The 57,671-nt window shown below is 70.8% G+C and carries 45 protein-coding genes, 3 tRNA genes and 3 pseudogenes (1 of these 51 only partly in view); 21 read left to right on the top strand and 30 right to left on the bottom strand.

The genetic code is table 11. The features are described from left to right. Nucleotides 1–1,061, top strand: the 3' portion of a protein-coding gene (locus ACIRB4_RS25395) for a putative bifunctional diguanylate cyclase/phosphodiesterase (protein ID WP_403294531.1). Its footprint begins 649 nt before the window's first position; 1,061 of the gene's 1,710 nt are visible here — the last part of the coding sequence; its start codon lies beyond the left edge, outside the window; it ends in the stop codon at nt 1,059–1,061. 143 nt (nt 1,062–1,204) lie between these two features. Here the strand turns inward: ACIRB4_RS25395 and ACIRB4_RS25390 are convergent, their stop codons facing one another. After that, nucleotides 1,205–2,890, bottom strand: a complete 1,686-nt coding sequence (locus ACIRB4_RS25390; protein WP_403294464.1) for a glycosyl hydrolase family 18 protein — start codon at nt 2,888–2,890, stop codon at nt 1,205–1,207. A gap of 255 nt (nt 2,891–3,145) precedes the next feature. Continuing rightward, the gene (locus ACIRB4_RS25385; protein WP_403294463.1) at nt 3,146–4,225 is read right to left on the bottom strand and encodes an LLM class flavin-dependent oxidoreductase; all 1,080 of its coding nucleotides are present in this window, start codon (nt 4,223–4,225) and stop codon (nt 3,146–3,148) included. 102 nt (nt 4,226–4,327) lie between these two features. Here ACIRB4_RS25385 and ACIRB4_RS25380 point away from each other — a divergent pair. From ACIRB4_RS25380 to ACIRB4_RS25370, 3 genes and pseudogenes are all read left to right on the top strand, one after another. Next, nucleotides 4,328–4,435 (top strand): annotated as a pseudogene (locus tag ACIRB4_RS25380) (L-cystine ABC transporter ATP-binding protein YecC); the annotation flags it as partial. A gap of 167 nt (nt 4,436–4,602) precedes the next feature. Next, nucleotides 4,603–5,361, top strand: a complete 759-nt coding sequence (locus tag ACIRB4_RS25375) for an IclR family transcriptional regulator (RefSeq protein WP_403294462.1) — start codon at nt 4,603–4,605, stop codon at nt 5,359–5,361. 109 nt (nt 5,362–5,470) lie between these two features. After that, nucleotides 5,471–5,544 (top strand) — tRNA-Lys (locus ACIRB4_RS25370). Nucleotides 5,545–5,596: 52 nt separating this feature from the next. Here the strand turns inward: ACIRB4_RS25370 and ACIRB4_RS25365 are convergent. From ACIRB4_RS25365 to ACIRB4_RS25345, 5 genes are all read right to left on the bottom strand, one after another. Beyond that, on the bottom strand, nt 5,597–6,250 hold the full coding sequence (locus ACIRB4_RS25365) for a LuxR C-terminal-related transcriptional regulator (RefSeq protein WP_403294461.1): 654 nt from the start codon (nt 6,248–6,250) through the stop codon (nt 5,597–5,599). Further along, nucleotides 6,190–7,488, bottom strand: coding sequence for a sensor histidine kinase (locus ACIRB4_RS25360; protein ID WP_403294460.1), 1,299 nt, complete (start codon nt 7,486–7,488; stop codon nt 6,190–6,192). The genes ACIRB4_RS25365 and ACIRB4_RS25360 overlap by 61 nt, the downstream gene beginning before the upstream one ends. Nucleotides 7,489–7,619: 131 nt before the next feature. Continuing rightward, on the bottom strand, nt 7,620–8,210 hold the full coding sequence (locus tag ACIRB4_RS25355; protein WP_403294459.1) for a lytic polysaccharide monooxygenase: 591 nt from the start codon (nt 8,208–8,210) through the stop codon (nt 7,620–7,622). A gap of 168 nt (nt 8,211–8,378) precedes the next feature. Continuing rightward, nucleotides 8,379–10,124 carry an SPFH domain-containing protein gene (locus ACIRB4_RS25350; protein ID WP_403294458.1) on the bottom strand — a complete coding sequence of 582 codons (1,746 nt, stop codon included), beginning with the start codon at nt 10,122–10,124 and terminating at the stop codon, nt 8,379–8,381. Between the two features lie 897 nt (nt 10,125–11,021). After that, nucleotides 11,022–12,407: a peptidoglycan-binding protein gene (locus tag ACIRB4_RS25345; RefSeq protein ID WP_403294457.1), complete on the bottom strand. Its 1,386-nt coding sequence runs from the start codon at nt 12,405–12,407 to the stop codon at nt 11,022–11,024. Between the two features lie 184 nt (nt 12,408–12,591). On the opposite strand from ACIRB4_RS25345, the gene ACIRB4_RS25340 reads away from it, so the two are divergent. Beyond that, nucleotides 12,592–12,665: transfer RNA gene (locus tag ACIRB4_RS25340), tRNA-Lys, on the top strand. Between the two features lie 70 nt (nt 12,666–12,735). Here ACIRB4_RS25340 and ACIRB4_RS25335 read toward each other — a convergent pair. The 7 genes and pseudogenes from ACIRB4_RS25335 to ACIRB4_RS25305 form a co-directional block, all read right to left on the bottom strand. Further along, the gene (locus ACIRB4_RS25335) at nt 12,736–13,440 is read right to left on the bottom strand and encodes a class F sortase (protein WP_403294456.1); all 705 of its coding nucleotides are present in this window, start codon (nt 13,438–13,440) and stop codon (nt 12,736–12,738) included. A 12-nt stretch (nt 13,441–13,452) separates the two neighbouring features. Beyond that, the gene (locus ACIRB4_RS25330) at nt 13,453–14,148 is read right to left on the bottom strand and encodes a PT domain-containing protein (RefSeq protein ID WP_403294455.1); all 696 of its coding nucleotides are present in this window, start codon (nt 14,146–14,148) and stop codon (nt 13,453–13,455) included. A 75-nt stretch (nt 14,149–14,223) separates the two neighbouring features. Then, a complete protein-coding gene (locus ACIRB4_RS25325; protein WP_403294454.1) occupies nt 14,224–15,003 on the bottom strand; it encodes an HAD-IIA family hydrolase in 780 nt (259 codons plus the stop codon). An 83-nt stretch (nt 15,004–15,086) separates the two neighbouring features. Next, nucleotides 15,087–15,263: pseudogene (locus ACIRB4_RS25320) on the bottom strand (nucleotide pyrophosphatase); the annotation flags it as partial. A 2-nt stretch (nt 15,264–15,265) separates the two neighbouring features. Then, nucleotides 15,266–15,816 (bottom strand): annotated as a pseudogene (locus tag ACIRB4_RS25315) (GntR family transcriptional regulator); the annotation flags it as partial. Between the two features lie 93 nt (nt 15,817–15,909). Continuing rightward, nucleotides 15,910–16,875: a hypothetical protein gene (locus ACIRB4_RS25310; protein ID WP_403294453.1), complete on the bottom strand. Its 966-nt coding sequence runs from the start codon at nt 16,873–16,875 to the stop codon at nt 15,910–15,912. A gap of 125 nt (nt 16,876–17,000) precedes the next feature. Further along, nucleotides 17,001–18,428, bottom strand: coding sequence for an ROK family protein (locus ACIRB4_RS25305; RefSeq protein WP_403294452.1), 1,428 nt, complete (start codon nt 18,426–18,428; stop codon nt 17,001–17,003). Nucleotides 18,429–18,484: 56 nt separating this feature from the next. Between ACIRB4_RS25305 and ACIRB4_RS25300 the strand changes: the two genes are divergently transcribed. Both ACIRB4_RS25300 and ACIRB4_RS25295 read left to right on the top strand, forming a co-directional pair. Further along, a complete protein-coding gene (locus tag ACIRB4_RS25300; RefSeq protein WP_403294451.1) occupies nt 18,485–19,597 on the top strand; it encodes a Gfo/Idh/MocA family oxidoreductase in 1,113 nt (370 codons plus the stop codon). 41 nt (nt 19,598–19,638) lie between these two features. Further along, the gene (locus ACIRB4_RS25295; protein ID WP_403294530.1) at nt 19,639–20,136 is read left to right on the top strand and encodes a heme-degrading domain-containing protein; all 498 of its coding nucleotides are present in this window, start codon (nt 19,639–19,641) and stop codon (nt 20,134–20,136) included. A gap of 28 nt (nt 20,137–20,164) precedes the next feature. On the opposite strand, the gene ACIRB4_RS25290 is transcribed toward ACIRB4_RS25295, so the two are convergent. Both ACIRB4_RS25290 and ACIRB4_RS25285 read right to left on the bottom strand, forming a co-directional pair. After that, nucleotides 20,165–21,022, bottom strand: coding sequence for a fumarylacetoacetate hydrolase family protein (locus ACIRB4_RS25290; protein ID WP_403294450.1), 858 nt, complete (start codon nt 21,020–21,022; stop codon nt 20,165–20,167). A gap of 184 nt (nt 21,023–21,206) precedes the next feature. Then, entirely contained in the window at nt 21,207–22,028 is an 822-nt protein-coding gene (locus ACIRB4_RS25285; protein ID WP_403294449.1) for a class E sortase, read from the bottom strand. Nucleotides 22,029–22,090: 62 nt separating this feature from the next. Here ACIRB4_RS25285 and ACIRB4_RS25280 point away from each other — a divergent pair, with 62 nt between their 5' ends. The 4 genes from ACIRB4_RS25280 to ACIRB4_RS25265 all read left to right on the top strand — a co-directional run bounded on the left by ACIRB4_RS25280 (nt 22,091) and on the right by ACIRB4_RS25265 (nt 25,962). Next, nucleotides 22,091–23,104 (top strand): SEC-C metal-binding domain-containing protein, encoded by a 1,014-nt coding sequence (locus ACIRB4_RS25280; RefSeq protein WP_403294448.1) that lies wholly within the window; start codon nt 22,091–22,093, stop codon nt 23,102–23,104. 147 nt (nt 23,105–23,251) lie between these two features. Then, nucleotides 23,252–23,653, top strand: coding sequence for a very short patch repair endonuclease (locus ACIRB4_RS25275; protein ID WP_403294529.1), 402 nt, complete (start codon nt 23,252–23,254; stop codon nt 23,651–23,653). Next, nucleotides 23,650–24,621, top strand: a complete 972-nt coding sequence (locus ACIRB4_RS25270) for a DNA cytosine methyltransferase (protein WP_403294447.1) — start codon at nt 23,650–23,652, stop codon at nt 24,619–24,621. The genes ACIRB4_RS25275 and ACIRB4_RS25270 overlap by 4 nt, the downstream gene beginning before the upstream one ends. A gap of 93 nt (nt 24,622–24,714) precedes the next feature. Further along, nucleotides 24,715–25,962 carry a DNA cytosine methyltransferase gene (locus tag ACIRB4_RS25265; RefSeq protein ID WP_403294446.1) on the top strand — a complete coding sequence of 416 codons (1,248 nt, stop codon included), beginning with the start codon at nt 24,715–24,717 and terminating at the stop codon, nt 25,960–25,962. Between the two features lie 8 nt (nt 25,963–25,970). Here ACIRB4_RS25265 and ACIRB4_RS25260 read toward each other — a convergent pair whose 3' ends face one another. From ACIRB4_RS25260 to ACIRB4_RS25250, 3 genes are read right to left on the bottom strand one after another with little or no spacing between them, the layout of a single operon-like run. Next, nucleotides 25,971–26,852 carry a DUF6339 family protein gene (locus tag ACIRB4_RS25260; protein ID WP_403294445.1) on the bottom strand — a complete coding sequence of 294 codons (882 nt, stop codon included), beginning with the start codon at nt 26,850–26,852 and terminating at the stop codon, nt 25,971–25,973. Continuing rightward, a complete protein-coding gene (locus ACIRB4_RS25255; RefSeq protein ID WP_403294444.1) occupies nt 26,849–27,841 on the bottom strand; it encodes a hypothetical protein in 993 nt (330 codons plus the stop codon). Before ACIRB4_RS25255 ends, ACIRB4_RS25260 begins: the two co-directional genes overlap by 4 nt. After that, entirely contained in the window at nt 27,838–29,964 is a 2,127-nt protein-coding gene (locus ACIRB4_RS25250) for a helix-turn-helix transcriptional regulator (RefSeq protein WP_403294443.1), read from the bottom strand. Before ACIRB4_RS25250 ends, ACIRB4_RS25255 begins: the two co-directional genes overlap by 4 nt. Before the next feature lie 615 nt (nt 29,965–30,579). On the opposite strand from ACIRB4_RS25250, the gene ACIRB4_RS25245 reads away from it, so the two are divergent. From ACIRB4_RS25245 to drmB, 4 genes are read left to right on the top strand one after another with little or no spacing between them, the layout of a single operon-like run. After that, nucleotides 30,580–35,337: a DEAD/DEAH box helicase gene (locus ACIRB4_RS25245; protein WP_403294442.1), complete on the top strand. Its 4,758-nt coding sequence runs from the start codon at nt 30,580–30,582 to the stop codon at nt 35,335–35,337. Then, nucleotides 35,334–37,247 carry a UvrD-helicase domain-containing protein gene (locus tag ACIRB4_RS25240; RefSeq protein ID WP_403294441.1) on the top strand — a complete coding sequence of 638 codons (1,914 nt, stop codon included), beginning with the start codon at nt 35,334–35,336 and terminating at the stop codon, nt 37,245–37,247. The genes ACIRB4_RS25245 and ACIRB4_RS25240 overlap by 4 nt, the downstream gene beginning before the upstream one ends. Further along, nucleotides 37,244–40,504: a helicase-related protein gene (locus ACIRB4_RS25235; RefSeq protein WP_403294440.1), complete on the top strand. Its 3,261-nt coding sequence runs from the start codon at nt 37,244–37,246 to the stop codon at nt 40,502–40,504. Before ACIRB4_RS25240 ends, ACIRB4_RS25235 begins: the two co-directional genes overlap by 4 nt. Next, the gene (gene drmB / locus ACIRB4_RS25230; RefSeq protein WP_403294438.1) at nt 40,501–42,381 is read left to right on the top strand and encodes a DrmB family protein; all 1,881 of its coding nucleotides are present in this window, start codon (nt 40,501–40,503) and stop codon (nt 42,379–42,381) included. Before ACIRB4_RS25235 ends, drmB begins: the two co-directional genes overlap by 4 nt. A gap of 133 nt (nt 42,382–42,514) precedes the next feature. Here the strand turns inward: drmB and ACIRB4_RS25225 are convergent, their stop codons facing one another. From ACIRB4_RS25225 to ACIRB4_RS25210, 4 genes are all read right to left on the bottom strand, one after another. Continuing rightward, nucleotides 42,515–43,813, bottom strand: coding sequence for a DUF445 domain-containing protein (locus ACIRB4_RS25225; protein WP_403294528.1), 1,299 nt, complete (start codon nt 43,811–43,813; stop codon nt 42,515–42,517). Nucleotides 43,814–43,909: 96 nt separating this feature from the next. Continuing rightward, on the bottom strand, nt 43,910–44,887 hold the full coding sequence (locus tag ACIRB4_RS25220) for an ATP-binding cassette domain-containing protein (protein ID WP_403294527.1): 978 nt from the start codon (nt 44,885–44,887) through the stop codon (nt 43,910–43,912). A 38-nt stretch (nt 44,888–44,925) separates the two neighbouring features. Beyond that, complete coding sequence (locus ACIRB4_RS25215; RefSeq protein WP_403294437.1) at nt 44,926–45,795, bottom strand: ABC transporter permease; 870 nt, start codon at nt 45,793–45,795, stop codon at nt 44,926–44,928. Continuing rightward, the gene (locus ACIRB4_RS25210) at nt 45,788–46,588 is read right to left on the bottom strand and encodes an ABC transporter permease (RefSeq protein ID WP_403294436.1); all 801 of its coding nucleotides are present in this window, start codon (nt 46,586–46,588) and stop codon (nt 45,788–45,790) included. The genes ACIRB4_RS25215 and ACIRB4_RS25210 overlap by 8 nt, the downstream gene beginning before the upstream one ends. Before the next feature lie 165 nt (nt 46,589–46,753). Between ACIRB4_RS25210 and ACIRB4_RS25205 the strand changes: the two genes are divergently transcribed. Then, the gene (locus tag ACIRB4_RS25205) at nt 46,754–48,856 is read left to right on the top strand and encodes a transglycosylase domain-containing protein (protein WP_403294435.1); all 2,103 of its coding nucleotides are present in this window, start codon (nt 46,754–46,756) and stop codon (nt 48,854–48,856) included. Here ACIRB4_RS25205 and ACIRB4_RS25200 read toward each other — a convergent pair. From ACIRB4_RS25200 to ACIRB4_RS25190, 3 genes are all read right to left on the bottom strand, one after another. Further along, the gene (locus ACIRB4_RS25200) at nt 48,853–49,173 is read right to left on the bottom strand and encodes a DMT family transporter (protein ID WP_403294434.1); all 321 of its coding nucleotides are present in this window, start codon (nt 49,171–49,173) and stop codon (nt 48,853–48,855) included. The two genes, ACIRB4_RS25205 and ACIRB4_RS25200, sit on opposite strands and share 4 nt — an antisense overlap. 178 nt (nt 49,174–49,351) lie before the next feature. Then, on the bottom strand, nt 49,352–49,690 hold the full coding sequence (locus tag ACIRB4_RS25195; RefSeq protein ID WP_403294433.1) for a GroES family chaperonin: 339 nt from the start codon (nt 49,688–49,690) through the stop codon (nt 49,352–49,354). Between the two features lie 47 nt (nt 49,691–49,737). Beyond that, entirely contained in the window at nt 49,738–50,058 is a 321-nt protein-coding gene (locus ACIRB4_RS25190) for a DUF3618 domain-containing protein (protein WP_403294432.1), read from the bottom strand. A gap of 123 nt (nt 50,059–50,181) precedes the next feature. Here ACIRB4_RS25190 and bcp point away from each other — a divergent pair, with 123 nt between their 5' ends. The 3 genes from bcp to ACIRB4_RS25175 all read left to right on the top strand — a co-directional run bounded on the left by bcp (nt 50,182) and on the right by ACIRB4_RS25175 (nt 52,400). After that, nucleotides 50,182–50,655: a thioredoxin-dependent thiol peroxidase gene (gene bcp / locus ACIRB4_RS25185; protein ID WP_403294431.1), complete on the top strand. Its 474-nt coding sequence runs from the start codon at nt 50,182–50,184 to the stop codon at nt 50,653–50,655. 113 nt (nt 50,656–50,768) lie between these two features. Beyond that, nucleotides 50,769–52,265, top strand: a complete 1,497-nt coding sequence (proP, locus tag ACIRB4_RS25180; protein ID WP_403294430.1) for a glycine betaine/L-proline transporter ProP — start codon at nt 50,769–50,771, stop codon at nt 52,263–52,265. A gap of 51 nt (nt 52,266–52,316) precedes the next feature. Continuing rightward, nucleotides 52,317–52,400: transfer RNA gene (locus ACIRB4_RS25175), tRNA-Leu, on the top strand. 73 nt (nt 52,401–52,473) lie between these two features. Here the strand turns inward: ACIRB4_RS25175 and rdgB are convergent. From rdgB to ACIRB4_RS25155, 4 genes are all read right to left on the bottom strand, one after another. After that, nucleotides 52,474–53,076 carry an RdgB/HAM1 family non-canonical purine NTP pyrophosphatase gene (rdgB, locus tag ACIRB4_RS25170; RefSeq protein ID WP_403294429.1) on the bottom strand — a complete coding sequence of 201 codons (603 nt, stop codon included), beginning with the start codon at nt 53,074–53,076 and terminating at the stop codon, nt 52,474–52,476. A gap of 7 nt (nt 53,077–53,083) precedes the next feature. Next, complete coding sequence (locus ACIRB4_RS25165) at nt 53,084–53,461, bottom strand: hypothetical protein (RefSeq protein WP_403294428.1); 378 nt, start codon at nt 53,459–53,461, stop codon at nt 53,084–53,086. A 99-nt stretch (nt 53,462–53,560) separates the two neighbouring features. Further along, nucleotides 53,561–54,292, bottom strand: a complete 732-nt coding sequence (gene rph / locus ACIRB4_RS25160; protein WP_356889723.1) for a ribonuclease PH — start codon at nt 54,290–54,292, stop codon at nt 53,561–53,563. A 96-nt stretch (nt 54,293–54,388) separates the two neighbouring features. Beyond that, the gene (locus ACIRB4_RS25155; RefSeq protein ID WP_093660495.1) at nt 54,389–54,622 is read right to left on the bottom strand and encodes a glucose PTS transporter subunit EIIB; all 234 of its coding nucleotides are present in this window, start codon (nt 54,620–54,622) and stop codon (nt 54,389–54,391) included. Between the two features lie 237 nt (nt 54,623–54,859). Here ACIRB4_RS25155 and ACIRB4_RS25150 point away from each other — a divergent pair, with 237 nt between their 5' ends. After that, nucleotides 54,860–56,128: a PTS transporter subunit EIIC gene (locus tag ACIRB4_RS25150; RefSeq protein WP_403294427.1), complete on the top strand. Its 1,269-nt coding sequence runs from the start codon at nt 54,860–54,862 to the stop codon at nt 56,126–56,128. 251 nt (nt 56,129–56,379) lie between these two features. Next, on the top strand, nt 56,380–57,645 hold the full coding sequence (locus ACIRB4_RS25145; RefSeq protein ID WP_403294426.1) for a PTS transporter subunit EIIC: 1,266 nt from the start codon (nt 56,380–56,382) through the stop codon (nt 57,643–57,645). The last annotated feature ends 26 nt before the right edge of the window (nt 57,646–57,671 follow it).

Below are 57,671 nucleotides of genomic sequence, written 5' to 3'. Positions count from 1 at the left end.
TCGCCATCCTGGTCGAGGACTCGACCGGGACGGAACAGGTCGCGGACCTGGCGCAGTCCGTCCTGTGCGCGCTTCAGCAGCCCTTCGACCTGGCCGGGCAGCGGCTCTCCGTATCCGCCTCGATCGGTGTGGTGGAGCGGGGCGCCCGCGGAACGACCGCGACGGGGCTGATGCAGGCCGCCGACACGACGCTGTACTGGGCGAAGGCGGACGGCAAGGCCCGCTGGACGCTCTTCGACCCCGAGCGCAACGCGCACCGGATGACCCGGCAGGCGCTCTCCTCGACCCTGCGCCCGGCGGTGGAGCGCGGCGAGTTCGCGCTGGAGTACCAGCCTCTGGTGGGGATGGCCGACGGCGTGGTGCGCGGGGTGGAGGCGCTGGTGCGCTGGAACCACCCGCAGTTCGGCTCGCTCGCGCCGAATCGGTTCATCGGGATCGCCGAGGAGGACGGTTCGATCGTCGAGCTGGGACGCTGGGTGCTGCGGACGGCGTGCACCCAGGCCCGGCAGTGGCAGAAGGACCATCCGCGCGAGCGTCCGCTGTTCGTGAGCGTCAACGTGGCCGTACGGCAGGTGTGGGACTCGGACCTGGTGGCGGATGTGGCCGGGATCCTGGCGGAGACGGGCCTCGCGCCGCATCTGCTGCAGCTGGAGCTGACCGAGTCGGCGGTGATGGGCTCGGCGGGCCGCCCCCTCCAGGCGCTCCAAGCCCTGAGCGACATGGGTGTGCGGATCGCCATCGACGACTTCGGTACGGGCTATTCGAACCTGGCGTATCTGAGCCGGCTTCCGGTCTCGGTCCTGAAGCTGGACGGTTCGTTCGTCCGCGGCTTCCAGGACGAGGCGCACGCCAACCCTGCGGACGAGCTGATCGTAGAGGCGCTGGTCCAGCTGGCGCACCGACTGGGCCTGACCGTCACGGCCGAGTGTGTGGAGACCTCGGGCCAGGCGACGCGGCTGCGCCGGATCGGCTGTGACACGGGACAGGGCTGGCTCTACTCCCGGGCGGTGGCCCCGGACCGGATCGCGGAACTCATCGGGGTCGCGCCGCTGCGGGTGTGACGTGCGGGAAGCCCCGGGAGACCGCAGGAAACCCCGGGAAACCGCGGGAAACGCTGGACTGCCCCCGGCCGGTGGGACAACCGGGCGGGGGCAGTGGTCATGTCAGCGAGGAACGAGGCGGCTCTCGTCAGCAGGGCCTCTCGTCAGCAGGCGCCCTGGTCCCTCCAGACGCCCCACTCGCCGGTCGTGCCCGGCTCCTCGTTCTGGGTCCACCACTGGGCCTTCCACGTGCGGCCCTTGTGGGAGACGAGCGCGCCGCCGTTGTAGACGGTGCCGGCCGCGTACGCCGGGGCGGAGCAGCCCGTGGGCGTGGTGGGGGTCGGGGTGGGCGTCGGTCCCGTGGTGGGCGGGGTGGTCGGCGTCGGCGTCGGCGTCGGGGAGGTCGGGGAGGAACCGACCGCGGCGACGATGTCGTTGAAGAGCGTCGCGTTCGCGTCGAGGCCGAGGAGCGAGTACATCATCGCGCCCGCCAGGCCCCGCTGGTGGCCGTAGTCGGCGCGGGCCTGGATGGTCCGCTTGTCGAGGCCGGTGAAGAACTCGCCGTCCTTGTAGAAGTAGGCCGACTTGGCCTGGTCGTCCCAGAAGGTCGTCGCCGCGTTGTCGACGATGCCGCCGAGCTCCTTGTAGTGCGCGATGCCCGCCTGCTGGCTGACCGGGCGGGCCGCCGAGGCGCCGGTGGCCGGCTGGGCGAGGCCGTTGGCCGAACCGGCCGGGACGCCCTTCCAGCCGCGGTAGTAGAACTCGTAGCCGAGCGTCAGCTTGTTCGCCGGGAAGCCGCCCGCGATGCCGTAGGCCGGCTTGCCGTCGATCCAGGCGTCGATGGCGTTGTCGATCGAGTACTTCTCCGTGCCCGGCGCGATGGGGTCGGTCGGGTCGTTCGCGCCGGAGTACAGCGGCGACTGGTGGTACGTCGGCCCGTCGCCGTCCCAGGCGCCGTGCATGTCGTACGTCATGATGTTCGCGTAGTCGAGGTACGCGCCGATCTTGTCCGTCTCGATGTGCCTGATCTTGTCCTGGCCGGCGGGGAGGGCCGCGGTCAGCAGGTACTTCTTGCCGCCGTTCGCCGCTCCGTACGCGTCGAGCTGCTTGCGGAACTCGGCGAGCAGCAGGGTGAAGTTGGCCTTGTCCTCGGGGCCGTAGTGGTTGCCGAGGTGGCCGTCGGGCGAGCCGGGGTACTCCCAGTCGATGTCGATGCCGTCGAAGATGCCGGCGGCGGTGCCCGGACCGCCGTAGCCGCCCTCGACCGGCAGGTCGCCCTGGATGTACTGCTTGACGCAGGAGGCCACGAACTTCTTGCGGCTCGCGTCCGTCTTCGCCGCGTCGTGGAAGTACTTGGAGTAGGTCCAGCCGCCGAGCGAGATGTTGATCTTCAGATGGGGGTGCTTCGCCTTCAGCTCCTTGAACTGGTTGAAGACGCCCACGATCGGCTGGTCCCACTTGTCGGCCACACCGTCGACGCTGTCCGCGGCCGAGAAGGAGCGCTGGTAGTCGGCGTACGAGTCGCCCGCGCCGTCACCGGCGTTGGGGTTGGCGTCGTCACCGGCCGCCTTGTTGGCCTCGAAGCAGGTGAGCTCGGTCGGGTGGATGTTGCCGAACGAGTAGTTGATGATGTCGAGTTTGCCCGCGATGCCCCGGGTGTCGAGGTGCTTGGGATAGAAGGCGTTCCCGTACACGCTCCACTGGTCGTAGTACGCGATCTTCACACCCCCGGTGGAGGGGGCGGCGGTGTCGGCCGCCTGGGCGGAGCCGAGCCCGACGGTCGCGGCGAGCGCGCCGGCGGCGAGGGCCGTGCTGAGCAGCGCGGCGATCACTGGCTTACGGGGGTGCACGTGCGGCCTCCGGGGAGTGCTGGGGGGTATGCCGTACAGGAGTTGAGGAAGTGATAGCCCCCGGGTGAACAGCGCGTCAATGGTCTGAACCAGATTGAGGACTAGACCAATTTGTCGAAGAAAGCCCTTGTCAGCGGCGCGCGGCACAGCGCGAAACCGCCCGCCACCACAGGTGACGAGCGGTTTAAGGTTCACTTAGGGATCCGCGGCCAGGTCGTTCGAGACTGAACCAACCTCGCGGAAAAACTCAGCTTCTCACTGCTCCGGAACGACTCCGTCCGGCAGCCCGTACGCGTCCGCGATCAACTCGTAACTGCGCAGCCGGGCTTCCCCGCCGTGCGCGTTGGCGGTGATCATCAGCTCGTCGGCGCCGGTCCGCTCACGCAGCTCGTCGAGGCCCTTGCGGACCTCTTCCGGCGTCCCGTGGACGACGTTCGCCAGCCAGCCGCTCACGAAGTCCCGCTCCGCCGGGCTGAAGGTGTACGCCTCCGCCTCCGCCGGTGTCGGGATGAGCCCCGGCCGGCCGGTGCGCAGCCGCAGCATGGACAGCGCGCCCGTGAGGACCTGGCGCCGGGCCTCGCGGGGATCGTCAGCGGCGAGCGCGGAGACGCCGATGAGCGCGTACGGCGCGTCGAGGACCTCCGAGGGCCGGAAGGAGTCCCGGTAGAGGTCGAGCGCCGGAATCGTGTTCCGCGCGGAGAAGTGGTGGGCGAACGCGAAGGGCAGACCGAGCGTGCCGGCCAGGCGGGCGCTGAAGCCGGAGGAGCCGAGCAGCCAGACCGGCGGGCGCCCCTTGGGGCCCTGCACGGGCCCGGGCACCGCGTGGATCCGCGCGTACGGGTGCCCGTCGGGAAAGTCGTCGTCCAGGAACCGGGTCAGCTCGGTCAGCTGCCGCGGGAAGTCGTCGGCGCCCTCGCCCGGGTCCTGGGTGCGGCGCAGGGCGGCGGCCGTGGCGCCGTCCGTACCGGGCGCGCGCCCGAGCCCGAGATCGATCCGGCCCGGAGCGAACGCCTCCAGGGTCCCGAACTGCTCGGCGATCACCAGCGGGGCGTGGTTGGGCAGCATGACACCGCCCGAGCCGAGCCGGATGCGGCGGGTGTGGGCGGCGAGATGGGCCAGGATGACGGCCGGCGAGGAGGAGGCGACGCCGGGCATGGAGTGGTGTTCGGCCACCCAGTGGCGGTGGTAGCCGCGCCGCTCGGCGAGCCTGGTGATCTCGACACTCGTGGCCAGCGCCTGCGTCGCGGTCCGTCCGCTGCCGACGGTCACCAGGTCCAGTACGGACAGCGGTACGGGCGAATCCCCGTGTGCCGTGCCCCGAATCGTGTCGCTCACCGTTGACGACCCTTCCGCGCGCAAAAGACATAGGTACGACGGAAGAGAACAGGAGGCTGTCTCCGCTTATTCCGAAGGTCTGCTGTTCACGTTGATCCGTGCGTGCTGATGTTCGATGAAGGACAGGTGATCGAGGCCGGTTCTCCGGAAAAAATCTTCTCGGCTCCGAAGCGCGGACGCACCCGTGAGTTCCTCGGCGCGGTGCTCTGACCTGAGGATCTGTGGGGCAAGTGTGCCTATGGCATATGCCAGAGTGGTGCGCCCCAGCGTACGGCGCTGGCGCGCCGCATGATTCTCGCCAACAGCCGCCCCCCAAACGGCCCTTGACGGCTATCGTGGTACAGAAGCTTGCGGTCACAACCTGGTAGGGGGAAACCGTGGCGCTGAAGCCCGAGCCCACCGCGCCGTTCCATTCGGTGCAATACGCCCTGCGCGTCCTTGAGACGGTCTCACGGCACGGTGGCGGGGTGACGGACGTCCAGATCGCTCGGGAGACCGGTCTGCCCGTCGCCCACCTGTCGTCCCTGCTGCTGATGCTCCGCCGCGAGGGGTACGTCGAGCAGGTCGCCGACGGCGCCTATGTCGTCGGGGACTCCCTGGTCCTCCTGGGCTCCGGCATGACCCGTCGCGAGGCCCTGGAGGGCAAGCTCCAGGAGACGCTGACCGAGCTGCGCGACTCCGTCGGCGCGGCCGTCTACATCAGCCGGTACATCGACGGCGAGGTGAAGATCACCCAGTTCGCCGACGGCCCGCGCACGCCCAAGGTCAACGAGTGGGTGGACTTCCGCTCCGCCGCGCACGCGAGCGCCGTCGGCAAGTGCCTGCTCACCCAGCTCGACCAGAACGGCCGCCGGGACCACCTCTCGCGCCACAAGATCGCCCGGCTCACCTCCCGGACGATCACCAACGAGAAGGTGCTCTTCTCCAAGCTGGACAGCCAGCCGCCGACCGTCCCGGTGCTCGACCTGCAGGAGTACGCCGTGGGCACGGTCTGCGCGGCGGTCCCGCTGACGGCGGGCGCGGCCGTGGGCTGCCTGGCGCTGTCCCTGCCGATCGAGCACGCGCACCGGCTCCGCTCGGCGGCGGACACGCTGAATCGCAGAGCCGCGCCCGTGGTGCTGTCACTGGCCATCTGAGCCGTCGGCGGGGACTGGTCCTGAGCTGGTCCTGGGGCCGGCCGTCGGCTGGTCCTGGGGCCGGTCAGGAGCACCCCGCGGGACCAGGTAGTATTTTCTCTGTCAGCAGGCGCCGCTAGCTCAGTTGGTTAGAGCAGCTGACTCTTAATCAGCGGGTCCGGGGTTCGAGTCCCTGGCGGCGCACAGACGGAAGAAGCCCCTCGCGCGAGCGAGGGGCTTCTTCGTGCTCCCGTTCTCACGCCCTCAGATAGGTCAGGACGGCCAGGACCCGGCGGTGGGTGTCCTCGGCGGGCGGCAGGTTCAGCTTCCCCAGGATGTTGCCGATGTGCTTGCCCACGGCCGCCTCGGTCACGACGAGCCGGCGGGCGATCTCCCCGTTCGAGTGCCCCTCGGCGACGAGACCGAGCACCTCGCGTTCGCGCGGGGTCAGCGCCTCCAGCGGGTCGCGGTGACGGCGCAGCAGCTGCCGTACGACCTCGGGGTCGACGACCGTACCGCCGGCCGCGACGCGGGTGAGGGCGTCCAGGAACTCCTCGACCTGGCCGACCCGGTCCTTGAGGAGATAGCCGACGCCGGTGCCGTCGCCCGCGTCCAGCAGATCGGCGGCGTAGGTGCGCTGCACGTACTGGCTCAGGACCAGGACGGGCAGCGCGGGGCGCTCGGCGCGCAGGGCGACGGCGGCGCGCAGCCCCTCGTCCTGAAAACCGGGCGGCATACGGACGTCGGTGACGACGATGTCCGGGTCGTGCGCGGCGACGGCCGGTCCCAGGGCGTCGGCGTCACCGACGGCGGCCACGACCTCGTGGCCGAAGCGGGCGAGGAGCCCGATCAGCCCTTCGCGGAGGAGGACGCTGTCCTCGGCGAGGACGACGCGGAGCGAGGCGGACACGGGATCTCCACTCGTAGGACGGTCGGACCGCCCGGGGGGCTGATGATCGTCAGTGTGCCATCGAGGACCGCGATCCGGTCCGCGAGTCCGGTGAGACCGGTGCCGCGGGCCGGGTCGGCGCCGCCGCGCCCGTCGTCGTGGATGTCGACGCGGAGGGTCCCGTCCTCGTACCGGGCGGTGATCCGGCCCTTGGCCGCGCCGCTGTGCTTGCCGATGTTGGCGAGGGCCTCGCGGACGACGAAGTACCCGGCGGACTCGACCGCCGCGGGCAGCCGGGGCAGCGCGGTGCCGCTGTCGACCTCGACGGGGACGGCGGAGCGGTCGGCCGCGTCGGCGAGGGCGGCGGCGAGACCGTAGTCGGCGAGTACCTGGGGATGGATGCCGTGAATCAGCTCGCGCAGCTCGGTGAGGACCTTGCCGGCCTCGGAGTGCGCCTTGCCGAGCTGGTCGGCGAGCGGTCCGGGCGGGGCGTCCAGGCGGGCGAGCCCCAGGGTCATGGTGAGGGCGACGAGGCGTTGCTGGGCGCCGTCGTGGAGATCCCGCTCGATCCGGCGCCGCTCGGCCTCGAAGGCGTCGACGAGGCGTGCCCGGGAGGCGGTGACCTCGCCGATACGGTCCCGCAGCTCGGTCTCCCGGGGCGCGAGCAGGGCCCGGGTGAGAGCGGCGCGGGCGCCCGCGAGCGCGGCGAGGGGATAGAGGAGGGCGACCAGGAGCACCGCGCCGACGAGGGCGGCGGCGAAGGCCTGCGGCTGGGAGGTGACCAGGAACGTCTTGACGACCTTGGTCTCCTCACCGTCGAGGGCGAGCAGGAGGGGCGTGCCGATCAGGGTGGCGGGGAGCCCGAGGGCCACCGCCGACACGATCAGGTCGAGCGGCCACAGGACGGTGGCGTGCAGGACCGCGTACGCCAGCTCCCGCCAGGTGGCCTGCTCCCGGACCCGCAGCCGGAGCCACGCCGCCAGGCCGGGGGCGTCGGGGACGCGGTGCGGGTCGGCGGCGGGGTCGCGGTCGACGATCCGGAGCCGTCGCCGCTCGACGCCCCCGAGGGCGACGCCCGCCAGGAGGAGCAGGGGCAGCCCGACGAGGACGGTGGAGAAGACGACGAGCAGGAGGAGCACGAGGAGCGCGGGCAGCCCGGTGACGACCCCGGAGACCAGATATCCGGCGGACCGCCAGGGCCAGCTGCCACGGGGATACCCGCTCCGGGTGAGGGCCTGCCAGGGGTTTCGTGGCTCCATGCGCCACACGGTAGGGGGCGGCGGTGGGGCGGGGCCATGGTGGTGGGGGGTGTACGGAGGTGGGGCTGGGACTACCCCGGGGAGCGGGCGGCCCCCGTGAGGGCCGCCGCGCTCAGTCGACTGACGCTGACTCAGAACTGGACGTCGGAGCAGGCGTAGAAGGCGTTCGCGGTGTCCGCGATCGTCCAGACCGCCAGGATCAGGTGCTTGCCGGTCTTGCCGGCCGGGATGGTCCCGGAGTGCGAGAGCGTGGCCGGCGGCTGCTGACTGTTGTACGGGACCGTCAGGAAGGGCTGTGAGTCGAGCGCGGCCCGGGTGAGGGGCTTGGTCCGGTCCCAACCGTTCTTGGTGATGTAGTACCGGAAGTCGGTGGTGCGGTGCCGGGCGGTGAACTGCCAGCGGAAGCTGTAGCTCTGGCCCGCGGTGACCCGGGTGGCGGGCCAGTTGCCGCCGCGCGGGTCGTCGAGCTGGGCGAAGTGCGAGAGTCCGGCGGAGCAGAGCTTTCCGTCGGCGGGTCCCCCGGACGGGAAGCCCTTGGGCCCCTCGACGGACTGCGGCTCCCATTGGATGGAGCCGCAGTTGGTGACCGTGCCGTTGGCGCAGAGCTTCTGCCTGCTGATCGGGGAGTCGGTGTAGCCGTGGCTGCCGGCGCTGCCGGTGGCGAAGAGGGAGGCGCCGGCGACGCCGAGCGCCACCGCCGCCACGCCTATCTTTTTGCGCATGCTGTCGCTCCTGGTGAACGTGGGGGAGTTCGATGAGCCGTGCTGCACGCGGGCGACGGTGGTGCGGCGGTGCGGTCGTGCGATACGTACCGTCGTTCCGCGGTGGTGCCTATTCCGGTCTAGACCAAGTACCAAGGTATGGACGGAAGTTGAACATGTCCATACCAGTCACGCTCCTTCTCCGGCGTGGGAGCGACCGGTGTAGAACGCCACCGTCAGGTCCTTGACCAGCGACTTGCGTTCGTAGTCGTCCAGCTCGACGAGACCACGCGTGGTCAGCCGGTGGACCACGTCGTCCACCGCGTCCACGACGGCCGTCAGGACACTGTCCCGGTGTGCGGCATCGAGCGCGGCGACCCGGCGGCGCTGCATCGCGGCGGCGATCTCGGGGGCGTACTCGATCCGGGTCGGCTGCGCCGAGAACACGTCGATCCCCACCGGCGCGCACTCCGCGGAGAGCATCCGGGTCAGGGCCTCGCCGACCGCCTCCGCGTCGCGCAGGGTCGGGGCGTCCTCGTGGAAGGCGTCGGCCGGCAGCTGGGACAGGACGCGGGCCATCGCCGCCTCGACCTGCTCGCGCAGGTACTCCTCGTGGCCCTCGACGCCGAGCGCGGCACGGACGGTGTCCCGGATGCGCCAGACGACGAGGACGACGACGTTCAGGGCGGTCCCCTTGGCGTCGACCGCGGAGAGCGGCTCGCTGCGCCAGTGGCGGAGGCGGACGTCGACCCGGCGGCGCAGCAGGAGCGGGCTGGTCCAGACGAGACCGGTACGGCGGACGGTGCCGCGGTAGTCGCCGAAGAGGGTCAGGACCCAGGCGTAGCCGACGCGGCCGCGGCCGAGACCGCCGAGGGAGAACAGAACGGCCAGGACGCCGAGGGCGAGAAGGGCCCACTGGCCGAGGTGGATGCCGTAGTACGGCCGCGTGGGCAGCCGGAGCATCCGGGCGACCTCATCGGGCACGGCCCCGGTCCACCACAGGACGGCCGCGCAGCCGGCGAGCGCCAGGAGCCCGCCGACGACCCCGATCCAGCCGGGCAGGACGGGGCCGGGGCGCTCGACGAGCTTGGGGTCGGCGGTGGGCGCGGGGCGGGAGGGCTCGAACCGGGCGGGGCTGGGAATGATCGCCTTGGGAGAGGAGGGCGTGGAAGCCTTGTCGGCTAGGGGGCGCATCATGGCGACGGTGGCGGGGCCGCCGTCGTCGTCGACGCGGAGCACGTTGAGCGCGGAGGGTTCGGGCTCGTCGCGGAAGAGGAGGTGGACGGGGATCGACCCGGTCGTCTCGTTCCCGATGACCGTCTTGCGGCGCGCCCCGACGCGGGGCGGGACGTGCGCCGTCCGCGCCGGGTCCGCTTCGGCGGCCACGGGCACGGCGATCACACCGACCTCCGCTCCGGCGATCCGCCGCACATCGTCCGCGCCGGCCGGCGCGGTGGGCCTTGCGGGCTTCGGAGGCGCTGTGGTCCCCGCGTCGGGACCGGACCGGTTCGAGTCCGTCACGGTGGTGGCTCCGACCAGGACTTTCCCGCCGACACCCGCCGAACCGGCGGGAGCCGATCCGGACGGGCCGGCCGGGGGCACGACCGCCCGGGCCTCCGGCCCCGGTGCCGCGGCCGGTGGGGACACCGGCCCTTGCGGGCCGACAGCCGGGCCCGCCGAAGCCGACGCCGGTGCGGACGCCGCCCCCTCAGGACCGACCCGTGGTCCCGCCATGGGACCCGAACCGGCCGACGCCCGGGCCGGTGAACCAGCCGGGATGGTCTCCTGCCGGCCCTCCGGGCCGGCAGCCGGGCCCGACGCGGACGCCGCCCCAGCGCCTGGGCCGGTCGGGGCAGTCGCGTGGGTCGGGGTCGCCGGGCTGGCCGTGGCGGCCGCGCCGCCCGGGGCAGTGTGGCCGGTCGACGCAGTCGGCACAGCGGGGCTGACCGTGCCAGTGGGACAGGCCTGGCCAGCCCGGGCGACCGGCGAAGCCGGGCCGACCGTTGCGGTCGGGGCAGTCGAGCCGACCGTGCCCGACGGGGCAGTCGGGCGGCCTGTGCCAGTGGGGCCAGCCAGGCCCGCCGGGCCAGGCAGGCCGGGGCTCACTTCGGCGCTCGCGGCGTCGGCGGCGGGCGGGCGGACGGCGTCGGGGACCTGGCCGGGAGCGGACGAGGCCGTGGCACGGGCGTGCGAGGCCGCGCCCGGGGCCTGGCCAGAGGCGGACGGGACCGCGGAGGGGGCCTGACCAGAGGTGGGCGAAGCCGTGGCGAGAGCCTGGCCAGAGGGGGACAGAGCCGCGCCGGGGGCCTCCCCCGAGGCAGACGGTGCCGATGTAGGCACCTCGCCCGAGGCAGACGGAGCCGTGCCCGGGACCTGGCCAAAGGCGGACGGAACCGTGGGCGGAGCCTGCCCAGAGGCGGACAGGACCGCACCACGGGCCTCCCCACAGGCGGATGGCGCCGCGCCAGGGGTCTCCCCACAGGCGGACGGGACCGCGTCAAGGGCCTCTCCCGAGGCGCACGGGACCGCGCCAGGCACCTCGCCAGAGGTGGGCGCAGCCGCGCCCGGGGCCTCCCCCGAGGCAGACGGCGCAGCGCCACCGACCTCCCGCGAGGCGAACGGCGCCGCGCCACCCGCCTCGGCGGCCGGTTCCTGGCCGACGGGAGGACCGTGTTCCGGGCGGGGCTTCGGCCTTGAGGCGCGGAGTTCGTCCGTCAGGCGTCTCGCCGTACGGGCCGCGTCGCGGGAGGCCGCCGCGCCGGTGTCCCCGGGCGGCGGGCCCAGCGGATTCGGGGTCGATGGGGTCATTCGGTCCACCTCATGCTCTCGGGGTCATCGGAACAGGCGCCGCCAGGTCTCCGGGCCCGGGAAGCCGTCGGCCGCGCCGCCGCGCCATCCCTGTGCCCGCTGGAACGCCTCGACATTGCGACGGTCCGCCTCCGACCAGCGCGGACCGGGACCCGACAGGTAGTGCTTGCCGTAGCCCCGCTTCACCAGCTGCTTGCCCAGCTTCTCCACATATGCGTTGGACTGGCCCGGACGGAAGTAGCCACGCCCGGGAAACGCCGGAGCATGCGCGCTCGAACCGCCCGAACCACTCGAACCGCCGATGTCCTTGCCCTGACCGGACACCAGCAGCCGCCAGGTGTGCGGGCCGGGCAGCCCGTCGGCCTCCTTGCCCTTCCAGCCCTGCGCCCGCTGGAACGCCTGGGTCGCCCGGAGGTCCGCGTCGCTCCAACGCGGCCCGGGCCCCTTGCTGTAGTACCGCTTGCCGCCCCGGTCCACGAGCAGCCGCCCGAGCTGGGTGACGTACGCGTTGTTGGCGCCCGGCCCGAACTTCGCCGCCCCCGGGTACGGCGTCGCCACCGCTCCCGACCCGCCGCCGGTGCCGCCTCCGCCGCTGACCACTCCTCTGTAGCGGTAGGCCACATAGCGGTCGGAGTTGTTCCAGTACGCCATGGGCGTGGCCTGCTTGCGGGTGCGCGGCTTGGTCTGCTCGTACGCGACGTAGGACGAGTGCGTGTAGTCCGTCCAGCCGCCGAAGATCGTGACGTGCGAGCCCTTGGTCGGATTGGCCGGGTTGTGGAAGAGCAGGATGTCGCCCGGCTGGAGCTCGGTGCGGTCGATCCGCTCGCCGAAGCGGTCGAGGCTGCCGGTCCACTCGTTGGCGCGCAGGCTCCACGCCATCGAGATGTAACCGGAGCAGTCCTGGCGGTAGCCGTCCGACCAGTACCGCTCCATGGAGTACGGGACCTGGACGTTCACCCACCGCTTGGCGCGGTTGATGATCTCGGAACGGGTGGTCTTCCGCAGGGAGGCGGTGGAGATGTGACTGCCCGTCGGAGTGGAGACGGGGGACGGCTGGGAGCCGGGACCGGGGGCTCCGTGCAGCGGACCGGCGCCGCCCTGCGGAGTGTCCGCCGCCGGATCGGGCGTGGCCGCGGTCCTCGAGGCCTTCGCCTTCGCCGCGCTTGTCCCGGCCGCTCCCGTCGTGAGGTCCGCCGGCTCGGGTGGTCGGGCCAGCGCGCTCGCTCCCCCGCCCCCCATGACCACACCCGCCGCCGTCACCAGGACCAGTGCGCGGCGCGCTCCATGCGCCGCCGGGTGACCGCCCGCCCGAACGGGCAGGCCAAGGGCAAGATCGCGCCGCTGCTGGGCGCAGCCCGCGCAGCCGCAGTCGGCCGCGGGCTCGTACTCCTCGAATACCGGCACGCTCATGCGATTCCCCTCCACACTCGTCAAGATCTTTTGGCGCTGTTGCACGGGCGTCAGTGTCTCAACTGTCTGGACATATCGCATTTTGACGGATCGAAGATAAAAAAGGACCATCCGACAGGCCGGGAACGGCGAGGAATGGTCAGGAGCACTCCTGGCCATCGGGTAAAGTTATGCGGGTCAGCAGGCGCCGCTAGCTCAGTTGGTTAGAGCAGCTGACTCTTAATCAGCGGGTCCGGGGTTCGAGTCCCTGGCGGCGCACGCACAGTCGAGGCCCCCTCACCGATGGTGAGGGGGCCTCGTCGTCTGTCCGGTGTCGTTGCCCTGGGTTTCAGGGCTTCGCCACGCCGGTGAGGTACGCGGAGACGACCACGTTCGCCGTGTAGGTGCCGGTCCCGCGGTCGAAGGTGCCGCCGCACGTGATCAGCCGGAGCTCGGCCCGGCCGGCTTGGCGCTGCCCGTAGACCTCGTGGGGGTCGAAGCGGTCACGAGGGACGACCTGGACGTCGTCGATGGTGAACTCGGCGACCGAGCCGTCCGAACGGGTTACGTGGACCTCGGCCCCCGGGCGGGCCGCGCTCAGCCCGTAGAAGACGGCCGGCCTCGTCTCCGTGTCGACGTGGCCGACGATGAGGGCCGCACCCTCCCCGCCCGGCCGGGCGCCGCGCTCGTACCAGCCGACGGACCGCGCCATCTCGTAGGGCGGCGCGTCCACCGCCCCCGTACGGTCCAGGCCCCGGGGCACGACCGGTGCCACGATGCCCAGCGAAGGGATCTCCACCCGGCGCGGCTCGGCCGAGCTCAGCGGGGTGTGCGCCGGCGGCAGGGGGACGCCGAGCGGGCGCCCGACGGCGGCGATGTCACCGTGCGTCGGCGCGGAGCTGCTTCCCGGTCCGTCGGTGATCTCGCGGCCCCAGAGCCAGAGGCCCAGGAGCAGCAGCGCCCAGGCGACGCCGGTCAGCGCCCGCCCGTTGCCGGGCCGTCCACTGCCGGGCCGTCCATTGCCCGCCGCGCGGCCTCCCGGTCCGGAGGACATGGGGTCGGCACCTCAGTCCGCGTCCGGAGCCGGGCCGGTGCGGTGACGGCGAGCGCTGCGGAAGGCGACGGCCACCGCGGCGGCCGCGGCCAGACCGAGGCCGACCAGGGTGTACGGGGTGCCGAGGCCGTCGTCGGTGACGGTCTGCGCGACACCCGGCGCCACCGGGGCGGCGAAGACCGCGGCACCGCCGCCGCCCGCGCGGACCGGGGCGACGGGGCTGGCGTGACGCGTGGGCTTGTGCGTCGGCTTGTGCGTGGGCTCCGCGTGCGTCGGGCGGTGCGTGGGCTGATGGGTCGGCTTGTGCGTCGGCTTGTCCGTCGGCTTGTGCGTCGGCCGATGCGTGGGCTCGTGGCGCTGGACACGGATCGTCCCGACATCCCGGTGCTCGTGTCCGTCACAGGTCACGGCCACCTTGTACGTACCGTCGCCGAGCTTCGACTTCACGGTCGTGTCGCCGACCAGGCGGGAATCATCACCGCCGCGGCCCGTCAGCTCGGCGTCCGCGACGAAGGCCTTCGACGTCGCGGCCCCGGTCGTGCTCCTGCACCCCTGGACCCGGATGTCGACATCGGTGCCCGGCCGGACGGTGGACGGGATGACGGTGACCTTCACTCCGTCGTGGGCGTGCGCGGTACCGGTCGTGGGTGCCAGTACGAGCGCGGCGGCCGCCCCTGCGGCACGGAGAGCAATGGGACCTGAACGCATCGTGACCTCCTGGTACTGGCCAGGGTCACCCGATTCCGTCCGTCTCGCATCCGCAGGGGGGCGGCCAGGGGACCTCTACACGCGGTCCACGATGTCGGCGATCGACTTCACGATCTTGGACGGGCGGAAGGGGTAGCGGTCCACCTCCGCCTGGGTCGTCAATCCGGTGAGCACCAGGAACGTCTGCATCCCCGCCTCCAGGCCGGCCAGGATGTCGGTGTCCATCCGGTCGCCGATCATGGCGCTGGACTCGGAGTGGGCGCCGATGGCGTTGAGCCCGGTGCGCATCATCAGCGGGTTCGGCTTGCCCGCGAAGTACGGGTCCTTGCCGGTGGCCTTGGTGATGAGGGCGGCGACCGAGCCGGTGGCCGGAAGGGGGCCTTCGAGGGAGGGGCCGGTCTCGTCGGGGTTGGTGCAGATGAACCGGGCACCGGCGTTGATCAGACGGACGGCCTTGGTCATGGCCTCGAAGGAGTACGTCCGGGTCTCGCCGAGGACGACGTAGTCCGGGTCGTGGTCGGTCAGGACGTAGCCGATGTCGTGCAGCGCGGTGGTCAGCCCGGCCTCGCCGATGACGTAGGCGGTGCCGCCCGGGCGCTGGTCGTCGAGGAACCGGGCGGTGGCGAGCGCCGAGGTCCAGATGTTCTCCACGGGCACGTCCAGGCCCATGCGGGCCAGCCGGGCGTGCAGGTCGCGGGCGGTGTAGATCGAGTTGTTGGTGAGGACCAGGAAGGGCTTCCCGGTCTCCCGCAGCTTCTTGATGAAGGCGTCGGCGCCGGGGATCGGGACGCCCTCGTGGATGAGGACGCCGTCCATGTCGGTGAGCCAGGATTCGATCGGCTTGCGCTCTGCCATGTGCGGGGGCTCCTGCCGTACAGAAATCGTGCGGTGTGCTGGGTGGCGCCGCGACAGCGCTGTGGCGACGCCCCCCACCCTAATCAGGAAGCCTGGATCCTCACCCCGTCGATCACCCAGTACCAGTCGTTGGACCCCGTGTAGCGGAAGCGGAAGCTCACGCTGGATGCCCCGGCGGGGACGCTCACGCTCAGCGACTGGGGCTGGGAGATCACGTCGGAGGTGTAGCTCTTGACGAGGGTCGGTGTTCCGCCGTTGAAGCGCCGAGCCGCTCGCGGAGGTAGGCGTAGAAGGAGGAGTCGGGGTCGAAGTCGGTGTCGAGGCGGGGCGCGCGGGCCTCGGAGACGTACGTGCTCTCCAGGCCGACCCGTTCGTCGTCGGCGAGGAGCACCCGCTCCATGTGCCAGACGGGTTCGCCGCGTTCGGCCGCCGGCGAGCGTGTCGGGGCAGGGAAACCGGTCGAGGGAGACGAGCGTACGGCCCGGGCGACGGCCCTGCCGGCGCACGCGCTCGGTGTAGCTGGCGAGCGACAGCGGCTGCTCCCGCTTGCGCCCGGCGACGACGGTCCCCCGGCCCTGCCGCCGGAGCCGCCCTTCGAGCAGCAGCTCCCGCAGGGCCTGCCGGACGGTCTCGCGGGAGACCTCGTAGCGCAGGGCGAGCTCCCGCTCGGTGGGCAGCGAGCCCCCTCCCCCCAACTCGTCCGGCAGTGCGGCGACTTTCGCCTTGACGGCGTAGTACTTGGGGATGCGCCCGTGCTCCCGGAATGCCGGATCGGACGGGGGAGCCGGGTGCCTGGTCGTCCGGGTAGTTCACCGGCCGATGGTCGCAGATGGGCGTGACCGGCGGGGCGGGGGGTTTGGCGGCGGAGGAAGGGGGGCGGCGGGCCCCCGCAGCCTCCGGTGGCGGTCAGGCGCTCGGCTGCCGGCCCGGCGCGGGCGGTGCGTTCCCGTCGCGTCGGCGGCGGGCCCCGGCGGCGGTCAGGGCGGTGCCGGTGAGGAGCAGCCCGCCGGCGGCGGAGGTGAGGGCGACGGTGGCGGCCGACTCGTCTCCCGTCTGGGCGAGTTCGGGCAACGGGCGGGTCGGCGGCAGGCCGGTGTCCCCCTTGGGAGGGGGACTCGCTTCCAGCGGCGGCGAGGATTCCCGTACGTCCTCGGCCTCGCCTTCGGCCGTGATGGTGAGGCGGTAGTCGGCCGACTCCCCGACCCAGTCGCCGTCGTCTCCCTTGCGCTGGACGATCGCCGCGTTGGCGACGACCTCGTTGGGCGCGGTGTCGGCGCGGAAGGCCAGCCGGACGGGCACGGTGACCTTGCGCCCCGCCGGGACGGCGAGGCCCGGGAAGTCGGAGAAGACGCCGACGCACTCGTCCTCCTCGGTCCCCTCGAACCGGACAGGTCGCCAGCGGCGCGCCTCGGAGTCGTAGAAGTCGAACTTGATCTGGGCGGGTTCGAGGACCCGGTCGCGGTCGGCGAGGACCAGGACCGGGTGGATGCTGTGGCAGGGCTCGGTGGTGGTGTTGGTGAGCTCGACGTTCCAGGTACGGAAATCACCGCCGGGGACGTAGTCGGCGGGGCCGCCCTGGACGCGGGTGTCGATGGGGAAGTCGGGGTCCGACTCCTTGCCGCAGCTGGGAGGCGTGTCGCGGCGCTCGGCTCCTGGACCGGCGCCGGGGCTGGAGCGGGGGCCGAGGCCGGGGCTGGCGCCGAGACCTGAGCCGGGGCCGGGGCTGGCGGCGGGGCCCGGCGCCGGGCCGGGCTCGGCGGAGACCGTGGCCGGGGCGGAGGCCGCTGAGGCGGGGCCGGTGGTGAGGGCGAGCACGGCGGTTCCGGTCGTCGCCGCGGTCACACCGAGGGCGAGGGCGTTGCGCAGTCGCATGGGACACGTGCCTTTCCTGCTCGCGGGCGTACGGGACGGCCGCGACGCTGCCATGCGCGCGGGCCGGCGCCCGGGAGCGACGCGGCGGTTGGCCCCGGACAGCCCGCACAATCCGCCCGATCAGCCTATTTTCCGAAGAGTGCGGAGAGGATGAGCTGGGCGGCACCCTCCGCGACGGTGTGCGGGGTGCCCGCGACGGCGACCGGTACGGGGAGCCCGAGGCCGGCGAGCACCTCGTGCGCGCCGTCGGCGAACACCCCGGGCGCCGCGAGCACGGTCCGGCCGCCGAGGAGGACGCGGTCGATGTCGAGCAGTCGTACGAGGTTCGCCGCGCCGGTGCCGAGGATCCGCGCGGCCTCCGCGAGGTCGCCCCGGGCGACGGCCGCCAGACAGAGGACCTCCAGGCAGCCGCGCCCGCCGCAGTCGCACGGTGGTCCGTCAAGCTGCACGGTCTGGTGCCCGAACTCCCCGGCCCCGGTCCTGGCCCCGCGAAGCAGCCTCCCGTCGAGTACGAGGCCGGCGCCCACTCCCGTACCGAGGTGGACGTACGCGAACGAGTCGGCTGCGGGCGAGCGGAGGGCGAGCCCGAGGGCGGCGGCGTTGGTGTCCTTGTCGAGTTCGACGGGCAGCCGGAGCCGCCGCGCGAGCTCGTCCCGTAGGGGGTACCCGTCCCACTCCGGAAACCCTGTGACCCGCCCTGGCTCCCCGGCCGGATGATCGAGCGGCCCGGGCATGGCGACGCCGACGCCGATGACGGCGGGGACGGCAAGCGCCACGGGCTCGACGGCGGGGCGGTTGGACACGCTCGGGACGGCGGGGTCGTCGTACGCGCCCGGGACGGCGGGGTCGTCGTACGCGCCCGGGACGGCGGGGTCGTCGTACGCGCCCGGGACGGCGGGGTCGTCGTACGCGCCCGGGACGGCGGACCGGTCACGTGCGGCCCGAACGCCGGGAGCTCCGTCCTGAGCCGTCGCACCAGCCTCCGTCGCCGCTCCGGCCGCTCCCGCGGCCCCCACCTCCGCCCCCGCCTTCACCACCGCCGCAGCGGGTGCGCGCAGGGCCGAGACCTCGCGTTCGACCGCGTCGAGGACCGCCTCCGCGCCCGCACCCAGGTCCAGCGGGACGCGGCGGGTGGCGACGCGGGTGCCCGCGAGGTCGAGGAGGACCGTCGTGACCTCGTCGCGGTCGAGGTGGACGCCGATCGCGTACGCCGCCGAAGGGACCAGGCACAGCACCGTACGAGGCTTTCCACCGGTCGACGCGCGGTGGCCGGCCTCGCGCGCCAGTCCCTCCGCCCGCAGCCGGGCCGTGATCTTGCTGACCGCCTGCGGGGTGAGGCCGGTCCGCTCGGCCAGTTCGAGGCGGCTGATGCCGTCTCCTCCCGCCCCGCGCAGCAGATCGAGCACCAGCGCGGCGTTGTGGCTGCGCAGCGCCGACAGGTTCACCCCGGCCGTCGCCGCCGCCCGCCCCCCGCCCTGCCCGCGCCGTCCACCCCGCCCGTCCTGCCCGCCCGGCCCGCTCTCGCTCTTCACCCGCCCGTTCTCGCTCTTCACCCGCCCATTGTCCTCCCCGCTTGCCCTTTGGCAACAGCGTTGCTTAAGTGGAGGGCATGACTGGCACCGGCACTGGCACCGCCCCTCGCACCCCCCTCCGCGTCGGACTCGTCGGCTACGGCCTCGCGGGCTCCGTCTTCCACGCCCCGCTGATCGCCGCCACCGAGGGCCTCGTCCTCGACACGGTCACGACGGGGAACCCCGAGCGCCAGGAGCAGGCCCGCGCCGCGCACCCCGGCGTGCGGGTCGCCGGCTCCCCCGAGGAACTGTGGGCGCGGGCGGACGAGCTCGATCTCGTCGTCATCGCCTCCCCCAACAAGACGCACGTCCCCGTCGCCACCGCCGCCCTGAAGGCGGGCCTCCCCGTCGTCGTGGACAAGCCGGTCGCCGGGACGGCCGCCGAGGCGCGGGGACTCGCCGCCCTCGCCGACGAGCGGGGCCTGCTCCTCTCCGTCTTCCAGAACCGCCGTTGGGACAACGACTTCCGCACCCTCCGCAAGCTCGTCGCGGACGGCGCCCTCGGTGAGGTGCAGCGCTTCGAGTCCCGTTTCGAGCGCTGGCGCCCGCAACTCAAGGGCGGCTGGCGCGAGTCCGGCGCCCCGGAAGAGATCGGCGGCCTCCTCTACGACCTCGGCAGCCACGTCGTCGACCAGGCGCTTGTCCTCTTCGGCCCGGCCGTCCGCGTGTACGCCGAGTCGGACGTCCGCCGCCCCGGCGCCGAGGCCGACGACGACACCTTCCTCGCGATCACGCACGCCAACGGCGTCCGGTCGCATCTGTACGTCAGCGCCACCACCGCCCAGCTCGGCCCCCGCTTCCGCGTCCTTGGTTCGTCGGCCGGCTACGTGAAGTACGGGCTCGACCCGCAGGAGGCCGCGCTCCGCGAGGGGCTGCGGCCGGCGCCCGGTACGCCCTGGGGCGTGGAGCCGGAGTCGATGTGGGGCACGCTCGGCGCCGGGGAGTCCCCGCTGACCGGGGGCGGCACGCCGGTCGAGACCCTGCCGGGCGACTACCCGGCGTACTACGCGGCCGTCGCCGCGGCCCTGCGCGGTGCCGGCGAGAACCCGGTCACCGCCCACGAGGCCGCGGCCGCCCTCGACGTACTGGAGGCGGCGAAGCGGTCCGCCCGCGAGGGCGTCACGGTGGAGCTCGGGGAGGCGGGCGCGTGAACGAGCCCACCAGGGTCACCGAGACCACCGAAACCGCCGCGATGACCGAGCTCACCGAGGTCCCCGAGATCGCCGAGATCGAGGCGCAGGAAGCCCGCCTGGTCCTCCCCCACTTCACGTACGACGACGCCTGGGCGCTCGGCACGCTCCTCGTCGAACTGGCCCGCGCGCGCCGCGCGCCGGTGGCCATCGACATCCGGCGCGGCGCGCAGCAGCTCTTCCACTGCGCGCTGCCGGGGTCGAGCGCGGACAACGACGCCTGGATCGACCGCAAGCGGCGGGTCGTGGAGCGGTACGGCGAGAGTTCGTTCCTCGTCGGCGCCCGCTTCCGCGCCAAGGGGACGACGTTCGAGCAGTCCTCCCGCCTGGACCCCGACCGGTACGCCGCCCACGGCGGTTCGTTCCCGGTCGCGGTCGAGGGGGCGGGGGTGATCGGCTCGGTCACCGTGTCGGGACTGCCCCAGGCCGAGGACCACGCCCTGGTGGTCCGGGCCCTGGAGCGCCTGAAGGCCACGCAGGACGCCGCCGCCCGCCCTTGAGGCCGGGCCCCTGGAACCCTTGAGGGGGTTACGCGTCCTTCAGTTCCTGACGCTGGCGGCCGAGGCCGTCGATCTCCAGCTCCACCACGTCACCGGCCCGCAGATACGGCTTCGGCTCCGGCTGTCCCATCGCCACGCCCGCCGGCGTACCGGTGTTGATGACGTCGCCCGGGTACAGAGTCATGAAGCGGCTGACGTAGCGGACGACCTCGGCGACCGGGAAGATCTGGTCGGACGTGTTGCCGTCCTGCTTCAGCTCGCCGTTGACCCAGAGTTTCAGCCCGAGCGCCTGCGGGTCGGGCACTTCGTCGGCGGTGACCAGCCAGGGGCCGAGCGGGTTGAAGGTCTCGCAGTTCTTGCCCTTGTCCCAGGTGCCGCCGCGCTCGATCTGGAACTCGCGCTCAGAGACGTCGTGGGCGACCGCGTAGCCGGCGACGTGCGCCAGCGCCTGCTCGTCGGTCTCCAGATAGCGGGCGGTGCGGCCGATGACGATGGCGAGCTCGACCTCCCAGTCCGTCTTCACGCTGCCCCGGGGTACGAGCACGGTGTCGTCGGGGCCCACGACCGTGTCGGCGGCTTTGAGGAAGACGACCGGCTCGGCGGGGGTGGCGGCTCCGGTCTCGGCGGCGTGACCGTGGTAGTTCAGCCCGATGCACACGACCTTGCCGATCCGGCCGACCGGCGGGCCGATCCGCAGCCCGGTCGCGTCGAGCACGGGCAGCACCCCGGCGCCGGCGGCGGCCCGGATCCGGTCGAGCGCGGACGCGTCGGCGAGCAGTCCCCCGTCGATGTCGTCGACCAGGGCGGACAGGTCGCGCAGCGTTCCGTCCTGGTCCAGCAGGGCGGGACGCTCGGCGCCCGCCGGCCCGACACGCAGCAGCTTCATGGTCTTCTCCCTGTGGTCGAGGTGGGCCCGGGGCGGGCCCTGGTGAGCCCCGGCCGATGGAGTGCGGCCATCGGAGGATTGGCCGATCCTCCAAGAGATCCGACCGCTCTGCAATACCCCGTTCACAACCTGGACCCTTACTCCCCGGTAGCTCCGGGGGGTGAGCGGCTGGTCGGTTCCCCGGTCACCTACGGGAGGTGGAGACCAGCTTCGCCCACACGATGAGCCGGTAGGCGGAACTGAACTCGGGGGTGCATGTGGTCAGGGTGAGGTAGGAGCCGGGCGAGGAGTAGCCGTAGGAGGGCTTGACCAGCGAGCGGGGCACGGGCGCGATGACGCCGGTGTCCCGGGGGGAGGTCTGGGCCAGCACCTGGTCGACGCGGTAGAGGTACTCCCGGTCCCTCGTCCGTACCGTGATCTCGTCGCCGGCGCGGAGCCGGTTCACGTACCGGAACGGCTCGCCGTGGGTGTTGCGATGCCCGGCGAGGGCGAAGTTCCCGGGCCGGCCGGGCGCGGCGGTACGGGGGTAGTGCCCGACGTACCCCTTGTCGAGGACGGACCTCTTGCCGATGCCGCGGGCGACGGGGGCGGTGAGGCCGATGCGGGGGATGCGGAGGACGGCGTAGGCGGAGGAGGCGGTCGGGGCCCGCGGCCCGGCCTGGACGCCCGGCTCGACCGAGGCCGCCTCGACCGAGGCCGGCGCGCTCACGGTCGGCTCGGAACCAGGCCGGGGCTCGGGCTCCGGCTGTGGTTCGGGTTCCGGCGCAGGCTCCTGGCTGGGTTCGGGTGATCCCTCCCACTCCCGCTCCAGGACCCGGACCTGTTCCGTGGCGGCGGCGCGGGCCTGCTGGTTGGTCCACCAGAGCTGGTGGACGACGAAAAGGAGAATGACGACACCGCAGGTGACGACGGTCTCGGCACACACCCACAGCACGCGGGCGGGCGCGCCGCGCACCCGGCGCGTCTGGACGACCACCGGCACCCTGGCACCCACCCTGTCCCGCACGCGGGCACGATAGGCGCTGCCGCGCCAACTCTCCAGGGGGGTACAGCAGTACGGTATTCCTCATGCGCCCAGACACGCCTGCCGATCACACCACTGAAGCCGAGCGCCTGCTGCGCACCGCCGAGCGGTACCCGGAGGACCAGGAACCCCTGCTGCTCCAAGCGGCGGCCCACCTGGAACTGGCGGGCGAGCGCGAGCGGGCGACGCGTCTGTACGACACGCTGCTGACGTCGGAGCCCGCGGATCCGCATCTGATCCGGGCGCTGAAGGCGGCGAACCTGTGGGAGTACGGCCACGAGGCGGAGGCACGCGCGATCATCGAGGGCGTGCGCACGTCAGCGCCGGAGGAGGCGGGGCCGTGGGAGATCGTGGCGGCGACGCTGGAGGCGCATGACGAGCTGGAGGAGTCGGAGGCGGTCTTCACGGAGGCGGCGACGCTCCTGCTGGGCTCCACGCGGGACTACCAGGAGCTCCCGCACGCCACCCAGTCCCTCCTGAAGTCCCGGCACCGGGTCCGCAGGATGCTGGCGCTCCCGCATGACGACCGGGACATGCTGGCGGACGCCGTCCACACGGCGGACGTCCCGCTGGACGAACTCCACGACCCGAAGCGCCTGTGGTCCCTCGGCTCGTCGGACCCGGCCGAGCTCCAGGCGGAGATCGCCCGCCTCCGCAGCGAGCTGGGCACCTACCGCACGGCCCTCTCCCGCCCCTTCCCGGTGGCGGTCCTCCACTGGCCGGAGGCGGAACTGGACGAGCTCCTGGCGGCCTACCCGGAGCTCGAATCCGAGTACCCCACCTACCGGGCCCACCTCACGGACATCGAAGCCTCCCTCCGCGAACTCGCCCAGGCGGGCACCCCGAACCTCGGCATCGTCCCGGCGACGGTCCCCTCCTACGAAGCCTTCGCCGCCTCCGAAGCCTCCTCCCCCGCGAACGCGGACCTCCTCCCCCAGTACGCCACCACCTTGGCCGCCCGCGGCCGCGCGACCCCGTGGCCCCCGACCCGGGGCGCGGCGTGCTGGTGCGGCTCGGGGAGGACGTACGGGGAGTGCCACGGCGGCGAGGACGACTGACCGGCCCGAGCCGAGGATCTGGTCCGGTCGGGTTCGCCACGTGATGGAATTGATGCCGCGGCCGTAGCGCAACGGCCCGAGCCACGATCGTGAGGCAAAGCCGCCTTGAGTGCGATGAAGCCCCTGTCGCCCGCCGTCTCGGCGCGCATGAGCAGGCAGGCCAGCAAGGACACGGCCGCCGAGCTGGCGGTCCGCCGCCTGCTGCACGCGGCGGGGCTGCGTTACCGCGTGGAGTACCCGGTGCCCGGCCTCGCACGGCGCCGGATCGACGTGGCTTTCACCTCGGTCAAGGTGGCCGTCCTGATCGACGGCTGCTTCTGGCACGGCTGCCCCGAACACGCCACGCAGCCGAAGTCGAACGCCGAGTGGTGGCGACAGAAGTTGGACCGCAACATCGCTCGCGACACGGAGACGACGGAGCACCTCACAGCGGCGGGATGGGAAGTGCTCCGCTTCTGGGAGCATGAGGCGCCCGCGGATGTGGCTCTGCGTATCGCCGCGGTGGTGGAGCGGCGGAGAACCGTGGGAAGAGGGGGGAATCGGTCATGAGCGGGTTGACGTTCTTCGACGTGTGCGCGGGCGCGGGCGGGCTCGCCCTGGGACTGGAACGGGCCGGCTTCGAGCCCACCTTGCTGCTCGACGAGGACACGGACGCCTGTCGGACCCTGCGAAACAACCGACCGAAGTGGAGCGTGCTCCAGGCGGACCTCCTCGACCTCGATCCGAGCGAACACCCGGAGATCTACGACGTCGACGTACTGTCCGCCGGGCTGCCGCGGGTCAAGTCCAGTGCCACCGCCGCTCGGGCCGAGTCGGGCGAGGAGGAAGAGCTGCTGAGAGCAGCCGTCTATCTTGCCCATGCGGTGAGGCCGCGGGCGCTGATCATCGAGAACGTACCGACGCTGGCCCATGCGGACAGGTTCCGCGACTTCCGCGACTTCGCCCGCGCGGAACTGGAGCACCTCGGTTACGCATTCAGCTGGTTCGTCCTCAACGCGGCCGACTTCGGGGTGCCACAGGATCGCAAGCAGGGGGTTCTGGTGGCGATCAAGAAACGGTGGTTCCCGTCGTTCCGGTTGCCGACCCCCACGGTGACGGACCATGTCTCCGTCGGTCAGGTGCTCGCGCCCTCCATGCGGTCACGCGGCTGGAAGGACGCCGACCGTTGGGCCGCTCAGGCGACCGCCGTGGCTCCGACGCTGGTCGGCGGCTCGAAGAACCGGGGCGGAGCGGACCTCGGTCCGGCCGGGTCCAAGCGGAAGTGGGAGACGATGGGGGTGAACGCCCACTCCTTGGGTGACCAGATCCCCGGGGACGACTTCGTGTGGGCACCGGAGCTCGGCAAGGAGGGGATGGTGCGGCTCACCGTGCACCAGGCAGCCCTCCTGCAGGGCTTTCCCGAGGAGTGGGAGATCAGCGGCAAGAAGACGGCCCGATACCGGCAGGTCGGCCACGCCTCCCCACCGCCGGTGGGCGAGGCCCTCGGTCGGGCCGTCGCCCAGGCACTCCGCTCCTGACGACGTTCGTCGACTCGAACGCATGGCGCCGGTGATTCTGGGCCGCCCCGAAGCGTCATGGGCACATCCCGCCGCTAGCTACACTTCCACATCATGACCTCGGCACCTCACTCGGAAGCAAATCCGGACAAACCACCGGTTATCGTCGATCTCTTCGCGGGGCCTGGCGGTCTGGACATCGCAGCCGAGGCGCTCGATGTGCCCACGATCGGCGTGGAGTGGGAGGAATCGACCCGCGCGACACGAAAGGCCGCAGGCCTGCGCACCACGGAGGTCGGTGACGTCGCGAAGGTCGATCCACTCGACCCCGAGGTGAAGTCGGCCCGTGTCCTCACGGGTGGCCCCCCCTGCCAGACCTACTCGGTGGCCGGCAATCGAGAGGGGCACAAGGCCCTCGAAGAGGTGATGAACCTCGCTGAGGAAGTCGGGAAGAGTGAGACCGTCGGGGCCCTGGAGAAGGCCTGGAAGAGGGTCGAAGAGCGGGCCCGCGTCCTGGCGTGGACCGATGAGCGCACCGGTCTCGTACTGCAGCCCCTCAGGTGGATCGTCGAGAAGAAGCTCAAGTCCGAGCCCTACGAGGTGGTGGTGCTGGAGCAGGTGCCCACTGTCCTGCGCGTCTGGGAGAAGTACCGCGACATTCTTCGCGAGCTGGGTTACGACGCCGATTGCAAGATCCTGCACACCGAGGAGTACGGCGTTCCGCAGACCCGTCGCCGGGCGGTGCTGATCGCACGTCACCGGGGAAGCCGCGGCCAGGGGGTCGACTTCCCGCCCGTGACGCATCAGCGCTACCGCAAGGGAGCGGAGCGGTGCTCCGCCGTATACGAGGGCACAGCGCCGGCGAAGGACCTTCAGCAGAACCTGCTGCCGCTGGACCTTCCGGCCCCCACCTCCGACAGCGTGCGACCGTGGGTCTCGATGCGTGAAGCACTCGCGGACTCACGATCCACCGACTTCGTCGTCCGCTCCAACTACGGGTCGGGGGGGAACCCAAAGAAGCGAGGGCTCCGCACCTCCGACATGCCGGCGGCCACCGTCACCGGCAAGGTCCGCCGCAACCGGCTGTTCGACCTCAAGGGCTACGACGACGAGGGCGAGCCCGAACTCGGACCGGAGCAGGAACGCTTCACGGTGCGCGAGGCCGGCCTCCTGCAGACCTTCCCGGCCGGCTATCCCTGGCAGGGCGCCGATGTCGCGCAGCAGATCGGCAACGCGATCCCGCCACTTCTGGCCGTACACGTCCTGTGCACGGCCATGAAGCTGGACGACGGTCAAAAGGAGCGTGCCATCGCGGCGCTCAGGGCCTGGCGCCCCCCGCACAGGGAGAGCGGCCGGGACTGACCGGAGACTCAGTCCTCCTCCGCGATCGCCTCGCTCTCCTCCTTCCCTCGAACGGGCGCGTCCGCGAACAGCTCCGCGAAATAGTCGGTCAGGCGCTCGACGGACTCCCGCGGGGCGCACTCCTCGGGCGGGCCGGAGGGAAGAGGACGGTGATGGACGGAGACCCCCTCTTCCCCCTCGTCGATCCATCTGCGCACCGCTCCCGCGTCCCGCTCCACATCGGGCGCGGTGACGTCGTACATCAGGGTCGCGGCGGACGTGTTGACGGCCTTCCCCAGGGCGTTCGCATCACGGCCCGTCCGCACGACGCCCCGCTTCAACAGCCTGACACACGCCTGCGCCGTCGGCCGGTGGTTGATCACAGCCATCCTGAGCAGCGTGTTCAGCATGTCCTGGTTGCCACAGGCGGTGACGACCGGCTCGTAGTCGGCCCCGTCACGGAATAGTTCGGCCGACCACCAGAGCCGCGCGAAGGCCTGCTTGTGATATGGGCCTTTGAAGTACCGGGCGTTGACGGTCTTCTTCGATTCGGAAAGATGCCGCCACACGACGAAGTCGGGCGCGACGCCCAGCGCCAAGTGGTTCCACAGTGCGGAGTCCGCTGCCTCCGCCCGTGTCAGACGAAGGATCGCGTGCAGACGCGGTGCGAGCCAGGCGTCCGCCTGTGTCGGCCTTTCCTCCCGGTAGATGTACATCGCGTCATCGATCAGGTCCCGAATCGCGCGCAGCCGCCATCGAGGGCTCTCCGGCATGGGTTCGGCAGCCTGGTTGAGGGCGATCGACGGAACGTTGTCCTTCCCGGACAGCAATCCGTCCGAGATGAACCGCGCCGCGTTCTCGTCTGCGAGCCGAGCCAGATAATCGGGCAGGTGGTCAGGGCGCTCCGTCATGCCTCGTCCTCACGCTTGAGCTTGTCCAGGCCGCGTACCGTCTCCGAGAGCGCCCGAGGCACATCGGCCCTGCGCATCGCCGCATACTGGATACGCGGCTGCAGGTCCGTCCACCCCGTCGCGCCCACGCGCCGGCGGTGCACCTCGCGCAACGCGTCCTCGAGTGTCCGGTCGGGCACGACGTCGGGGAGCATCTCCCTGAGCACCTCCCCCTGCCAGCCGTGGGGGAACAGTGGAGTGCCGTCGTCCTCGATCTCCAGGTCGCCGATGGCCGAGTGGAACACAGCGATCCACACGTCCGCCGCCATCTGGGACACCAGCAACTGGTTGACCAGGCCCTCAGGACCGCGGCCCTCGGCACCGAGAACGTCCGTCATACCGTCGAAGTCGGTGTTGATGTGCACGGTCGGCAGCTTGCCCGACGCGTTGACGATCCACGGGGCGTCGGCGAAGTTCCGCAACCAGCTCGGCCCCCTGGCGAACCCGACCTCCTTGATGTCGAAGCTCTGCTCCCGAGTCGGGACTGCGCTCTTCACGTCCACGATCCAGTCGTCGGCCGCCTCCGCGATGATGCGGCCCGGCACGCCGTCCACAGTTGCGACCACCTGGACGGTCAGTGCGGCTCGATCACAGAGATCAGCGCGTACCACCGGCAGTTCGCCGCGCCATTCACGGCCGCTTTCCGCATCCGGAACGAGCTTCGACGTGACGCGGGTGTTGGTGGCTCTGTCGGTCAGGACCGCTACCACCGCGACCTCGGACCATGGGCCGCCCGGCTCGGTGGCCTTCGCGGGAATCGTCGCCGACACGGTCAGGGTGGCTGTCTCCCAATCCTCCGTCTCCGCGAGACCGAGCGCGACCACTCGCTCGACCACGGAACGCGCCCGGGAGTCGAGCTGTTCACGAGGTTGCTGGGGCGCCTTGACCCTGGCCGCGTCCACGCGGAGGGAAACCGTGCCACGCAGGCGGGGGTACGGGAACACCTTCACAGCGACTCCCCCTCACCGGTGCGCAGTTCGACGACGAGACCGCTCAGACTCGTTCTGACGGCGTGGGTCGTGGGGTCGGTGACGCCGCGGAAGGTCGCCGAACGGGCACCGTCGGAGAACCGCAGAGTCCCGTCCACCACTTGACAGTTGTCCACTCCTGTGATCTCGGCCCATGCGACGGTCGGGCGAGGGCCCGACCGCACGTCGAACTTCGCGACCGGGATGAGCCGCCACCCGTGGCCGCCGGCGGGAATTCTGATCTCACCGATCACCTGCCACGCCCCATCGTCGAGCACCTGAGCGTCCAGTTCTTCGAGGACCGGAAGAGTCGCCGCCGTCGGCCGACGCTTCTTCGTTCCCGTGCCGACGGTCAGCTGCGGGGCCAGACGCCCTCCCCCGGCCTTCGCCGCCTTCTTGGGCCTAGCCACCAGAACCTTGATCGCCGCGTTGGTCTCCCGGGTGAGGGAGTTGATCCGCCGGTACGCCGAGGGCGAGTAGGTGAGCGTCAGCTCTTCGGTCTGCCCCCACTTGTTGTGCTCCGGGGGTTCGGCGGCGCGCAGGAACTCCTCCGCTTCGGCGGCGAACGGGGCCTGGGGGCCTGCGGCCTCGCCGGTCAGAAGGACGGCTTGGAAGGGGTTGACGGACAGCGGCAGCCCGGGAACCGCTGTGTCGCGAACCGTCATACGGTTGCCGCGCATCGCCGCGACGCGATTCGTCTTGCCGTCCGCGTCCTCCGCGTCCGTCACGAGGAGCACGGCGCGGTGTTCCCCGAGCGAGGTGCGCGCCCCTCCCTTGCCAGGCAGGTTCAGGGGCACGGTGGTCGCGGCGACCTGCCCGGACTCGGTGAGCTGCTCCACGGTCGTGCCGTCGAGGAACGCTTTCAGGGCGCGTGTACGGGAAGGCTGGGCGACCATGGGGTCCACCCGCTGTTCCGCGATGAGCACCTCACCGTTGCGCAGGGTGCGCACCGAGGCGTCCAGGAGCGGCAGTCGATCACCACCGCCCGTCATCGCGGCCCAGAAATTCTTGCCCAGCGCTCGCACGAGCCTGCGGTGCATACGCTGGATGCTGTCGTCGTCCTCGCCCTCGTCACCGTCGGGTGCGGCGGAGTCGTCGGCGAGGCTGGCCACGTCGTGGGCACCCACGATCAGGAACGATGTCCCCGGTTCTCCGCTCTCACGCGTCAGGTGGAGGGATTCGACGGTCTCTTCGTCCGCCCACCAGGAGCGCGCCACCCGTGCTCCGGGAGAGTCCGGGTCGGGACGACCCAGCCACGCCGGCCCGGCCCACGGCTCGCCCCGCACTTGACGCCATGGCAGGTCGAGTCGGCCGATCACCCGACGCTCGGTCCGACCCTCGTGCGGTTCGGACAGTGTGGAGTTCATCAACACCAGGCCGAGTCGACTGGTCGCCCACAGGGTGGCCTTGCCCAGTCCGTAGGAACCACCTGCGGAGCTCCCGGACTTGTGGCTGTCGAGCTGACGACGGACGACCGCGGCGAAGCGGCCGTCCTCATAGTCGTCGCCCGTCAGGCCCGCCGCGTTGTAGTCGTCCACCCGCAACAGCACGAGACGGTCGCGCTCGTACATGTCGCGCAGCCCGGCATCGATGACTCGCCCGACCTTCTGCTCCTGCGCGGCTGCCGCTTCGTAGTGCGGGAAGAGGTCGTCCCACTGGAGGGCCTCGCGAAACCTGGCGAGCGCCTCGCCGGTCAGTTCGTGCAGGGTGTAACGCACGCGCACCGGTCGGCCGTTGGTCTTGAGCCGCTCGTCGAGGCTGTTCTGGCAGGTCTCGCGGGCGAGCACGGACAGGTCGGCATCGAAGGCGAACGCGGCGGCATTGCCCAACTCGCGGCCGCCGTCGGCGTGTCCGGGACGGTGGTACCACCCGACGGGAAGGCCGGCCTGGGTGTCGGTGGTACGGGTGTGCACCGTGGCCAGGTCGGTGTTGAGCGCCCGAGCGACGCGTTCGATGGTCTCGGGCCGTGGGGTCGCCCTGCCGGTGATCCACGCCGAGACGGCCGCGCGCGTCACCTCCACGACCTGGGCCAGCTCGGTCTGCGTCATGTCGGCGAGCTTCAACTGCCGCGCCAACCAGGGACCGAAGTCCTCGCCTGCTTCCACGACCACCTGCTCTCGGATACTGCGCCACGTGCCTGGTTCAACACCTCACCCTACCCACCTCTTTGACAGTGCGCTCCTTGTCAAACGAGCTTTGACACGACGGGGACGACCGAGCCTTCTCTCGGGTACGCCATTCACCCGGGTTCCTCCCCTTTGATCGTTTTCCTCGGTCGCGAAGCAGCTGACCGAAGCCCCTTGCAGGTCCCCGACGCGGAGGAGTACGGTCCTTTCAGCGGCCCCACCCGCCTCGGGAGAAACATTTCTCCGATGCCCCGGTTGACGTATGCCGCTTTCCCCTCATCGCCTTTCCGGCGGCATGACACCCAACGACGCACGAGCCAGTTCCGTACGTTCGATTCGGCCACCCAGCCCATTCCGACGTGATTTCGCCGACTCGTTGCTCCGGAAAGCTTATGCCTTGCCGCAGAAAAGGTCTCCGTTGCGTTCGAAGCGAATTCCACCCGCATCACCGGAACCGCCCACGACACCGTCGCGTCCCTGCCATCATCCGTATGTGACAAGAGAGTTGGCTCGACGCCACGTCGGCCCGAAACACCCGCCGGTACGACCCCCGTCCCTCCGCCCAACAGGCCGTCGCTCCACGATCGGAGTCCCGTGTCTCCCCAGCTGACCCCCGTTGTCGAGACAGTGATCGAGCAGTCCTCCCGCGTACTCAAGACGTACGCCGTCGATCCCGGCCTCATTCCGGAACACGCCAACGGGGAAAGGCGGATCACCCAGGGGGGATACGGTGACCGACAGCTCTTCGAACTCGTACAGAATGCCGCAGACGAAATCGCCGCCGAGCCCGGCGGTTCGGTCCACGTCGTTCTCACCGACACCCATCTCTACTGCGCGAACGAGGGAACTCCGGTCACTCCGGAAGGGGCGGAGACGATTCTCCGGATGAGCACGTCACGCAAGCGCGGTGGCCAGATCGGGCGTTTCGGGGTGGGCGTGAAGTCCGTGCTCGTGGTGACCGACACCCCGCAGTTCTTCAGCCGTGACGGTTCCTTCGGCTTCGACCGTGAGTGGGCCCACGCGCAGATCCGTGCCGTTCCCGGCGTCACGGCACGCCTCGGCGAGGAGTTCGAGGCGCCGGTGCTGCGCATGGCCCGTCCCCTGAACGAGGCGGCCGAGCGGGCCGCCGATCCCGTCCTGGACGAACTGCTGAGCTGGGCGACCACCGTGGTGCGTCTCCCCTTGCTCGACGGTGCCGCCGAGCGGCTCGGACAGGACATGCACGGGGGACCGACGACGGGCGGCAGGGAGGAGTTCCCCGTCGGGTTCCAGCTCTTCTCGCCGCACGTCGGCAAGGTGATCCTGGAGGACCGTCGCCCTCGCCCCGTCGTACGGCGCACCCTCACGGTCGCACGCGACCGGGAGCTGCACATCATTCACGAGGAGCGTCCGGGCCGGCATCCTTCGGACGCTCGCTGGCGGGTGTTCGCCCTCACCCACGAGCCGACCGTCGCGGCCCGTACCGACGCCGGCGAGCTGCACGACCGTGTCGCCCTCGACATCTCGTGGGCCGTTCGCGAGTACGAGAAGGACGCCTCCGGCCTTCTGTCCGCGCCCAAGGGACGGGGCAGGTTCTGGTCGTTCTTCCCGACCAAGTACGAGATGACGCTGAGCGGGATCCTCAACGGTGCCTGGAAGACCAACGAGGACCGGCAGAATCTGCTGGACTCCTCCCCGTTCAACCAGGAGATGATCCGGGTCGCCGCCCAACTAGTGGTCGAGTCGCTGCCCGACCTGGCTCCGGCCGAGGATCCGGCCGCGTACCTTCCCCTACTTCCTGGACGCGCACGTGAGTCGGAGACGGTCAGTTGGGCCGACCGCCACCTCACCGAGCGCATCTGGGAGGCGACCGCACATCGCCCCTCGCTGCCGGACCAGGACGGCCGGCTGCGGGTTCCGCGCGACCTGAACATCCACCCCTCGCTCGGCAAGGACAACAAAGCGCTCGTCCGCTGGCTGACCCTGTGGAACTCCCACCCCGGCCGGCCCACGAACTGGCTGCACCCGTCCGCGGAGGCCAACGACCTCCGCTCCGGCAAGGTGGAGCACATCCTCAAGGCCGCCAAGCGTGAACGCGCCACGGTGAGCGAGTGGCTGGAAGCTCTCGTCTCCGACGGCACGGCCACGGCGTCCGCCACCGCCGTCCGCATCGTCGCCGACATGGTCCAGTCGTCCTCGCCGTACGCGGACGAGGCACGTGCCGCACGGATCGTCCTCACCGAGGAACACGGCATGGTGCCCCCCGTCGTCGGCAAGGTGTTCCGCCGCACCGACCAGGACGGGCTGCGTGAGTCCCTCGTCTACATCGACAGTGCCCTGTCGGGCGACCCGTCGCTCGCCGGCGCTCTCACCGCACTGGGCATCCGCGAGGCCGACGTCCGAGGCCGCTTCGTCAGCGTCCTTGAGCAGGGGTTCAGCTCGTACGGCCCACAGGACTGGACCCGTTTCTGGGAGCTGTTCCACCAGGCCGGGAGCGCTCATCTGTCGCACGAGGTGGTCCGGCGAGTGGCCGACCCGTCGTCGACGCTGCACGTGCGCACCTCGGACGGGCGCTTCCGACCGATGCGGAACTGTCTGTTGCCCGGTCCGGTCGTGACGCCGGAGTCGGACCCCACCGTCGCCGTCGACAGCCGGTTCCACTCCGACGACATGGCCTTCTTCCGTGAGGTCGGACTGCGCGACAGGCCCACGGGAGGCCACCGCCCCGAGGGGGAGCCGTGGTTCGAGCAGTACCGGGAAGTCGTGCACAAGCAGTACTGCGCCACCCTGCCCGACCAGGCATCCCGCCCCACGCTCACCAAGATCAGACTGGAGGGAGCCGCGGTCGGCGGACCGTTGCACCTGCTGCCCGTGCTCTCGGACCAGGCCCGCGCCGACTTCCTGCAGCTGCTGCCCGAGGAAGCTCTGGTCGACAACTGGACCCTGCAGGTCGGAGCGCAGGTCGGCACCAGGCGGGCTGTGGCCTCACCCCTGCGCTGGATGCTCAGACAGCACGGCCGCGTCGCGACCTCGCAGGGTCTGCGCCGCGTCGCCGAAGCGGTCGGCCCGCAGCTCTCCGCGTACAGCGACGTGCTTCCGGTGGCACGGATCAGCGCCGAGAAGTCCCGCAAGCTCCGTCTCCACGCCAGCGTCGAGGACGTGCCCGACTCCTTCTGGAAGCAACTGCAGCAGAAGCTCCAGGACAGCGAGGACGATGTCTTCGTCGGCAACACGTACGTGCTGCTGACGCGCCTGGAGGTGTCCTTCCCCGAGGACACGCTCACCAGGTGTCGAATCGGTGACGACTGGGGAGCGCGGCCCGACGGCGAGATCGCCGTGGCCTCGTCGCAGGAGGAGTACCGAGCTCTCCGCGCCGAGCGGCTGCCCGCGCTGCTGACCGCGTCGGCCGATGACGCCGCGTTGCTGGTCAAGCAGTGGGGGATGCTGCCGTACGCCGACGTGATCAGCCGCGAGACCCGGTACGAAGCCGCCGGGGAACCGGTCCCGCTCAAGGAGGCGTACCCCACGCTCCGGCAGATGCGTGGCTCGCAGGTGGACCAGTACACCCTTCAGCGGTGCAAGGTCATCGAGGAGGTGACGCGCACCCCCAACGGCATGGACCCCAAGGCGTTGGACAGCAGCCTGCAAGGGTCGGTGGTCCTCGTGCTCGAGCAGACCGACGCGCTCGGCGCATTGATGGCCGTCGACCGTGAACTCCACTGGCGCATGGGTGAGTCCGGTTGCCGGCAGGTACTGGAGGCTCAGGAGAGGCAGGAGCAGGACCAGAAGGTCAAGAACGCTCTCAGGGCGGTGCGGGAGGCCGACGACGTGGTCGCCAAGCTTCTTCTGCTACTGGGTGCCGAGACCCTGCGCGATCGTCTGCCGGCCGGTCTGATGGAGGGAGAGCGGGCGGAGCATGGCGGCTCCGAGCCCGCCGGCTACCGCATCGCGCAGATGGCGTTCAACGCGCACGGGGACAGTGTCCTCCAAGTCCACGCCCGCGATTTGCAGAACCTGTATCCGAGCCATGCCCCGTCCGCCTTCACGGGCGCCTCCAGCGCGGTGGCGTTCGTGACGGACCTCCGCTTCCCGGACGCGTTCGCCGGCTTCCGGGCGCCGTCCTTGGACCCGAGGATCGACGTGGACGGGCCGCGGCACTTCCCCCGCCTGCACGACTACCAGGAGCGGTTGGCGGCCAACGTCTTCACCATGCTCGACCGGATCGTCCCGCAGAGGGGGATGCTGTCCCTGCCGACCGGCGCCGGCAAGACGCGCGTCACGGCCGAGGCGGTGATCCGGTGGGTGAAGCAGGTGGGTCGGCTCGACGGACCGATCCTGTGGATCGCCCAGACCGAGGAGCTGTGCGAGCAGGCCGTGCAGAGTTGGAAGTTCGTCTGGGAGAAGGTCGGCGCCGAGACACCACTCGCCATCAACAGGTTGTGGTCGACGAACGAGGCGGGCCCGGTCGCCGATCGCCCGCAGCTGGTCGTGGCCACGGACGCCAAGCTCCAGCAGCCGAACTGTCTCGGCTCCGATGCCTACACGTGGCTGCGGGACGCCGTCCTCGTCATCGTCGACGAGGCACACACCGCCATCACGCCCCGCTACACCGACATTCTGGGTCACCTGGGACTGACGGCCTCCCGCACCGACCGCCACCTCCTGGGGCTGACCGCCACCCCGTTCCGCAACACGAACCAGGACGAGACGCGACGCCTGATCAACCGCTTCGGCGGTCGGCGTCTGGACGAAGGCGTCTTCCCGGACGGCGACGCCTATGCCGAGCTGCAGCGACTCGGAATGTTGGCGCAGGTCGAGCACCGCCTTCTGCAGGGCGGCACGATCACTCTGACCCGTGAGGAGAAGCAGCGTGCCGAGCAGCTGAGCATCCTGTCCAGGGCGGCCGAGCAGCGGCTGGCCGACGACCACGACCGCAACGCGCGGATCCTGGCGGAGATCTCGGACATGCCGGAGGACTGGCCGGTGCTGGTGTTCGCGACCTCCGTCGACCACGCCAAGTACCTGGCGGCGAAGCTCCGCGACCTGAACATCACCGCCTCCGCCGTCGACTCCACCACCTCGCCCAGCGACCGTCGCCGACGTATCGACGACTTCCGGGCGTGCCGCACCCGAGTGCTCACCAACTACGGCGTTCTCACTCAGGGCTTCGACGCCCCGGCTACCAGAGCCGTCGTCGTCGCCCGCCCGGTGTACAGCCCCAACGTGTACCAGCAGATGATCGGGCGCGGCCTGCGCGGCCCCCTCAACGGTGGCAAGGAGACCTGTCTGATCCTCAACGTCCGCGACAACATCGAGAACTTCGACACAGCCCTGGCCTTCACCCAGTTCGAGCATCTGTGGAGCAGCAAGTGACCGACCCGTACGACGACAGTCCTCCGCTCACCGACGAGCAGCGGGCCGTCGTCGATCTTCCCTGGGACACCCGCCTCCTGGTCACCGCGGCGGCCGGCTCCGGCAAGACACACACGGTCGTACGGCGTCTCGACGCCCTGGTCGGGCACGAGGATCCGGAGGAGGCGCTGGAGGCCGGCGAGATACTCGTCCTGAGCTTCTCCCGTGCCGCCGTCCGCGAGCTGCGGGACCGGATCGCCCGGCACGGCGACCGCGCCCGCCGGGTGCGGGTCCAGACGTTCGACTCCTGGGCGTACCAGTTGCTCATCGGCGCGTACCCCGACGAGGAGTGGACGGGCTGCGGCTACGACGAGCGCATCCGGGCGGCCACGAACGCGATCGAGAAGGGCGCCGTCGAGGCCGGTGAGCCGGGACCTCCCTCGCACGTGGTGATCGACGAGGCGCAGGACCTGGTGGGTGACCGCCGCGACCTGGTGGAGACCCTGCTCGACCGCTTCCAGCGCTCCTGCGGCTTCACCGTGGTCGGTGACTCGGCACAAGGCATCTACGGCTTCCAGATCGAGGACCCGGCCGAGCGGGCGGGTGAATCGGACCGGTTCTTCACCTGGCTGCGGACGTCCTACGACGACCTCGTCGAGCTCGGTCTGACCGAGAACTTCCGGGCACGGAGCGACGAGGCCCGGACCGCACTCCCGGTCGGCCCCCGTCTGCAGAACGTGGCCGCCTCTCGGGACGGTCAGGAGTTCGCGGCCGCCGAACTCCATGCCGACCTGCGTGACAGGCTTCTCGGACTGCCGAGCCTCGGTGATCTGACCGGCGAGTACGCGCTGAGTACGTTGAGGACCTTCCCGGACACCTGCGCGATCCTGACCCGCGACAACCGTCAGGCGCTCGCCGTCTCCGAGACCCTGCACGAGCAGGGGGTGGAGCACGCGCTGAAGCGTCCTCTGCAGGACCGGCCGGTGCCGTACTGGGTCGCCGAACTGCTGCGTCGTTCGGAGTCGCTGACGCTCGCCGAATCTCGCCTCATGGAGCTTCTCGCCGACATTCCGCTGCCTCCCGGGGTGGAGGCACAGCGATGTTGGCGGTCGCTGCGCGCCGCGACCCGGCGTACCGGCCGGGGCCTCGTCGACGTCGCGGCCGTACGGCGGCTGGTGGCGGAGGGTCGATTCCCCGACGAGCTGGCGGACCCGGAGTCGGCCAGGTTGACCGTCTCGACGGTTCACCGTGCCAAGGGGCTGGAGTACGACAGAGTGCTGCTGCTGTCGCCCCCCTCGATAGCCGAGCTGCGCAAGGCGCACGACGATCTCGACGTTCCGGGCGAGGCACGGGCGCTCTACGTCGCCATGACACGCGCCCGTGAGGACCTGTACCACGTGGCGGGCCCGGACGTCTCCGCCATCCGCCGGCACCGTCCCACCGGGCGCTGGTACCGGGGCGGCTGGAAGAAGTACGCGCGCCACGGCATTCAGGTCGTGCCGGGAGACGTCCACCGCGAGGAGCCTCCCGGCTCCCTCGGCGCGGACGCGTCCGCCCTCGAGACGCAGACCTATCTGTTGCGGCACGTCCGCCCCGGCGACCCGGTGGTGTTCCGGATGCGTCATCCGGTCCCGGCGGGACCGGACCAGAGTCCGCCCTACGACCTGTTCCACGGCGACCGCGTCATCGGCGAGGCCTCCGAGCGGTTCCGTCGCGACCTGTGCGCCGTGGAGACGGTCTCGCGCTCGTGGAACATCACCTGGCCCAGGGAGGTCTTCGGCCTGCGGGTGGACACCCTGGAGACGGTCGCGGGCAGCACGGCGGCCGGGGCGAACGCGGGGCTCGGCGGCAGCGGGGTGTGGATCGCCCCTCGGGTCACCGGAATCGGAAGATATCGACGCGGCGAACGCGCCGGGGAGGAACAGGGATGACGCACGGGACCAGCCCGCACGCCGAGCACTACCGGGTCCGGGAGGAACTGGTGGCTCGGCTGCGCCGCGAACTCCTCGGACCGGATGTCGACACCGGGGACGACCCGGTGGAGGTCCTCACACAGGACGCCCCGATCACCCGGTATCCCATCGGCGTGCTGCTCCCGCGAGCCGCCGACCGCGAGGCCCGGCGGCGGCAGGAGGAGGATGCCGCCGCGGAGGAGGGATTGGACGTGGCCCCGCTACTCAGCCACGAGAACCCCGAGGAGACCGGCGGATCCGGCGAGCCGCCGGTCTCGGGTGACCGCCGGCCGTCGACCATGGGGCTCACCTTCGCCGTGGCGCCCGAGGTCTGCCCCGAGATCGTGGTCTCCGCGCGAGCCGCCGTCTACGACCCCGTGGACGCCGAGGGCCGGCCGGTGTCCGCCCGGCGGGCCGAGGCCAGGACCACGGCAGGGCAGCGCGAGCACTGGCGACGCCGCGAGCTCGAGCTCCCCGACACCCCGGTCGACGTCACGCGACCCGGCGTACTCGAAGTGGACCTGCTCCCCGACGGCGACGTGAGGCTGCACGTCCTCGTCCGACGGGCCGGCCTGTCGGACGGCACGGTCACCGTCACGGTCACCCTGATCAACGCGCAGGTCGTGGGCGAGCGGGAGCTGCAGGACGCGCTCGCGTTGTTCCAACCCGGCCTCCGCGTTCGGGCGGTCAACGGTGCCTCCGCCTTCGTCGAACGTCCCGCCGCGCTGTCCGCCGTCGATGAGGAACTGGCCACCAGCCGCTTGTTGTACCGCCACGCCCCCACCTTCGCGGTGGGTCACGGCTGCTCCGCCCACTGGGAGTGGACACCGCCGGCGGTGGGCCTGACCGATATAGAGCGTGCGGCGATCAGCGAGGTCCGCTCCGAGTTCCTGCCCACGCACGAGGTGCTGCTCACGGACTCCAACCCGGAGATCGACAGGGCGCTCGGCAGCTCGGCGCTCGGGATGCTCGACCTCGCCGAGCGCCCCGACGCCCAGCTCTTCGCCGCGCTGGACGGGCTGGCCGGCGGCTACGAGCAGTGGATCGAGGCCAAAGCCTCGGAGGCCGCCTCTCTGACCGGAACCCCCTACGAGGAAGCCGCGCACAAGCAGCTCGACGCCTGCCGGGAGGTCCTCGGGCGGATACGTGAGGGCATCGGACTCCTGGCGGACGAGCCGGACGTCATGGAGGCGTTCCGGCTGGCCAATCGAGCCATGGCCGAGCAGCGCGCTCGGAGCACCTGGGTGAAGGGCGGCCGAAAAGGTGCGCCCGATCTCTCGGCCCAGCGCTGGCGGCCGTTCCAGATCGCGTTCATGCTCCAGTGCCTGCGCGGCATCACGGACCCGAACCACCCCGACCGCAAGATCTCGGACCTTCTGTGGTTCCCAACCGGCGGTGGGAAGACCGAGGCCTATCTGGGCCTGATCGCTTTCACCACGTTCCTGCGTCGGCTTCGCCGCGGGGCCGACGCGGGTGGGGTCACCGTGCTCATGCGGTACACCTTGCGCCTCCTCACGCTCCAGCAGTTCGAGCGGGCCACGATTCTCATCTGCGCGATGGAGGCGATGCGCCGGGCCGACCCCGACCGTCTGGGCCACGAGGGCATCTCGATCGGTATGTGGGTCGGCAAGTCGGCCACACCGAACGACCTGAAGACGGCCGGTGAGAAGCTGGTCAAGCTGCGCGGAGGGCAGACCCTCCAGACGGAGAACCCAGTGCAGCTCCACGCCTGCCCGTGGTGCGGTACGGCTCTCGACGCCCACAACTACTCGGTCGACGAGGACGACGTCCGCATGGACGTGCGCTGTCCCGGCCGCGACTGCGACTTCACCTCAGGGCTCCCCGTGCATCTGGTGGACCAGACCGTCTACAAGGTCCGCCCGACACTCGTCATCGCCACGGTCGACAAGTTCGCCTCCATGCCGTGGCGCAAGCAGACGGCCGCACTGTTCAACCGGGACCGTCCCGGCGATGCCACACCACCCCCGGAGCTGATCGTCCAGGACGAACTCCACCTGATCTCAGGCCCCTTGGGCACGCTCACCGGCCTGTACGAGACGGCCGTCGATGTCCTCGCCGACCGGCCGAAGGTGATCGCCTCCACGGCGACCATCCGACGCGCGGCCGACCAGGGCAGGAATCTCTTCGACCGCGATGTACGCCAGTTCCCTCCCGCCGGCCTGGACGCACGAGACTCCTGGTTCGCCGTGGAGACCGACCGCAAGATCAAGGCCAGCCGCCGGTACGTCGGTCTGCTCGCCCCCGGCACGAGCCAGTCGACGCTGCTCATCCGGACGTACGCGGCCCTGCTGCACCAGGCCATGTGCGCGGAGACGAGCGACGAGGTGCGCGACGCGTACTGGACGTTGGTCGGCTACTTCAACAGCCTTCGCCTGCTGTCGGCCGCCGAACTCCAGGTGCACGACGACGTCGAGGACTACCTGCGGCTGCTCGCCGAGCGGGACGGCACCGACGTGCGCTCCTCCAGCCACTACTCGGAGCTGACCAGTCGGGTCGACGCGAGCCTGATCCCCGCCCGGCTCAAGGAGATCGAGAAGCGCTACCCGGATCGCGACGTTCGGGACGTCCTCCTGGCCACCAACATGATCGCGGTAGGCGTCGACATCGACCGCCTCGGTCTGATGGCGGTGATGGGGCAGCCCCAGACCACGGCCGAGTACATCCAGGCCACCAGCCGCGTGGGCCGTGCCCACCCCGGCCTGGTCGCCGTGATGCTCAACTCGACTCGCCCCCGGGACCGTTCGCACTACGAGAACTTCCTGCACTTCCACTCCGCGCTGTACCGCGAGGTGGAGTCGACGTCCGTGACGCCGTTCTCCGCCCGATCGCGTGACCGCGGTCTGCACGCCGTGATCGTGGCCATGGCACGCATCCTCATCCCCGAGGCCCGGGAGAACGAAGACGCCGGCCGCATCGACACGTACGTGCACCGCCTGCACCGGGAGATCAAGCCGCGACTGCTGGAACGCGTCTCCAAGGTCGCCGGCGAAGAGCTGGCGGACACCTCCGACGCCTTCGACGAATTCGTCGATTGGTGGAGGGAGATGGCGGACGGGCACGGCGGTCTGCTGTACGAGCCCGTCCGCGGCAAGCCCACCCCCGCCCTGCTCAAGCCGTACGACGACGAGTCCGAGGGCAATGACGCCTGGTCCACCTTGTGGAGCCTGCGCGACGTCGACGCCGAGTCCGCTCTCTTCCTGGAGGCTTCCCGATGAACCCACCCCGCGAGCGTCGCCGCCGTCGCGCCGACGGCGACGGGGCCGCGCCCCGTCTGGCCCTGCCTCGTCGCGGATCGGTCCGCCGCTCCCAGATGATCACCACGTACGGCGTCGGGTCGCTGATCGCCATCGACAACGAGTCGTTCGTCGTCGCCGGCATCGACGACGCCTACCGCAGCTGGCCCCTCGAAGAAGCGCCGATCATCCACGAACACCGTCTCGCCCGCGCCCTGGGTGTGAGCCGATTCCGCCTGCCCCCGGCCTCTGAGGACACGAGCAAGGACGGCGTGCGAGTCCGCCGATTCCCGCTGTGGCACTCGTGTCCCAGTTGCCGGTCGCTGCAGCACGTTCGCGGTTTCAACCCTCCGCCGGGCAAGAACGTCTGCACGGACTGCGGCGACGAGCCCCTCGTGCCGTCCCGATTCGTGGTGGCGTGCGAGGACGGGCACCTCGACGACTTCCCCTACTGGAAGTGGCTGCACCGCAAGAACCGCGAAGAAGGCGTGACGGGGCGCTGCGCCGGACAGATGAGCATGCGGTTCTCCGGGCGGAGCGCCTCCCTGCGCTCCATCCTCATCTCCTGCACGTGCGGGGCGCCGGAGGTCTCCATGGAAGGCGCCTTCCGCCGCTCCGCCCTGACCGACCTCGGGGTCCGCTGCGAGGGCAGGCGCCCCTGGCTCAAGGACGCCCCCGCCGAGTTCTGCACGCAGACGCCCCGTACGCTCCAACGCGGTTCGTCGGCGGTGTGGCAGCCGGTGCTGAAGTCCGCCCTGTCCATCCCGCCGTGGAGCGACGGTCTCGCCGACAGGCTCGCGGAGCACTGGGAGAACCTGCGTGGCTATTCGTCACGCATGGAGATCGAGATCTATCTCAAGGGAGCGTTCCGGGGCGACAGCTCTCTCTCTGTCGACGCGGTCATGGATCTGCTGGCGGCCGAGCGGGAGGCGGACCCTGCCCAGGAGGGCGAGCCGGACGCCGGGGCGGTGAGCCGCTACCAGGCGCTGCGCCGGCAGGAGTACGAGCGGCTCTGCTCCGGCAACGCCCTGCGGGACAAGGGGCGCGAGGAACAGTTCGTCTGTGAACCACCCGTCTCGGACCCCTCGGTCCTCGCCCCGTACGGCGTCGAAAGGCCGATGCTGGTCAAGCGTCTGCGCGAGGTACGGGCGCTCAAGGCGTTCACGCGCATCGCGGACCTCGAGACGAGTTCCGAGGGTCATGAGGCCGCCCTGTCCCTGACGCCGACCGACTGGCTCCCGGCGATGGAGGTCCACGGGGAGGGAGTCTTCGTACGCCTCGACAAGCACCGGCTGGACGACTGGGCCCGGTCGGTCGCGGTGGCCGCCCGTGTGGAGCTCGTGCGCGCCAACCACGACCGCGTGTTGAGGGAACGGGCAAAAGACCCCGCGGAGGTGCCTTCCTCGCCGGCCACGCCCCGAATGGTGCTTCTGCACACGCTGGCTCATGTGTTGATCAACGAGTGGAGCCTGAACGCCGGCTACCCTGCGGCCGCACTGCGCGAGCGCCTGTACGCGGAGCCCGGCATGGCGGGCTTCCTCGTCTACACGGCGACCAGCGACTCCGCCGGAAGTCTCGGCGGCGTGGTGGCCCAGGGGGAGCCCGACCGCCTTGCCGAGGCGCTCGGCTCGGCGCTGCGGCGCGCCACGTGGTGCTCCGCCGACCCTCTGTGCGTCGAGGCGGGGTCCTCCGGTCCCGGGGGCACGAACCTGGCGGCTTGTCATGCCTGTGCGATGCTGCCGGAGACGAGCTGCGAGCACAACAACATCCTGCTCGACCGCGCCCTGCTCGTCGGTACTCCGGACGATCCGAGTCTGGGGTTCTTCGCGCAGCACGGCACCGACATGCGGCTGGGCTGAACGCGACCCCCACCCCGTACGTATTCCACAGCACCTCCCCAAGTCGCCGGGCCGGTGAGCCGGAACTCACCGGCCCAGCGCACCGCCGGCGGTCGGCCCCCAGCCCGGGGGCCGGCCGCCCCCGGAAGCCCCCTCACCCCCCCACCGCGTGGCTCACCGTGTAGATCAGCAGCCCCGCCAACGCGCCCACCACCGTGCCGTTGATGCGGATGAACTGAAGGTCGCGGCCGATGTTCGCCTCGATCTTCTTCGAGGTCTGGTCCGCGTCCCAGCTGGCGATCGTGTCCGTGATCAGGGAGGTGATCTCCGTGCGGTAGGTCGTGACCACATACCCGGCCGCGTCCTCCACCCAGCCCTCGACCTTCGACTGCAGGCGCCCGTCCGTCACCAGGCGGCCGCCCAGGGAGATCAGGGACGCCCGGGCGCGCAGGCGGAGTTGGCTCTGGTCGTCCTCCGCCGCCGCGATGATCAGACCGCGGACCGAGGCCCAGGCCGAGGCGATGATGTCCTGGATCTCCGGCCGGGCCAGCAGCTCCGACTTCAGGCGCTCCACCCGCGTACGCGTGTCCGTGTCCGCCTGGAGGTCGGCGGCGAAGTCCGTCAGGAAGCGGTCGATCGCGCCCCGCGCCGGGTGGGCCGGCATGTCGCGCATCTCCGTGACGAAGCGGAGCAGTTCCTTGTAGACCCGCTCGCCCACGCGACGGTCCACGAACCGGGGCGTCCAGCCGGGCGCGCCGCCCTGGACCGCGTCCATCACCGAGTCCGCGTGGTAGACCAGCCAGTCGTGCGCCCGGGCGCAGACGAGATCCACCGCCCGGTGGTGCGCGCCGTCGGAGACGATCCTCTCCAGGGTCTTGCCGATGCCCGGCGCGATCTCCGCCGCCTCCGCCCGCCGGGTGATCGCCTCGCCCACCACCGCCTGGACGTCCGAGTCCCGCAGGACGGTCAGCGCTCCCCGGAGCGCCGTGGAGAGCTCTCTCGTGACCCGGTCGGCGTGCGCGGGGTCGGCGAGCCAGCCGCCGAGGCGGCCGGCGATGCCCAGCGCGTGCAGCCGTCCCCGTACCACTTCGGCCGACAGGAAGTTCTCGCCGACGAAGGAGCCCAGCGTGACGCCCAGCTGGTCCTTCTTGGTCGGGATGATGGCCGTGTGCGGGATCGGCAGCCCCATCGGCCGCCGGAAGAGGGCCGTCACCGCGAACCAGTCCGCCAGCGCGCCCACCATGCCCGCCTCCGCCGCGGCGGCCACATAGGCGGCCCAGGCGCCGAGGCCCGCGCTCTCCGCCCAGGTGGCCAGGGCGTAGATCACGGCGACGACGAGCAGCAGCCCCGTCGCGATCCGCTTCATGCGGCGGACGGCGCGGCTTCTCTCCGCGTCCGCCGCCGTGTACGCGAACGCCCCCAGCGGTGGCGCCGCCGGCGGTGGCGCGCCCAGCGGTGGCCGAGCGGTCGCCCCGCCTCCGGCGCCCTCAGGCCCTGCCTCAGGCCGTGCCTCAGGCCCTGTGTCGCTCTTCACCTGCACCTCCCTCTCTCAGGGACTCCCCGCACGCACGCCGAGTTCCCCCTCCCCGTACATCTTCGCGATCACGGCCTCGATGTCCGGCTCCCGCACCGACAGGTCGACCAGCGGATACGCCCCCGCCACCGCCGCCACGATCGGTGCCGCCGAGGCGGAGGACGGGAAGGCGAGCACCTGCCGCGGCCCCTCCGACCGTACGAAACGCGCCCCCGCCACGTCGATCGGCGGCAGCTCCCGTTCCAGGTCCACCACGAGCAGCCGCTCGCTCTCCCCCACCGCGTGCAGCCCCGCCAGGTCCCCGTCGTACATCAGCCGCCCGTGGTCGATCACCATCACCCGCTTGCAGAGCTGCTCGATGTCGGTCAGGTCGTGGGTGGTGAGCAGCACCGTCGTGCCGCGCGAGGCGTTGAGCTCGCGCAGGAACTCCCGTACGCGTGTCTTCGACACCACGTCGAGCCCGATCGTCGGCTCGTCGAGGTAGAGCACCTCCGGGTCGTGCAGCAGTGCCGCCGCGATGTCCCCGCGCATCCGCTGGCCGAGGGAGAGCTGGCGCACCGGGACGTCCAGGAGGTCCCCCAGCTCCAGGAGCTCCACGCACCGGGCGAGGTTGGCGGCGAAGCGGTCGTCCGGGATCCGGTACATCCGGTGCGTCAGACGGTACGAGTCCTTCAGCGGCAGGTCCCACCAGAGCGTCGTGCGCTGGCCGAACACCACCCCGATGCGCTGCGCGAGCCGCGTCCGCTCCCGTGCCGGGTCGATGCCGGCGACCCGCAGCCGGCCGCCGCTCGGAGTCAGGATGCCGGTGAGCATCTTGATCGTCGTCGACTTGCCCGCGCCGTTCGGGCCGATGTAGCCGACCATCTCGCCGCGCGCCACGCCGAAGCTGATTCCGTCGACCGCTCGGACCTCCCGCTTCTCGCGGCGGAGGAGACCCACTTTCCGGCGCACCGAGAAGACCTTCTCGACGTTCTCCAGCTCGATGAAGTCCATGGAGTCGGTGGAGGACACGTTCAGCTCCCTGTTGATGTTCAGCTCCCTGTCGATCGGTACGAACGGAGTCCGGCCCGCCACGCCAGCCCGGCGAGCCCGCAGCACACCGCCGCGACCGGCGGCGACAGGAACGCCGCCCAGCCCGGCACCCCGGCCGGCGCCTCGCGTCCGAGGATGTACAGCGCCGGGAGCCAGTTCACGAACGCCAGCGGGACGACGTAGACCACCCCCCGCACCAGGTCCTGCGCGAAGATCGACGGCGGATACTGCAGCAGTGTGTTGCCGCCGTACGTGAAGGCGTTGGTGACCTCGGCGACGTCCTGGGCCCAGAACGTCGTGGAGGCGCCCATGACCATCAGCGCCGAGAAGATCAGCGCACCGCAGACGATCGTCACCGGCAGCAGCAGCGCCTTCACCGCCGTCCACTCCACGTCGAGGATCAGCAGCCCCCACACCAGCACCAGGAGCCCCTGCGCCACCCGGCCGATCCGGCGCAGCGCGAACTGGTCGGCCGCCACCTGGGCGATCACCGGCGCCGGGCGCATCAGGAAGGTGTCGAGCGAGCCGTCGCGGACCCGCCTGCCCATCCGCTGGAGCGAGCCCATCGTCAGGTCGGCGATGCCGAAGGAGGTGCCGGTCATCCCGTACAGGAAGGCGACCTCGCCGAACGTGAAGCCGCCGAGGCCGCGCACCTGACCGAACATCAGCAGGATGACCACGAAGTCGAAGAAGGTGACGGTGAAGCTGGAGAAGACGGTCAGCGCGAAGGAGGCGCGGTAGGTCATGGTCGACCTGATCCACATCGCGGCCACCATCCGGTACGTACGCCAGGCCTCGGCCACCCCCGTCCCGTACGTACGCGCCGTCCGGGCCGCCTGCGCGCCTCCGCGCGCGGAGAGCTCAGCCACCCTGCACCACCACCTTCCGCGTCGCCGCCCACTGCGCCACCCGCCCCGCCGCGAGCAGCGCCACCGCCCAGCCGCCCTGGAAGCCGTACGCGCGGAGCAGCCCCCAGCCCTCGTACCGCTCCAGATAGACGTCCGCCGGGACCTGGAGCATCGACGCCCAGGGCAGCGTCCGCGCCACCTCGCCGAGCCAGCCGGGAAAGACGTTCAGCGGCAGCAGCATCCCGGAGAAGAACAGTCCGCCCAGCCAGGCCACCTGCGCCACGCCCTGCCCGTCGAGCAGCCAGAACGCGCTCATCGCGACGAGGTACCAGATCGCGAAACTGACGATCGAGCCCAGTGCCACCGCGACGAGGAAGGCCACCCAGGTCAGCGGCCGGGACGGCAGCGTGAAGTCGAAGGCGAGCGCGCCGACCGCCATCGGGACGACGCCGCGCCCGAGCAACTGGTAGGCGCCCCGGCCCGCGTTGGAGGCGAACCACCACGCCTGCAGATCGGCGGGCCGGTAGAGGTCGACGGCGATGTCACCCGTCCGGATCCGCTCCATCAGCTCTTCCTGGAACCCGCCGCCCATCAGCCCGCAGACGGCGATCAGCGCCTGTCCGATCCACACATAGGCGAGCGCGTCGGCCATCTCGTACCCGCCGAGCCGGGGCCGTTCGTCCCACAGGGCGATATAGGTGTACGACAGGATGAAGCCGAAGACGGTGTTGGTGAAGACCCCGGCCGCCGTGGCCATGCGGTAGGTGGCATGGCGCCGGAACCCGCCCGCGGCGACCGTCGCGTACAGCCGCACCACACACGCTCCCTCCTGACGCCCCGTCGGCGACACCGAAGCGCACGACCTTAGCGGGGTGATCACCTCCCCGCGAGCCGTTTTCGAGTCGTATTCCTGGCTTTTGTCTGAATGAGTGCAGTATGGGGTGGCCATGTCCCCTTCATTCGGTACGGGAGCGCACACATGAGCGTCGATCAGCCCCCGCAGCCCGGCTGGCCGCCCAGGGACCCCACCGTCCCCGTCCGGCCCCCCAAGGTCAGGAAGAGCCGCCCCCGGCGCCTCCTGCGGATGCTGTTCGGCACCCTGCTGCTCGCCGCTGTGCTGCTGACCGGCGGGTTCATCACCGGGTACCTGCTCGTGGACATCCCGACCGCGAACGCCGCCGCCACCGCCCAGTCCAACGTCTACCTCTACGCGGACGGCACCCAGATCGCCCGGGACGGCGAGGTCGACCGCGAGAACGTCCGCCTCGCACGCGTCCCGCGAGCCGTCCGGCACGCCGTACTCGCGGCCGAGGACCGGGACTTCTACTCCCAGCCGGCCGTCGACCCCAAGGCGATGGTCCGCGGCGCCTGGAACACCCTCACCGGCAAGGGCCGGCAGTCCGGCTCCACCATCACCCAGCAGTACGTCAAGAACTACTACCTGGGCCAGGAGCAGACCGTCACCCGCAAGGTGAAGGAGTTCTTCATCGCCATCAAGCTCCACCGCGAGAAGAGCAAGAACGAGATCTTCGAGGGCTATCTGAACACCAGCTACTTCGGCCGCAGCGCCTACGGCATCCAGGCCGCCGCCCGCGCCTACTACGACAAGGACGCCGAGGACCTCGACACCGCCCAGGGCGCCTATCTCGCCTCGCTGCTGAAGGCGCCCACCGCCTACGACGTGGCCACCCACCCGCAGAACAGGCCCAAGGCGCTCGCCCGGTGGAGGTACGTCCTGGACGGCATGGTCAAGGAGCGGTGGCTCACGCCCGCCGCCCGGTCCGCCACCGCCTTCCCCGCACCGCGGACCGCCCGCCCCGCGACCGGGCTCTCCGGCCAGCGCGGCTACATCGTCAAGGCCGTCGAGGACCATCTGACGAGCAGCGGCGTCATCGACGCGAAGACCCTGGCCCGCGGCGGCCACCGCATCACCACCACCCTGGAGAGGAGCAAGCAGGACGCCTTCGTCGCCGCCGTCGACGAGCAGGTGATGTCCCGGCTCGACCCGGCACGGAACCCGGCCGACCGCTTCGTGCGCGTGGGTGGCGCGGCGATCGACCCGGCGACCGGCCGGGTGGTCGCCCTGTACGGCGGCGTCGACTACACCCGGCAGTTCGTCAACAACGCCACCCGCCGCGACTACCAGGTCGGCTCCGCCTTCAAGCCCTTCGTCCTCACCGCGGCCCTCGAGAACGCCGCCCAGACGCAGGACGGCCGCCCGATCACTCCCAACACGTACTACGACGGCACCAACAAGCGCCCGGTGGAAGGCTGGGACGGGGGCGTGTACGACCCGGCCAACGAGGACGACGTGTCGTACGGCGAGATCACCGTCCGCTCCGCCACCGACAGCTCGGTCAACGCGGTGTATGCCCAGATGGCGGTCGACGTCGGCCCGGCCGAGGTGAAGGAGACCGCGATCGCCCTCGGCCTGCCCCCGGACACCCCCGACCTCAACGCCTCCCCCTCCATCGCCCTCGGCGCCGCGACCGCGAGCGCCCTCGACATGGCGGAGGCGTACGCGACCCTCGCCAACCACGGCAGGCACAGCGCGTACACGCTGGTCGACAAGGTCACGAGGAACGGCCAGGAGCTGGAGCTTCCGGTCCCGGAGAGCCGGCAGGCCGTCTCCCGGGAGGCGGCCGACACGACGACGGCGGTTCTGCGCGGCGTGGTGGAGACCGGTACGGGTACGGCGGCGCAGTCGGCCGGCCGTCCGGCGGCCGGCAAGACGGGCACGGCGGAGGACGACCGGGCCGCCTGGTTCGCGGGGTACACGCCCGATCTGGCGACGGTGGTCACGATGATGGGCCAAGACCCGGGGACCGGCGAGCAGAAGCCGCTGTACGGAGCGCTCGGGGAGCCCCGGATCAACGGGGGCGGGCCGCCGGCGGAGATCTGGGGCCAGTTCACCCGGGAGGCGCTGTCGGGCATGGAGCCGCGGGAGTTCGAGCTGCAGCTCGGGGAGGGCGCGGAGGAGCTCGAAGAGGCCACGGACGAGCACCCGGAGCCACCGGAGGCGCCCCGCCCGGGGCACGGCCCCGGGCGGGATCGACAGGACGGCCCGGACGAGAGGCCCTAATGCCCCGACGTCGCCTTCAGGCCCACCACGGCGACCAGCAGCAGGCAGACGAAGAAGATGCGCGCCGCGGTCGCCGGTTCGCCGAGGACCAGCATGCCGAGCACCGCGGCGCCGGCCGCGCCGATGCCGACCCAGACGCCGTACGCCGTGCCGATCGGCAGCGTCTTGGCGGCCTGCGAGAGCAGCAGCATGGAGGCGACGATCCCGGCGGCCGTGAAGACGCTGGGCCAGAGGCGGGTGAAGCCGTCGGTGTATTTCATACCGATCGACCAGCCGACTTCCAGCAGACCGGCGACGATGAGAAGAACCCAGGCCATGACGGCGAACACCTCCGCGAGACGGATCAACAGGGGTGCGTCGTCTTTGCGTTTCCTGCGGGAGGAGGCCCGGTACGGCGCGTCTCGTCGGGTAGGCCCAGCCTAGCAAAAGGCAGACAAAAGACCTGGTGACGACGGTCACCAGGTCTCGTTGCGCCGTGCGGGGCCCGGGGGGCGGCTACAGGTACAGACCCGTGGAGTCCGTGGTTCCCTCGAACCGGTCCGCGGCCACCGCGTGCAGGTCGCGCTCCCGCATCAGTACGTACGCCACGCCCCGGACCTCGACCTCGGCCCGGTCCTCGGGGTCGTACAGGACCCGGTCGCCGGTCTCGACCGTGCGGACGTTCTGGCCGACGGCGACCACCTCGGCCCAGGCCAGCCGGCGGCCGACGGCCGCGGTGGCCGGAATCAGGATGCCGCCGCCGGAGCGCCGCTCACCCTCGGGGGAGTCGGTCCGGACCAGGACGCGGTCGTGCAGCATCCTGATGGGCAGCTTGTCGTGGGTGTTCTCGCTCACGCCTCGAACCTACCTGTCCGGGCGTGTCGGCCCTACCTCGGGAGGGGTCATCCCTTGCGCTTGCGGGCGGACATCGCGAGCAGCCCGACGAGGGCCACGGCGACCAGGGCCACCGGGACGACCCGTTCGAGGCGCGGCGCGCCGTCCTCGTCGGTGAAGCGGGCCTTCACGTCGGACACGGTCCGGTTGACGGCGACGAACGCGCGCCCGGCGGTGTGGTCGACCGTGGAGGCGACCTTCGCCTTCGCGTCGCCGATGATCGTCTTCGGGTGCATCCGAATGCCGATCTCGTCCAGGGTCTCGGCGAGCTGGTCGCGCCGGCGGACGATGTCCGCCTCGATCTGCACAGGGGTCCTGGCGTCCGACACCGCGCTGCCTCCGTTGTCGTCATCGGTTCGTTGATGGACAGTCTGTCAGCTTTGACGCCGCCGAGTCGTCCCCGACCCCCATTAGGCTCTAGCGGCATACGCGTACATCCTCCGAGGAGAGCCATGAGCGAGCGACTTCAGCCCGGCGACACCGCCCCCGCCTTCACCCTGCCCGACGCGGACGGCAACGAGGTCTCGCTCGCGGACCACAAGGGCCGCAAGGTGATCGTCTACTTCTACCCCGCGGCCCTGACCCCCGGCTGCACCAAGCAGGCGTGCGACTTCACGGACAACCTGGAGCTGCTGGCCGGCGCCGGCTACGACGTCATCGGCGTGTCGCCGGACAAGCCGGAGAAGCTGGCGAAGTTCCGCGAGCAGGAGTCCCTGAAGGTCACGCTGGTCGGCGACCCGTCGAAGGAGGTCCTCGCGGCGTACGGCGCCTTCGGTGAGAAGAAGCTGTACGGCAAGACCGTGACGGGCGTCATCCGCTCGACGATCGTCGTCGACGAGGAGGGCACGGTCGAGCGCGCGCTGTACAACGTGAAGGCGACCGGCCACGTCGCGAAGATCATCAAGGACCTGCAGATCACCGGCTGAGGCCTCGCCCGACGTGACGGACGTCCCATTACCCGGGGACTTCCGTTTGTGATCGGCGTGACCGTGCAGATGTCCCTCTTGGAGTTCCACGCACCGAGAAAGGACGTACGGTCATGCCGGCCACCGCCCCCGACACCGCGGCCGACCCCGATGCCCGCAGACGCCATCCCCGGCTGTTCCGGGCCGTCACGCGGCGGCAGCGGCCCCGGCTGCGCCGTACGGACATCACGGTGACGGACGAGGCCGCCGTCAAGCGGGCCGTGAAGGCGGCCTCGCTGGGCAATGCCATGGAGTGGTTCGACTTCGGCATCTACGCCTACCTCGCCGTCACCCTCGGTCATGTCTTCTTCCCGGCCGGGAACGAGACGGCGCAGCTGCTGTCCTCGTTCGCGACCTTCGCGGTCGCCTTCCTGGTCCGCCCGCTCGGCGGGATGGTCTTCGGCCCGATGGGTGACCGGATCGGCCGTAAGAAGGTCCTGGCGCTGACCATGATCCTCATGGCGGTCGGCACCTTCGCGATCGGCCTCATCCCGTCGTACGCCTCGATCGGGTTCTGGGCGCCGGTCCTGCTGGTCCTCTTCCGGATGCTCCAGGGCTTCTCCACCGGCGGGGAGTACGGCGGCGCGTCGACGTTCATCGCGGAGTACGCCCCCGACCGCCGCCGGGGCTTCTTCGGCAGCTTCCTGGAGTTCGGCACCCTGGCGGGCTATGTCGCCGCGGCCGGGCTGGTCACGGCGCTCACCGCCTGGCTCGGTCCCGACACGATGGAGTCCTGGGGCTGGCGCGTGCCGTTCCTGGTGGCCGGACCGCTCGGCCTGGTGGGCCTCTATCTGCGGATGCGGCTCGACGAGACGCCCGCGTTCCGGAAGCTGGAGCACGAGTCGGCACACGCCTCGGAGGCCGCGGACACCGTGGAGACCTCGACCAAGGGCGACCTGGCGAAGATCTTCCGGCAGCAGTGGCCGACGCTGATCCTGTGCATCGCCCTGGTCGGCGCGTACAACATCACCGACTACATGCTGCTGTCGTACATGCCGACGTACCTCTCGGACGAACTCGGCTACAGCGAGACGCACGGCCTGCTGATCCTGCTGCTGGTGATGGTCTTCCTGATGCTGATCATCACTCAGGTGGGGCGCCTCAACGACCGTTTCGGGCGCAAGCCGGTCCTGATGGCGGGCATGCTGGGCTTCCTCTTCCTCTCGCTCCCGGCGTTCCTGCTGATCGGCATGGGCGGTGTCCCGGCGATCACGGCGGGCATGCTGATGCTCGGTCTCTCGCTGGTCTGCATGCTCGGCACCATGTCGGCGGCGCTGCCGGCGCTCTTCCCGACGAACGTGCGCTACGGCTCCCTGTCGGTGGGCTACAACCTGTCGGCCTCGCTGTTCGGCGGTACGACGCCGCTCGTCATCACCGCGCTGATCGGGATGACCGGCAACAGTCTGATGCCCGCGTACTACGCGATGGGCGCGGCGCTCGTCGGCGTGGTCGCGGTGGCCTGCATGAAGGAGACCGCGCGGCAGCCGCTGGAGGGTTCGCCTCCGTCGGTGGAGACCGAGGAGGAGGCGGCGGAGCTGGTGCTCGCGCAGACGCCCGAGCCGAAGTTCTGACGCTGCGGCCTGCGCGTCGGTCCCGCCCACTACGATGGACGCGCAGCGCACGCGGCCGTGGTGGAACTGGCAGTCACGCTGGGTTTAGGTCCCAGTGGGGTAACACCCGTGAGGGTTCGAGTCCCTCCGGCCGCACCGCACACCGAAGGGCCGCACCGGACAGGTGCGGCCCTTCGGCGTACGCGGCTCGACGAACGTCCGGGACTGCTCAGCCCAGCAGTTCGCGCACCACCGGCACCAGCGCCCGGAACGCCTTCCCCCGGTGGCTGATCGCGTTCTTCTCCTCCGGTGTCAGCTCCGCGCACGTCACGTCGTACCCCTCCGGCTGGAGGATCGGGTCGTAGCCGAAGCCGTTCGTGCCCACCGGCGCGCGGCGCAGGGTGCCGGGCATGCGGCCCTCGACCACGCGCTCCGTGCCGTCGGGCAGGGCGAGGGCGGCCGCGCAGGCGAAGTGGGCGCCGCGGTGGGGGTCGTCGATGTCGGAGAGCTGGGCGAGGAGGAGTTCGAGGTTGGCGCGGTCGTCGCCGTGGGTGCCGGACCAGCGGGCCGAGAAGATGCCGGGGGCGCCGTTCAGGACGTCGACGCAGAGGCCGGAGTCGTCGGCGACGGCCGGCAGGCCGGTGGCCCGCGCCAGGGCGTGGGCCTTGAGGAGGGCGTTCTCGGCGAAGGTGACGCCGGTCTCCTTGACGTCGGGGATCTCCGGGTACGCGTCCGCGCCGACGAGGTCGTGGGGCAGACCGGCGTCGGCGAGGATCGCGCGGAGTTCGGTGATCTTTCCGGCGTTGCGGGTGGCGAGGATCAGACGGGTCATGGGCTGATTATCCCGGGGTGCAGACCTTGCCGATCTCGGTGGCCGCGTCGGTGACGGGCTTGATGTCGGGCGTCGCGTCGCCCTGCTCGACAGCGGTACGCACGGTCTCGACACCCTTGCCGAGGTCGTCGACGGCCTTGGACAGATCGGCGTTGTCGGTCGTGTCCTTGAGCTTGCCCAGCTCGGTGGAGATCTCGTCGAGGGCCTGGTTGAGCTGGGTCGGGTCGTTGGTCGCGTTCGACGCCGCCTGCTGCAGCTTGTCGACGCTGGTGGCGATGGCCTCGGCGGTGGCGACGCAGCCCATCGCCTTGTCGAGGGCTCCACAGCCGACGAGTGCGGTGAGTGCGGCGGCGGTGGTGACGGCGAGTGCGAGTCGGCGCTTCACGTCAGGTCCTCCCCTGGTGTACGGAACGGGCGCGCGGTTCGTACCGTGCGCCCGTGTCCACGAAGACGCCCGGCCGGGCGTCCGTGGTTGCCACAACTGTTACAGCGTGCCTTCGAGGGCCTTGCGCTGGATCTCGGCGAGCTCGGCGCAGCCGCCGGAGGCGAGGTCGAGGAGGGCGTTGAGCTCCTTGCGGTCGAAGGGCTCGGCCTCGGCGGTGCCCTGGACCTCGACGAAGCGGCCGTCGCCGGTGCAGACGACGTTCATGTCGGTCTCGGCGCGCACGTCCTCCTCGTAGCAGAGGTCGAGGAGGGGGGTGCCGTCGACGATGCCGACTGAGACGGCGGCGACGGTGCCGGTGAGCGGCTTGCGGCCGGCCTTGACGAGCTTCTTGCCCTGGGCCCAGGCGACGGCGTCGGCGAGCGCGACGTAGGCGCCGGTGATGGCGGCGGTGCGGGTGCCGCCGTCGGCCTGGAGGACGTCGCAGTCGAGGACGATGGTGTTCTCGCCGAGCGCCTTGTAGTCGATGACGGCGCGCAGGGAGCGGCCGATGAGGCGGGAGATCTCGTGCGTGCGGCCGCCGATCTTGCCGCGGACGGATTCGCGGTCGCCGCGGGTGTTGGTGGAGCGGGGAAGCATGGAGTACTCGCCGGTGACCCAGCCCTCTCCGCTGCCCTTGCGCCAGCGCGGGACGCCTTCGGTCACGGAGGCGGTGCAGAAGACCTTGGTGTCGCCGAAGGAGATGAGGACGGAGCCCTCGGCGTGCTTGCTCCAACCGCGTTCGATGGTGACGGGGCGGAGCTGTTCGGGGGTACGGCCGTCGATACGAGACATGGGACGAGCGTAGTCCCTGTTCCACCGGCCGGGACCGGGACGAGGAAGGGCCCGTTCCCCTGTCGGAACGGGCCCTCCCTCAGGTGAGCGGGTGGCTCACATCATGTCTTCGATGTCGGCGGCGATCGGGTCGGCGTCGGTGCCGATGACGACCTGGATCGCGGTGCCCATCTTCACGACGCCGTGGGCGCCGGCGGCCTTCAGCGCGGCCTCGTCCACCTTGCTGGGGTCGACGACCTCGGTGCGCAGGCGGGTGATGCAGCCCTCGACCTCTTCGATGTTGTCGATGCCGCCGAGCCCGGCGACGATCTTCTCAGCCTTGCTGGCCATGTGTCTCTCCCTGTCCGTTCCGTTCGGAGAACGTAAGTCCCGGCGCACCCACGGTCCGCTTTGTCACGGTAACCCACGGTTGGCCCAACTTCGCTAGCGGGTGCAGTGGCTCTGCCGAATGATGACGATCACCGGCGCCCTGCCCTCGGCGGGCCTCGGGGAGCCTATCGCAACTGGTCTACACCAGTGTGCAACGTGAGCCGGGGCGCGCTTGTTCCGGCACCAGGGAGGACGCCGATGAGCAGCGACAGCGCCGCCGCCGCACCGAGGAGGAAGAACTGGCGGAACGGCCTCTTCCAAGGCCTTCAGAAGGTGGGGCGCAGCCTGCAGCTCCCCGTCGCGGTGCTCCCCGCGGCCGGTCTGCTGGTCAGCCTCGGCAACCTCTTCTCCGCCTACCTCCACGGCTCCTTCTGGGACAGGACGTCCGACGTGCTGCTGAAGGGCGGCACGGCGATCCTGGACGGTTCGTTCGGCCTGCCCCTTCTCTTCTGCATCGGTGTGGCGATCGGCTTCGCCAAGAAGGCGGACGGCTCCACGGCGCTCGCGGCGGTGGTCGGCTTCCTCGTCTACTTCAACGTCCTGAAGGCGTTCCCGCGCGAGGGCACGGTGACGGCGGACCTCCCGGAGGGCGTACCGCAGAATCCGGGGGTGCTCGGCGGCATCCTGATCGGCCTGCTCACCGCGGTGATCTGGCAGCGCTACCACCGGACGAAGCTGGTCGACTGGCTGGGCTTCTTCAACGGGCGCCGACTGGTGCCGATCATGATGGCGTTCCTCTGCGTGGTGCTCGGCGTGCTGTTCGGGCTGCTCTGGGAGCCGGTCGGTGACGCCCTGACCTGGTTCGGCAAGCAGCTGATCGGCCTCGGGGCGTGGGGCGCGGGCATCTTCGGCGTCGCCAACCGGCTGCTCATCCCGATCGGCATGCACCAGTTCCTGAACACCTTCTTCTGGTTCCAGGCGGGCGAGTTCAGGAAGCCGGACGGCACCGTGGTCCAGGGCGACCTGACGCGCTTCTTCGCCGAGGACCCGACGGCGGGCCAGTTCATGTCGGGCTTCTTCCCGATCATGATGTTCGGCCTTCCGGCCGCCGCGCTCGCCATCACCCACTGCGCCCGCCCCGAGCGCCGCAAGGAGGTGGCGGGGCTGATGGTCTCCGTCGCCCTCACGTCGTTCGTCACCGGCGTGACGGAGCCGCTGGAGTTCTCCTTCATGTTCGCGGCGCCGCTCCTCTACGGCCTGCACGCGCTGCTGACCGGCGCGTCGATGGCGATCACCTGGGCGCTGGGAGTGCACGCGGGCTTCAGCTTCTCGGCCGGTCTCATCGACTACGTCGTCAACTGGCACCTCGGCACCAAACCGTGGCTGATCATCCCCATCGGTCTGGGTTTCGCCGTCGTCTACTACCTGCTCTTCCGCTTCGTGATCACGAAGTTCGACGTCCCGACCCCGGGACGCGAGCCGAAGGAGGTCGAGGAGGAGATGGACCGGGACACCACGAAGCCCTAGCGGGGCGACCCCGGCAGAGGCCCCCGGACCGCACGGTCCGGGGGCCTTTCGCCGTGCGCGGGCGGCGGCCGGACGGCTATGGCACGGCCCACAGAATTCGCAGGTTCCTTATCTAAGTCTCACGTGCTAAAACTGGTCTACACCACTCATTGGTGTAGACCACGCGGTCCAGTCCACCGCGTTCCACGAGACGCCGCCGTCACCCCCTTTTCCCCTGACCTCTGGCGGCGCCTTGCCTTACTGGAGGAAGTATGAGTACGGCCACCGCCCAGGCCGCCGCTCCCGCGAAGAAGCGCGGATCCGGCCTGTTCCAGGGCCTGCAGAAGGTCGGTCGCAGCCTGCAGCTGCCGATCGCCGTACTGCCGGCCGCGGGTATCCTGCTCCGACTCGGGCAGGACGACGTCTTCGGCAAGGACGGCCTCGGCTGGGGCAAGGTCGCCACGGTCTTCGCCTCCGCCGGAGACGCGGTCTTCGCCAACCTGCCGCTGCTCTTCTGCGTCGGCATCGCGATCGGTTTCGCGAAGAAGGCCGACGGCTCGACCGCCCTCGCCGCGCTGGTCGGCTTCCTCGTCTACCAGAACGTCCTGAAGGCGTTCCCGGTGACGGAGGCCGTGGTCAACACGACCGCCAACAAGGGCGTCGACGTCGCCGCGACCTACAACGACCCGAAGGTCTTCGGCGGCATCATCATGGGTCTGCTGGCCGCCGTCATATGGCAGCGCTACCACCGGACCAAGCTCGTCGACTGGCTCGGCTTCTTCAACGGCCGCCGTCTCGTCCCGATCATCATGGCCTTCGTCGGCACCGCCATGGGTGTCCTCTTCGGTCTGGTCTGGGAGCCGATCGGCAACGTCATCACCGGCTTCGGCGAGTGGATGACCAGCCTCGGCGCCGTCGGCGCCGGCATCTTCGGTGTCGTCAACCGCGGTCTGCTGCCCATCGGCATGCACCAGTTCGTGAACACCGTGGCCTGGCAGGAGATCGGCTCCTTCAAGGACTCCGCCGGCGCCGTCTGGCACGGCGACCTGCCGCGCTTCTTCCACGGTGACCCGACCGCCGGCCAGTTCATGTCGGGCTTCTTCCCGATCATGATGTTCGCCCTTCCGGCCGCCGCCCTCGCCATCACGCACTGCGCCCGCCCCGAGCGCCGCAAGGCCGTCGGGGGCATGATGCTCTCCCTCGCGCTGACCTCCTTCGTCACCGGTATCACCGAGCCGATCGAGTTCGCGTTCATGTTCATCGCCCCGGTGCTGTACGTGATCCACGCGGTCCTGACCGCCGTCTCGATGGCCCTCACCTGGGCCCTCGGCGTGCACCACGGTTTCAGCTTCTCGGCCGGCGCGATCGACTACTTCCTGAACTGGAACCTCGCCACGAAGCCCTGGATGATCATCCCGATCGGCCTGGCCTTCGCCGCGGTCTACTACGTGGTCTTCCGCTTCGCGATCACCAAGTTCGACCTCCCCACCCCGGGCCGCGAGCCCGAGGAGGAGATCGAGGACCTCACCAAGGCGTGAGCCTCGCGCGACCTCGTACGAAGGCC

The organism is Streptomyces sp. NPDC093600, assembly GCF_044764755.1.
Lineage (GTDB): Bacteria > Actinomycetota > Actinomycetes > Streptomycetales > Streptomycetaceae > Streptomyces.
The sequence above is the reverse complement of the archived record's forward strand: the minus strand, read 5'-3'. Positions and strand labels throughout refer to the sequence as shown.

Bases quoted from the DNA above. Each gene is read 5' to 3' on its own strand.
- ACIRB4_RS25360 (WP_403294460.1), bottom strand. From the start codon at position 7,488: ATGGAGCCACGAAACCCCTGGCAGGCCCTCACCCGGAGCGGGTATCCC.
- ACIRB4_RS25355 (WP_403294459.1), bottom strand. From the start codon at position 8,210: ATGCGCAAAAAGATAGGCGTGGCGGCGGTGGCGCTCGGCGTCGCCGGC.
- ACIRB4_RS25345 (WP_403294457.1), bottom strand. From the start codon at position 12,407: ATGAGCGTGCCGGTATTCGAGGAGTACGAGCCCGCGGCCGACTGCGGC.
- ACIRB4_RS25335 (WP_403294456.1), bottom strand. From the start codon at position 13,440: ATGTCCTCCGGACCGGGAGGCCGCGCGGCGGGCAATGGACGGCCCGGC.
- ACIRB4_RS25330 (WP_403294455.1), bottom strand. From the start codon at position 14,148: ATGCGTTCAGGTCCCATTGCTCTCCGTGCCGCAGGGGCGGCCGCCGCG.
- ACIRB4_RS25325 (WP_403294454.1), bottom strand. From the start codon at position 15,003: ATGGCAGAGCGCAAGCCGATCGAATCCTGGCTCACCGACATGGACGGC.
- ACIRB4_RS25310 (WP_403294453.1), bottom strand. From the start codon at position 16,875: ATGCGACTGCGCAACGCCCTCGCCCTCGGTGTGACCGCGGCGACGACC.
- ACIRB4_RS25300 (WP_403294451.1), top strand. From the start codon at position 18,485: ATGACTGGCACCGGCACTGGCACCGCCCCTCGCACCCCCCTCCGCGTC.
- ACIRB4_RS25295 (WP_403294530.1), top strand. From the start codon at position 19,639: ATGACCGAGCTCACCGAGGTCCCCGAGATCGCCGAGATCGAGGCGCAG.
- ACIRB4_RS25290 (WP_403294450.1), bottom strand. From the start codon at position 21,022: ATGAAGCTGCTGCGTGTCGGGCCGGCGGGCGCCGAGCGTCCCGCCCTG.
- ACIRB4_RS25280 (WP_403294448.1), top strand. From the start codon at position 22,091: ATGCGCCCAGACACGCCTGCCGATCACACCACTGAAGCCGAGCGCCTG.
- ACIRB4_RS25275 (WP_403294529.1), top strand. From the start codon at position 23,252: ATGAGCAGGCAGGCCAGCAAGGACACGGCCGCCGAGCTGGCGGTCCGC.
- ACIRB4_RS25270 (WP_403294447.1), top strand. From the start codon at position 23,650: ATGAGCGGGTTGACGTTCTTCGACGTGTGCGCGGGCGCGGGCGGGCTC.
- ACIRB4_RS25265 (WP_403294446.1), top strand. From the start codon at position 24,715: ATGACCTCGGCACCTCACTCGGAAGCAAATCCGGACAAACCACCGGTT.
- ACIRB4_RS25260 (WP_403294445.1), bottom strand. From the start codon at position 26,852: ATGACGGAGCGCCCTGACCACCTGCCCGATTATCTGGCTCGGCTCGCA.
- ACIRB4_RS25235 (WP_403294440.1), top strand. From the start codon at position 37,244: ATGACGCACGGGACCAGCCCGCACGCCGAGCACTACCGGGTCCGGGAG.
- drmB (WP_403294438.1), top strand. From the start codon at position 40,501: ATGAACCCACCCCGCGAGCGTCGCCGCCGTCGCGCCGACGGCGACGGG.
- ACIRB4_RS25220 (WP_403294527.1), bottom strand. From the start codon at position 44,887: ATGGACTTCATCGAGCTGGAGAACGTCGAGAAGGTCTTCTCGGTGCGC.
- ACIRB4_RS25205 (WP_403294435.1), top strand. From the start codon at position 46,754: ATGAGCGTCGATCAGCCCCCGCAGCCCGGCTGGCCGCCCAGGGACCCC.
- ACIRB4_RS25200 (WP_403294434.1), bottom strand. From the start codon at position 49,173: ATGGCCTGGGTTCTTCTCATCGTCGCCGGTCTGCTGGAAGTCGGCTGG.
- bcp (WP_403294431.1), top strand. From the start codon at position 50,182: ATGAGCGAGCGACTTCAGCCCGGCGACACCGCCCCCGCCTTCACCCTG.
- proP (WP_403294430.1), top strand. From the start codon at position 50,769: ATGCCGGCCACCGCCCCCGACACCGCGGCCGACCCCGATGCCCGCAGA.
- rdgB (WP_403294429.1), bottom strand. From the start codon at position 53,076: ATGACCCGTCTGATCCTCGCCACCCGCAACGCCGGAAAGATCACCGAA.
- rph (WP_356889723.1), bottom strand. From the start codon at position 54,292: ATGTCTCGTATCGACGGCCGTACCCCCGAACAGCTCCGCCCCGTCACC.
- ACIRB4_RS25155 (WP_093660495.1), bottom strand. From the start codon at position 54,622: ATGGCCAGCAAGGCTGAGAAGATCGTCGCCGGGCTCGGCGGCATCGAC.
- ACIRB4_RS25150 (WP_403294427.1), top strand. From the start codon at position 54,860: ATGAGCAGCGACAGCGCCGCCGCCGCACCGAGGAGGAAGAACTGGCGG.
- ACIRB4_RS25145 (WP_403294426.1), top strand. From the start codon at position 56,380: ATGAGTACGGCCACCGCCCAGGCCGCCGCTCCCGCGAAGAAGCGCGGA.